At 62.9% G+C, this 48,051-nt stretch carries 47 protein-coding genes and 3 pseudogenes; 34 read left to right on the top strand and 16 right to left on the bottom strand.

Going from position 1 to position 48,051, the window contains the following annotated elements; genetic code table 11:
* Positions 1–356 precede the first annotated feature (356 nt).
* From AKN84_RS13715 to rlxS, 8 genes and pseudogenes are all read left to right on the top strand, one after another.
* A pseudogene (locus AKN84_RS13715) lies at positions 357–1,330 on the top strand (ArdC family protein).
* Positions 1,331–1,629: 299 nt separating this feature from the next.
* Positions 1,630–1,776 (top strand): hypothetical protein, encoded by a 147-nt coding sequence (locus AKN84_RS47310; RefSeq protein WP_157863296.1) that lies wholly within the window; start codon positions 1,630–1,632, stop codon positions 1,774–1,776.
* A 181-nt stretch (positions 1,777–1,957) separates the two neighbouring features.
* Entirely contained in the window at positions 1,958–2,428 is a 471-nt protein-coding gene (locus AKN84_RS13720) for a thermonuclease family protein (RefSeq protein WP_244485080.1), read from the top strand.
* 1,028 nt (positions 2,429–3,456) lie between these two features.
* Positions 3,457–3,780, top strand: a complete 324-nt coding sequence (locus tag AKN84_RS13725; protein WP_050421222.1) for a DUF736 domain-containing protein — start codon at positions 3,457–3,459, stop codon at positions 3,778–3,780.
* Positions 3,781–3,822: 42 nt separating this feature from the next.
* Positions 3,823–4,701, top strand: a complete 879-nt coding sequence (locus tag AKN84_RS13730; protein ID WP_050421223.1) for a DUF2285 domain-containing protein — start codon at positions 3,823–3,825, stop codon at positions 4,699–4,701.
* A gap of 127 nt (positions 4,702–4,828) precedes the next feature.
* Positions 4,829–5,050 (top strand): helix-turn-helix domain-containing protein, encoded by a 222-nt coding sequence (locus AKN84_RS13735; RefSeq protein WP_050421224.1) that lies wholly within the window; start codon positions 4,829–4,831, stop codon positions 5,048–5,050.
* Positions 5,040–5,579 (top strand): S26 family signal peptidase, encoded by a 540-nt coding sequence (locus tag AKN84_RS13740; protein WP_283805511.1) that lies wholly within the window; start codon positions 5,040–5,042, stop codon positions 5,577–5,579. Before AKN84_RS13735 ends, AKN84_RS13740 begins: the two co-directional genes overlap by 11 nt.
* 341 nt (positions 5,580–5,920) lie before the next feature.
* The gene (gene rlxS / locus AKN84_RS13745) at positions 5,921–7,891 is read left to right on the top strand and encodes a relaxase/mobilization nuclease RlxS (RefSeq protein WP_050421226.1); all 1,971 of its coding nucleotides are present in this window, start codon (positions 5,921–5,923) and stop codon (positions 7,889–7,891) included.
* A 13-nt stretch (positions 7,892–7,904) separates the two neighbouring features.
* Here rlxS and AKN84_RS13750 read toward each other — a convergent pair whose 3' ends face one another.
* Together AKN84_RS13750 and AKN84_RS13755 are read right to left on the bottom strand one after the other, a co-directional pair.
* On the bottom strand, positions 7,905–8,495 hold the full coding sequence (locus tag AKN84_RS13750; protein WP_050421227.1) for an RES family NAD+ phosphorylase: 591 nt from the start codon (positions 8,493–8,495) through the stop codon (positions 7,905–7,907).
* Positions 8,492–9,157, bottom strand: a complete 666-nt coding sequence (locus AKN84_RS13755; protein WP_050421228.1) for a hypothetical protein — start codon at positions 9,155–9,157, stop codon at positions 8,492–8,494. The genes AKN84_RS13750 and AKN84_RS13755 overlap by 4 nt, the downstream gene beginning before the upstream one ends.
* Positions 9,158–9,703: 546 nt before the next feature.
* Here AKN84_RS13755 and AKN84_RS13760 point away from each other — a divergent pair.
* From AKN84_RS13760 to AKN84_RS13815, 12 genes and pseudogenes are all read left to right on the top strand, one after another.
* Positions 9,704–11,730: pseudogene (locus AKN84_RS13760) on the top strand (conjugal transfer protein TraG).
* Between the two features lie 47 nt (positions 11,731–11,777).
* Positions 11,778–12,296 carry a CopG family transcriptional regulator gene (locus AKN84_RS13765; protein WP_128970760.1) on the top strand — a complete coding sequence of 173 codons (519 nt, stop codon included), beginning with the start codon at positions 11,778–11,780 and terminating at the stop codon, positions 12,294–12,296.
* 37 nt (positions 12,297–12,333) lie between these two features.
* Positions 12,334–13,270 (top strand): annotated as a pseudogene (gene trbB / locus AKN84_RS45195) (P-type conjugative transfer ATPase TrbB).
* Positions 13,271–13,379: 109 nt separating this feature from the next.
* Complete coding sequence (locus tag AKN84_RS13775) at positions 13,380–13,649, top strand: TrbC/VirB2 family type IV secretion system protein (protein ID WP_050421231.1); 270 nt, start codon at positions 13,380–13,382, stop codon at positions 13,647–13,649.
* Positions 13,649–13,906, top strand: coding sequence for a VirB3 family type IV secretion system protein (locus AKN84_RS13780; RefSeq protein ID WP_050421232.1), 258 nt, complete (start codon positions 13,649–13,651; stop codon positions 13,904–13,906). The genes AKN84_RS13775 and AKN84_RS13780 overlap by 1 nt, the downstream gene beginning before the upstream one ends.
* The gene (gene trbE, locus AKN84_RS13785) at positions 13,900–16,485 is read left to right on the top strand and encodes a conjugal transfer protein TrbE (RefSeq protein WP_050421233.1); all 2,586 of its coding nucleotides are present in this window, start codon (positions 13,900–13,902) and stop codon (positions 16,483–16,485) included. The genes AKN84_RS13780 and trbE overlap by 7 nt, the downstream gene beginning before the upstream one ends.
* Before the next feature lie 27 nt (positions 16,486–16,512).
* Entirely contained in the window at positions 16,513–17,265 is a 753-nt protein-coding gene (trbJ, locus tag AKN84_RS13790) for a P-type conjugative transfer protein TrbJ (protein WP_128970761.1), read from the top strand.
* A gap of 11 nt (positions 17,266–17,276) precedes the next feature.
* Entirely contained in the window at positions 17,277–18,428 is a 1,152-nt protein-coding gene (gene trbL / locus AKN84_RS13795) for a P-type conjugative transfer protein TrbL (protein WP_050421234.1), read from the top strand.
* A 3-nt stretch (positions 18,429–18,431) separates the two neighbouring features.
* Positions 18,432–19,136 (top strand): conjugal transfer protein TrbF, encoded by a 705-nt coding sequence (gene trbF, locus AKN84_RS13800; RefSeq protein WP_050421235.1) that lies wholly within the window; start codon positions 18,432–18,434, stop codon positions 19,134–19,136.
* Positions 19,133–20,161, top strand: coding sequence for a P-type conjugative transfer protein TrbG (trbG, locus tag AKN84_RS13805; protein ID WP_050421236.1), 1,029 nt, complete (start codon positions 19,133–19,135; stop codon positions 20,159–20,161). The genes trbF and trbG overlap by 4 nt, the downstream gene beginning before the upstream one ends.
* A gap of 83 nt (positions 20,162–20,244) precedes the next feature.
* Positions 20,245–21,435 (top strand): TraB/TrbI/VirB10 family type IV secretion system protein, encoded by a 1,191-nt coding sequence (locus tag AKN84_RS13810; protein WP_244485081.1) that lies wholly within the window; start codon positions 20,245–20,247, stop codon positions 21,433–21,435.
* Positions 21,436–21,438: 3 nt separating this feature from the next.
* Positions 21,439–21,666 (top strand): DUF2274 domain-containing protein, encoded by a 228-nt coding sequence (locus tag AKN84_RS13815; RefSeq protein WP_050421238.1) that lies wholly within the window; start codon positions 21,439–21,441, stop codon positions 21,664–21,666.
* 220 nt (positions 21,667–21,886) lie between these two features.
* Here AKN84_RS13815 and AKN84_RS13820 read toward each other — a convergent pair whose 3' ends face one another.
* From AKN84_RS13820 to AKN84_RS13830, 3 genes are read right to left on the bottom strand one after another with little or no spacing between them, the layout of a single operon-like run.
* A complete protein-coding gene (locus tag AKN84_RS13820) occupies positions 21,887–22,900 on the bottom strand; it encodes an SIS domain-containing protein (protein ID WP_050421239.1) in 1,014 nt (337 codons plus the stop codon).
* Positions 22,897–23,841, bottom strand: coding sequence for an N-acetylmuramic acid 6-phosphate etherase (locus AKN84_RS13825; RefSeq protein ID WP_050421240.1), 945 nt, complete (start codon positions 23,839–23,841; stop codon positions 22,897–22,899). The genes AKN84_RS13820 and AKN84_RS13825 overlap by 4 nt, the downstream gene beginning before the upstream one ends.
* A gap of 16 nt (positions 23,842–23,857) precedes the next feature.
* On the bottom strand, positions 23,858–24,781 hold the full coding sequence (locus AKN84_RS13830) for a glucosamine kinase nucleotide-binding domain-containing protein (RefSeq protein WP_050421241.1): 924 nt from the start codon (positions 24,779–24,781) through the stop codon (positions 23,858–23,860).
* A gap of 115 nt (positions 24,782–24,896) precedes the next feature.
* On the opposite strand from AKN84_RS13830, the gene nagA reads away from it, so the two are divergent.
* Together nagA and AKN84_RS13840 are read left to right on the top strand one after the other, a co-directional pair.
* Positions 24,897–26,081, top strand: coding sequence for an N-acetylglucosamine-6-phosphate deacetylase (gene nagA / locus AKN84_RS13835; RefSeq protein WP_050421242.1), 1,185 nt, complete (start codon positions 24,897–24,899; stop codon positions 26,079–26,081).
* On the top strand, positions 26,082–27,284 hold the full coding sequence (locus tag AKN84_RS13840; RefSeq protein ID WP_050421243.1) for an aspartate kinase: 1,203 nt from the start codon (positions 26,082–26,084) through the stop codon (positions 27,282–27,284).
* 774 nt (positions 27,285–28,058) lie between these two features.
* On the opposite strand, the gene AKN84_RS45205 is transcribed toward AKN84_RS13840, so the two are convergent.
* Entirely contained in the window at positions 28,059–28,796 is a 738-nt protein-coding gene (locus tag AKN84_RS45205; RefSeq protein WP_128970763.1) for a hypothetical protein, read from the bottom strand.
* Between the two features lie 804 nt (positions 28,797–29,600).
* Between AKN84_RS45205 and AKN84_RS13855 the strand changes: the two genes are divergently transcribed.
* The 3 genes from AKN84_RS13855 (at position 29,601) to AKN84_RS13865 (ending at position 31,886) form a co-directional block, all read left to right on the top strand.
* A complete protein-coding gene (locus AKN84_RS13855; RefSeq protein WP_050421246.1) occupies positions 29,601–30,425 on the top strand; it encodes a helix-turn-helix domain-containing protein in 825 nt (274 codons plus the stop codon).
* 71 nt (positions 30,426–30,496) lie between these two features.
* Positions 30,497–31,162 (top strand): DsbA family oxidoreductase, encoded by a 666-nt coding sequence (locus tag AKN84_RS13860; RefSeq protein ID WP_050421247.1) that lies wholly within the window; start codon positions 30,497–30,499, stop codon positions 31,160–31,162.
* Positions 31,163–31,247: 85 nt separating this feature from the next.
* Positions 31,248–31,886, top strand: a complete 639-nt coding sequence (locus AKN84_RS13865; RefSeq protein WP_050421248.1) for an NIPSNAP family protein — start codon at positions 31,248–31,250, stop codon at positions 31,884–31,886.
* Positions 31,887–32,091: 205 nt separating this feature from the next.
* Here the strand turns inward: AKN84_RS13865 and AKN84_RS49950 are convergent, their stop codons facing one another.
* From AKN84_RS49950 to AKN84_RS13875, 3 genes are all read right to left on the bottom strand, one after another.
* The gene (locus AKN84_RS49950; RefSeq protein WP_283805512.1) at positions 32,092–32,223 is read right to left on the bottom strand and encodes a hypothetical protein; all 132 of its coding nucleotides are present in this window, start codon (positions 32,221–32,223) and stop codon (positions 32,092–32,094) included.
* Complete coding sequence (locus tag AKN84_RS13870; RefSeq protein WP_050421249.1) at positions 32,220–32,924, bottom strand: transglutaminase domain-containing protein; 705 nt, start codon at positions 32,922–32,924, stop codon at positions 32,220–32,222. Before AKN84_RS13870 ends, AKN84_RS49950 begins: the two co-directional genes overlap by 4 nt.
* An 85-nt stretch (positions 32,925–33,009) precedes the next feature.
* Positions 33,010–34,194 (bottom strand): GNAT family N-acetyltransferase, encoded by a 1,185-nt coding sequence (locus AKN84_RS13875; RefSeq protein ID WP_050421280.1) that lies wholly within the window; start codon positions 34,192–34,194, stop codon positions 33,010–33,012.
* 345 nt (positions 34,195–34,539) lie between these two features.
* Here AKN84_RS13875 and AKN84_RS13880 point away from each other — a divergent pair, with 345 nt between their 5' ends.
* Positions 34,540–35,289, top strand: coding sequence for an SDR family NAD(P)-dependent oxidoreductase (locus AKN84_RS13880; RefSeq protein WP_050421250.1), 750 nt, complete (start codon positions 34,540–34,542; stop codon positions 35,287–35,289).
* A 78-nt stretch (positions 35,290–35,367) separates the two neighbouring features.
* Here the strand turns inward: AKN84_RS13880 and AKN84_RS13885 are convergent, their stop codons facing one another.
* Positions 35,368–35,799, bottom strand: coding sequence for a hypothetical protein (locus AKN84_RS13885; protein ID WP_244485082.1), 432 nt, complete (start codon positions 35,797–35,799; stop codon positions 35,368–35,370).
* A gap of 179 nt (positions 35,800–35,978) precedes the next feature.
* Here AKN84_RS13885 and AKN84_RS13890 point away from each other — a divergent pair, with 179 nt between their 5' ends.
* From AKN84_RS13890 to AKN84_RS13905, 4 genes are all read left to right on the top strand, one after another.
* On the top strand, positions 35,979–36,206 hold the full coding sequence (locus AKN84_RS13890) for a hypothetical protein (protein WP_035650624.1): 228 nt from the start codon (positions 35,979–35,981) through the stop codon (positions 36,204–36,206).
* A gap of 151 nt (positions 36,207–36,357) precedes the next feature.
* Positions 36,358–37,782 carry a caspase family protein gene (locus AKN84_RS13895; protein ID WP_050421252.1) on the top strand — a complete coding sequence of 475 codons (1,425 nt, stop codon included), beginning with the start codon at positions 36,358–36,360 and terminating at the stop codon, positions 37,780–37,782.
* Between the two features lie 71 nt (positions 37,783–37,853).
* On the top strand, positions 37,854–39,887 hold the full coding sequence (locus AKN84_RS13900; RefSeq protein WP_050421253.1) for a pyrroloquinoline quinone-dependent dehydrogenase: 2,034 nt from the start codon (positions 37,854–37,856) through the stop codon (positions 39,885–39,887).
* A 199-nt stretch (positions 39,888–40,086) separates the two neighbouring features.
* A complete protein-coding gene (locus tag AKN84_RS13905; RefSeq protein ID WP_050421281.1) occupies positions 40,087–40,380 on the top strand; it encodes an HdeA/HdeB family chaperone in 294 nt (97 codons plus the stop codon).
* A 56-nt stretch (positions 40,381–40,436) separates the two neighbouring features.
* Here AKN84_RS13905 and AKN84_RS13910 read toward each other — a convergent pair whose 3' ends face one another.
* Positions 40,437–40,898, bottom strand: coding sequence for a PaaI family thioesterase (locus tag AKN84_RS13910; RefSeq protein ID WP_050421254.1), 462 nt, complete (start codon positions 40,896–40,898; stop codon positions 40,437–40,439).
* Positions 40,899–40,941: 43 nt separating this feature from the next.
* A complete protein-coding gene (locus tag AKN84_RS13915) occupies positions 40,942–42,417 on the bottom strand; it encodes an amidase (RefSeq protein WP_050421255.1) in 1,476 nt (491 codons plus the stop codon).
* Positions 42,418–42,592: 175 nt separating this feature from the next.
* On the opposite strand from AKN84_RS13915, the gene AKN84_RS13920 reads away from it, so the two are divergent.
* From AKN84_RS13920 to AKN84_RS13930, 3 genes are all read left to right on the top strand, one after another.
* Positions 42,593–42,724 carry a hypothetical protein gene (locus AKN84_RS13920; protein ID WP_050421256.1) on the top strand — a complete coding sequence of 44 codons (132 nt, stop codon included), beginning with the start codon at positions 42,593–42,595 and terminating at the stop codon, positions 42,722–42,724.
* A gap of 74 nt (positions 42,725–42,798) precedes the next feature.
* Positions 42,799–43,101 carry a hypothetical protein gene (locus AKN84_RS13925; RefSeq protein ID WP_050421257.1) on the top strand — a complete coding sequence of 101 codons (303 nt, stop codon included), beginning with the start codon at positions 42,799–42,801 and terminating at the stop codon, positions 43,099–43,101.
* Between the two features lie 98 nt (positions 43,102–43,199).
* On the top strand, positions 43,200–43,430 hold the full coding sequence (locus tag AKN84_RS13930; RefSeq protein ID WP_050421258.1) for a hypothetical protein: 231 nt from the start codon (positions 43,200–43,202) through the stop codon (positions 43,428–43,430).
* A 53-nt stretch (positions 43,431–43,483) separates the two neighbouring features.
* On the opposite strand, the gene AKN84_RS13935 is transcribed toward AKN84_RS13930, so the two are convergent.
* On the bottom strand, positions 43,484–43,690 hold the full coding sequence (locus AKN84_RS13935) for a hypothetical protein (protein ID WP_050421259.1): 207 nt from the start codon (positions 43,688–43,690) through the stop codon (positions 43,484–43,486).
* Positions 43,691–45,471: 1,781 nt separating this feature from the next.
* Between AKN84_RS13935 and AKN84_RS13945 the strand changes: the two genes are divergently transcribed.
* Positions 45,472–45,933: a hypothetical protein gene (locus AKN84_RS13945; RefSeq protein ID WP_128970767.1), complete on the top strand. Its 462-nt coding sequence runs from the start codon at positions 45,472–45,474 to the stop codon at positions 45,931–45,933.
* A gap of 42 nt (positions 45,934–45,975) precedes the next feature.
* Here the strand turns inward: AKN84_RS13945 and AKN84_RS13950 are convergent, their stop codons facing one another.
* The 3 genes from AKN84_RS13950 to AKN84_RS48020 form a co-directional block, all read right to left on the bottom strand.
* Complete coding sequence (locus tag AKN84_RS13950) at positions 45,976–46,323, bottom strand: hypothetical protein (protein WP_050421263.1); 348 nt, start codon at positions 46,321–46,323, stop codon at positions 45,976–45,978.
* 183 nt (positions 46,324–46,506) lie between these two features.
* Entirely contained in the window at positions 46,507–46,710 is a 204-nt protein-coding gene (locus tag AKN84_RS13955) for a hypothetical protein (protein ID WP_050421282.1), read from the bottom strand.
* An 80-nt stretch (positions 46,711–46,790) separates the two neighbouring features.
* Positions 46,791–46,967 carry a hypothetical protein gene (locus tag AKN84_RS48020; protein WP_167351847.1) on the bottom strand — a complete coding sequence of 59 codons (177 nt, stop codon included), beginning with the start codon at positions 46,965–46,967 and terminating at the stop codon, positions 46,791–46,793.
* Between the last annotated feature and the right edge of the window lie 1,084 nt (positions 46,968–48,051).

The raw sequence follows: 48,051 nt of genomic DNA on the forward strand, positions 1-48,051 counted from the left end.
GAACTTCGTGCGCGCGCTCGACGTGGCGACCGGGCGCGGCATCGAGCGCACTGGTCGACCGAGGTCGCTACGCCGTCACAAGCGCTTCTTGGCGAGCCGGCCGCATGCGCCCGGCGCATTTTGTAGCCCGCGGACCGCGGGGTGGGCGGTGCTCCCGTGTAGCCCCGAACCGACAGGCCGCAACCGCGCCATTTCAAGGCAGTCTGCGACGAGTGCTTGCATGGCGCGGTCCTCCGCTGCCGCTCCGGCCGTTCCGGTGCTGCCCGCCTCCTGAGTTCGGGGCTTTCCGGTCGCTCTTCGCCGCCCACCCCGCCTTCCGGGGGCAGGGCGCGGAAGAAGGACGAACGGAGATCATCATGTCCAGGCGTTTTACGCGCAATCACGCGACCAAGGCGAAGCCGGGCCTTTATGAAGAGGTCACCGCGCGGATCATTGCCGATCTGGAGGCAGGGACTTTTCCATGGGCGCAGCCTTGGGCCGCAGGCTCGAGCGATGCCCGGCTTGGATTGCCGCGCAACGCCGTGACCGGCGGGACCTATTCTGGGATCAACATCCTGATCCTGTGGGCACAGCAGTTCGATCAGGCTTTGCCTCGCAGCGGTGGCTTACGTTCCGGCAGGCGACCGCCATGGGCGGAACCGTGCGCAAGGGCGAGCGTGGTGTCGGGGTCTGTTACGCCGACAAGTTCATTCCGAAGGATCGCCGATCTGAACCGACCGATCCGGCGGCAGCGCAAGACGACCGGCACGAAGCCGACGCAGTCCCGTTTCTGCGCCGCTACATCGTGTTCAACGTGGCGCAATGCGAGGGGCTTCCCGATCGCTGCATTGCGTCCGCTCCCGCATTGCCCGAGCCCCGGATCGTGCCCGAGGCGGAAGCGCTCGCGCGCGCAACGCTCGCCGATATCCGTCATGGCGGTGATGAGGCGTTCTATGCCCCGCGCGAAGACGTGATCTGCCTGCCGCCGCAATCGGCCTTCTTCGACCAGATCAACTACTATCGCACGCTGTTTCACGAACTCGGACACTGGACCGGTCACCATCGCCGGCTGAACCGCGATCAGAGCGGCGCCTTCGGGTCGACGCTGTACGCCACCGAGGAGCTGGTCGCCGAGGTGACAACCGCCTTTGTCTGCGCGTCACTGTCCATCGTGCCGACGGTACGGCATGCCGACTATATCGGCAGCTGGATCGACGTGCTGCGCGCCGACAACCGCGCGATCTTTCGTGCCGCAAGCCAGGCCTCAAAAGCCGCAGACTTTCTGCTGGCCTTCCGCGCACCGGTTTCAGCGAACGCAGACGATCAAGCGCAGCACAGCCCGGACGCATAGCCGTCCCCTCGCAACGGGTGCAAACCGCCCGCTGGGACGGGAGGTCGCTGCCGCCGAACCGTCGGAAACCGCCAGGGTGCAGCGAATCATCCGCGACTGCCTGAACGGCGAGGGACGGAACAAGACCGGCGGCTGAGTCCGCTGATTCGGCTGCGGCGGCCTCCGCCGCGGCCGATTGCCGGAGTCTCGGAGTCGTGAATCAAACCCTAACGGCCCGAGAAATAACCCTGAGGCGGCGGTGGTGCGACTCAGACTAAGAGTCCGGCTCGATCCTTCCGAGCAAGTGACGGAGCCGGCCCATGCAAAATGCATTCAGCGTCTTTGTTGACGGCAGTGCCATGGTAGGGCGGTGTATCGCGCACGTTCTGGTCGGAGGGACGACGCTCGCCGCCAGCATCGTGGTGCTGGCGCGGGTGGTTTCCTCCCTGACCGTTGGCGCGCCGTAGGACGTGGTCCAGTCAGGTGGGGACCGGCGTTTCGAGACGATTGCGACCGTGGCACGCATTCAATTGGTCGAACCGGACTTCCGGGCAGCGGCCGGCTCTCGGCCGCGCACTCGTCCTGCTGGTTACCGCCGCCACGCTGGCGGGCCCCGTCCGCGCCGGCGACGCGACCGGGCAGGCGAGCGTGATCGACGGCGACACCATCGAAATTCGTGCGACACGCGTACGCCTCTTCGGGATCGATGCCCCTGAACACGATCAGCTGTGCCATGACCGACACGGCGAGCGCTATCGCTGCGGGCAGATCGCATCGAATGCGCTTGCCGCCTTCATTGGCAGGCAGACGGTAGCCTGCGTCGAGGTCGACCGCGACCAATACGGGCGGGCGGTCGCGGTTTGCTCCGCCGTTAAGGTCGACCTTGCCGACTGGCTGGTGCGCGGCGGGCTTGCGATCGACTGGCCGCGCTACAGCAAGGGCGACTATGCGGCCGCCGAGGCCGAGGCGCGCGCGAAGCAGACCGGCATGTGGAGCGGACGATTTGTCGAGCCCTGGCGCTACCGTCAATGCATCGGAGCCGGGGGCCGTCCGGATGCCTGTTCCAGCGACGCGAACAGCGGGACACGACAAGGCATGCGGCCGTCGGAAGCGCATTAACGTGATGGCTGAAGCGGCCGACGGCGGCGAGAGACGGGACCAAAAAAACTGGACCCATGTGCATCAATCCAGAGGGCTCTTGGGCCATGTGCACATGGGGCCGGTCTGATCGTCGCCGGGAGCATCCTTTGATGCATCCGGAGCCGACATCGAGGCTGACGCGATGCCGCGGCGGCTTGAAGCGCGGAAAGCCGCGCTTACTTCTTCATCTTCTTGGTCTTCTTGGCGACCTTCTTGGTTGCCTTCGCGGTCTTTGCCTTTTTCGCTTTCTTAGCCATGTGGTCCTCTCGGTTTTGTGTTGGCCTGACGTGTTCGCGAGCACCGCAAGTGGCGCACGCATCATCAAGCTAATCCGATACTAGCAAAATTGATACCGTGTTGGGTTAACGCAGCCGTTCGAGCGCTGCGGTTGCGTGACGATCAAGCAGTACAAGCACCTCACGCGTGCTGCGCAGGCGGATGCTTGCGACCGGCCGACACCAGGAGCGCGCTTTGCGAAGTCGTCAGCGGGCCGCCGTCGTGGAAGGCTGTCAGGCGTGTGCGTCCGGCAGCCCCGGCGGCAGCGGTAAGCTCACATAGTCCTTGCGGTCGCTTCCGCTCGCGCGGCTCGCACCGGTCTCGAACCCAGGATGACGACGCGGAGCCTGCGTGTGTCCGCGGTCTTGCCGCGGTTGGACACGCTGCCAATGCTCATCCGTTGGATGGGGTCTTCCCTTGAGGCCGGGCGCCGATCCGGAGCATCCCGCACAGTCATGGCTGTGCTCCTTGAGCCTTGAGAGGGGCGACCTCCTGCTTGCGGGCGTGACGACCTACGGGAAGCGCTCCGCCGTCCAAAACCCTCGCCATCTCCTTTTTTCCCCGCCGCTCCCTTGCGGCCCCGGCTCCTCGCGGCAGCTTCGCCTCAAAAAACTCGTTCACTCGGGTGCGCCGCTGCGCTTCGCCCCTGACGGGTTCGGCGGCGGTTCGCTTCCCATCACGGTCTCGCCATCGCAGGGGATCGGCCTCTGCGGCATCAAAGGAGACAAACCATGACTGCGATCGGATACGTCACCAAGACCGAGAATGGCGGCTACAAAGGGCAGCTCAAGACCGTGTCCATCCGGACCGACATCGACATCGTGGCCAACCACGACAAGACCGCGGACGCTCAGCCGGACTTCCGGGTCGTCACCCAGGGCGTCGAGATCGGCGCAGGCTGGATCCGCCGCGGAGAAAACAGCCGCAAGGACTATGTGAGCCTGTCGCTGGCCGCGCCCGAGTTCGGACCGCGCAAGCTCTACGCCAACCTCGGCCGCGCCGCCGGCCAGGACGACGAGAACGTCTTCGCGCTGATCTGGAACTCGGCGGACTGACGCAAGCCGCAAGGCCTCCGCGCGCCCAGCGCGGAGGCCACCTTGGCGCCGCAATCGCTTTCGACCATCGTCGCAGACGACTCGCCCTGGGGGCTGCGCTTGGATCGACAAGGCTTCAGTAGCCCATGGCGGAACGCAGGCGCGGCGGGCGGCCGCGATGCAATCGATGCCTACGATTCAAGCGACTGGGCCTGGGAATTCCTCCGTCGCAACCCGGACTATGCCAAGGGTTGGCGCGCCTCGGTGCCAAGGCATCTTCCTTGCATCACTTTGTCCGACGGCACGAGGCTGCTGCGTCTGCGGCGGCGCTATCCGCACGCCGAACGATGGGGGCTCTACGCCTTTGCCGATCCCCGTGCTCCGGCCCGCACCGCTCCGGTCTTCTGGCTGGCATCCGCCAACCGCCGCCCGGTTCGTGCCCGCTGCAGGGCATCCGATGGCGTCAATGACAGTCGAGCCTCACCGCTTGCAACGTTCAAGGTTGACCGTTCGGTGGCCATCGGCGCCGATGGGATTGCCGTGGTGATGCTGAAGGGGCAAGGCATGAACGTAGCCGTTGAACTTCACGATGTCGGGGTCCTGACCCGGCCGTCCCGGCTGGTGTTCGAGCTCGACGGGCTCGACGATCTCAACAGCCAGACCGAGCGGCTCAGGACTCTGCAGCGCTTCGAAAGGCCCGAGACAGCTCGCACCGGACGGTCGCCATTCGCCAATGATGAGCGCCTTTATCAAGCGCTGATCGCGCTCGATGAAAGCATGGCAGGCAAGACTTATCGCCAGATAGCGATCGCGATCTTCGGCGAGCAACGCGTCGCCGACGATTGGGGCGGGACGAGCCAGTTCCTGAAAGACCGCACCCGCCGTCTGGTTGCCAAGGGCCAGGAACTGATGCGCGGTGGCTATCGCGAACTTCTCGCCTGACTGGACCGCGCTTCCCCATGCGGGGTGGCGACAATTTCCGGGCCATCTTCGACACTTCCATGAGCATTCGTCCTTGACGAGGTTTCCTCTCGCTCTCGCATTTTGCGGGCATGACAGGGAAACGTCGATGATGACGGAAAGCGAGAAGAAAGAGTCCGACTCTCCATTTCTGAACACGACAGAGGCGGCCGCCTGGCTGCGGCTGACCAAGAACACGCTTGAAAAGATGCGGGTCCAGGGCACAGGGCCCAATTATCGCAAGCATGGACGCTACGTCCGTTACGACATCGAAGACCTCGTCGATTATTCGAAGGCCAGCAAGCGAAAGTCGACCTCCGATGATCGCTAGATCGCAGCGCTTGCGCACAAGGGCCGCCGTGCTTGCGGTAATTTCCGTGTCGATCGTCGCGACCATCGTCGCGTCGGCGCCACACGCGCCGCTCGTCGTCTACAACGGGTCGGGCAGCGCGCCGCTCGGGTTCTATCGCCTGGAAAATCGCCTGCCCGAGCGCGGCGAGATGGCGGTGATCGAGCCGCCTGCGCTGGTCGAGTTGATGCTGGTCGCGCGTGGCCTCTTGCCGCCCTCCGTGCCGCTAATCAAGCAGATTGCCGCAGCCGGCGGAGACGAAGTGTGTCGCTCGGACGAGCCCAACGGAACAATTGCCATCAACGGAAAGGTGGTCGCCGAGACCTTCGAGAAGGGCAGAGATGGCCGAGCGCTGCCGGCATGGAAAGGCTGCATGAGGCTGATCGAGGGAGAGTTCTTCCTGCTACAAGCGCACCCGAATTCGTTCGACTCGCGCTACTTCGGACCGGTGCTCAGATGCAATGTTCTGGGCGTGGCGCGTCCCATCTGGACGTGGAATCCTGACAACTGATGCGGCACGCAATGCCGATTGTGCGCGCTCCCGGAAGGGGGCGCGCATCGCTTATGTGCGCTTCTATCCGCGCGATCGTTGATCACGGCTTCGGCAACCGGAAGAGCCTGTCCATTGAGGTCCAGGGGCTGAAAGAACAGAACGAGAGAGCAAGATTAAAGGACTGGCTCTCGATGAGCCGCAAGCCCTTGTCTGCACATCCAGGAGTTGGCGATACGGCGCAACGCGATGTCGCCAATAGCCCTTCAAGGTAGTGCAAGTGCTCACCGTTCGCGTCTGCGACTTGGCGAGGGCTCATTGGCTTCACATATCCGCGGTCTTCTCAGCCGGGAAGACGCGACATGCATGGTGTCGATGACGACGAGGTCAAACCGAAACTAGGCCGGATCGGGAACCGCAAGGCGAGAAAGCCGACCGGATATCTCCGACGTGTTCGGCAGGCCGCCGAACGCGCCGGTCCAAGGGTTGATCGCGCTTCGAATTTCTCGGGCGGCCGTATCGGCCGCGGATACGCGCAAGGTGCGGTGCTCGCCGGCCGAAGCCGGAGCGAGGGACGACGTCGGGTCGTGATCAAGGCACGGATCGTACGCATCAAGGCCGGCGATACGGGCGCCGTCCGGGCGCATCTGCGTTACGTGCAACGCGACGGCGTGACGCGAGAAGGTCAGCCCGGAGAACTTTACGACGCGGGGAGCGACCGGGCCGACGGCAAGGCGTTTACTGAACGCAGCGCCGGCGACCGCCACCAGTTTCGCTTCATCGTGGCACCGGAGGATAGCGCCGAGCTCTCCGATCTGAAGCCGTTCATCCGTGATCTGATGCGACAGATGGAGAGTGACCTCGGCTCAAGGCTAGACTGGGTCGCGGCGGATCATTTCAACACGGGGCATCCGCATAGCCATGTCGTGCTCCGTGGCAGGGATGATGCGGGGCACGACCTCGTGATCGCTCGAGACTATATTGCCCACGGCCTGCGGGCGCGCGCCGCGGACCTTGTCACCCGTGAGCTCGGTCCCGAAACCGAGATCGAGGCCGCACGCAAGCTTCAACGGGAGGTAACGGCCGAACGGTTCACGCGGCTTGACCGGGCTATTCTGCGCGACGCCCCGCATGGTGTCCTTGAGCCTGCTGCACAGACTGCGCGGGATCCGGTCTGGCACACGATGCGGATGGGCCGGCTACGGACGCTCGAGCGGATGGGATTGGCGGAGGAAGACAAGCCCGGCCGCTGGCGTCTTGACGCCGAGCTCGAAGCGAAGCTCAGTCGCATGGACGAGCGTGGCGACATCATCAAGACCATGCATCGCGAGCTGACAGCGGCGGGAATCTCGCGGGCGTCAGGCAGCTATGCGGTCTTCGATCCACAGCGTGACGGTGAGCGCCTGATCGGACGGGTCGTCGGCGAAGGGTTTGCGGATGAGCTGACGGAGCGCCGCTATGTGGTGATTGATGGGGTCGACGGGCGGACACACTATGCCGAGGTCGGCGCTCTCGGGGCTAACGAAGAGTTGCCCGCGCGGAGCATGATATTGGAGCTTAGGCCGCGTTCCGCGGAGGCTCGCCAGATCGACCGGGACATCGCTGCAGTGTCCGCTCGCAATGACAATCTTTACAGCGAGCGCCTGCACCGGGAGTTCGATCCCCAGGCATCGAGTGAATATATCGGAGCCCACATCCGGCGACTGGAGGCGATGCGTCGGCTAGGGATGGTAAGCCGCCTTGCCGATGACGGCTGGAAGGTCGGCGAGGACTATCTCGATCGGGCGCTTCGCTATGAAGAGCTCCAGCGCGCGCGCAATCCATTCCGCGTCACGGTGCTGTCATGGCAAAGGCTCGAAGAGCTGCCGCAAGCGGTCGGTGCGACCTGGCTCGATCGCAAGCTCCTCGGAAAGGAAACGTGCGGCCTCGCGTCAACCGGCTTCGGAGCGGAGGTCGAGACGGCATTGCGGGCGAGACGGCAATGGCTGATCGAACAGGGGCTCGCACGAGAGGAAGGAGGGCGGATGCGTTTTGCGCGGAACATGCTGCGCGCCCTTGAAGAGCGCGAGCTGGCGGGAACCGCGGCGGGCATTTCGGCTCGTACCGGGCTTGAGTATCGCAACGCTAGGGCGGGCGATAACCTTAGCGGCGTCTACAAGCGGATGCTGACACTCAATAGCGGGCGATACGCTCTGATCGAGCAGTCGCGCGAATTTGTCCTGGTGCCCTGGCGGCCGGTTCTGGAACGCGCGCGTGGACAATTCGTCAGCGGCAGTGTTGGCGGAGCGGGCATTTCCTGGTCGATCGGAATAAAACGGGGCATCGGCCGCTAGCTCGAGCCTCTCGTCAGCCCGGTGCAAGTCCGACCCTGTATCGCTGCGCAAGCCGCCAGAACCAGTCCTGATCGAGGTTGGTCTGTCGATCGATTTCTCTGACCGAGCTGCGTGCGCGATCAAACAGTGCATAGCAAAGGCCTTCGTCGTCGTGGCGGGCGTAGTAGGCGATGCCGTCGGGACTGAGCGGATGGTCGAAAAGCGCCTTCGACCAGGCTTGCGGCACGTCGTAGGGCAATCCGCCATGGACCACCTCGGCAGTCGCGCCGACAATAGCGAGCGATGGACCGGCCAGTCTGATCAGCGTCAGATCTTCTGTGATCTCGAGACGCGCGTAGGCCTTGCGACGGAGCAGGCCGGTATCGAGCAGGGTCCGTCCCGGCACGCGGAGGAACGTCTCTGCGAATGCGCCAAAAGGCTCTCGAGCTGCATAGAGAACGCCGTAGCTTCCGTCGGGAGCGTTCAATCGGCCAAGACGCGAGGTGTCGAAAAAGATCGGATCGTACTCGGCCGTGTAGAACCGATGTACAACTGTTCCTCGCCGTAGCCGGACCGGGCGAGGACGGCGGCGATCGAGATCGCCGGGCGGCAGTGGTGCGGTCACGCGCCTTGCTGAGCCATTCGCCGGGCGGCCTCGACCACAAGTTCAACCTTGCCTTCCCGGAGCAGGTCGATCGGCTTGCGGCCGCCCAACCGATCGTCTGGCTGAGCCAGGAAATTCAGAACGGTCCAGGGGTTGTTGGTTGGCAGGGCGTCCTGAACCGACTTGAGTCCCTCGACGACGGTGCCGTCGACGTTGAACTGGAAGGTCGGAAAGCTCCGGTGGTTACTGGGACCGGGAACGGCAAGGAGGCTGCCTTCCTGCACGCGCTTGTCGACGGCCTGCCGGGAGATTCCCCGCAGGAGCGTTCTGACCTGCTCCAGATCATACGCGCCGCCAGATCGCCGAAGATCCTCCTGCGCAATACGGACGCCTTCAAGAACGGCGAGCGCGCGGGCATCGGGCGTGAACGCGTCCTTGTTGACGACAGCAGCTTTCTTTGCGGCTTCGGAGAAGAACCGGAACGCCTGACCCGTCAATTGCTTGTTTCGCTCACGCACCTTCTGCAGCGCGGTCGCGCTTTTGGAGACAATCGCGACCTGCGCATCGGCGGGAAGCTCCAGGCTCTTCAAAGCGCCGGGCTTCTGCTTAAGTACCATCATCACGCCGTCCCCATGGACGGACAGATCCTCGGTACCGGAGGGCTTTGACTGTGCCTTGGACATGAGCTGAACTCCGACCTGAATATTGGGCGCGTATGCAACTTTGTCAACTTTGACAAAACTTGATTTAGGTATTATGGTAGTGATTGGCTCGTGATGAATTTCCGGCGGAATTCCCGCAAATCATGCGGAGAATAGGGCCGCCAATCTCCGCACGCGCCCGCATTGCAAGATCGATGGCGAGTTGGGCAGTCCGTCGCGCAGTGATGCTTTGGCCGACGCGCGGCCCTTTCGGGCCGGCAGTCGATGCGACCATCGATGTGAAGGCGTGAGCGGCCTCGTTCGATTCGTTTCGTCACCTCGGGGCAGGCCGTGCGACGAGCTATCCGGGGCGAGGCCGGACCGGTGATCAAGTTTGATCGTGCCGTTCACCTTCAATTGAGGCGCTTCCTCAACCACGCTGAGACTGCCGCAGCAACGATTTCACTTCGATGGATATGATCGAGCCGGATCTCGTTGCCGGCGGCGATTTTTATTCAGGTTGAATGCGAGCCGCCATCCCGCTTTTCATCTCGACGCGCTCATTGCGAGCGTTGAGCGGGGCGGAAAATGTTTCCGGCAAAAATCTACGTCGGCCAGATCGCGGTTGTCTTCGGTATCGTCGTCGCATCGATATGGGGAGCGACGCAATGGACGGCGACAGCGCTCGGATTTCAGGCGCGGCTTGGTGCACCGTGGTTCGCCATTGGCAGCTATCCGGTCTATCTGCCCTGGCGATTGTTCGAATGGTGGTTCGCCTACGAGGCATACGCGCCCGAGATATTTGAGGAGGGCGGGGCCATCGCGGCAGCTGGCGGCATTGCGGGCGCGCTGTTTGCGATCGTCAATTCGGTGTGGCGGGCACGGCAAAACCAGCTGGTCACGACCTACGGCTCCGCCCGCTGGGCAATTGCGAAGGAGATCCGCGCTGCCGGTCTGTTCGCAGGCAAGGGTGTGTTCCTTGGACGATTTGAAGATCGCTATCTGCGTCACGACGGACCCGAGCACGTCATGTGCTTCGCACCGACACGGTCGGGCAAGGGCGTGGGGCTCGTGCTTCCGACGTTGTTGTCCTGGACTTCATCCGCAGTCGTGCACGACATCAAGGGCGAAAACTGGGAGCTGACCTCCGGCTGGCGCTCGACCTTCTCGCATTGCCTGCTGTTCAATCCGACCGATCCAGCAAGCGCGCGCTACAATCCGTTGCTCGAGGTCCGCAAGGGAGTGGCCGAAGTCCGCGATGTCCAGAACATTGCCGACATCCTGGTCGACCCGGAAGGGGCACTGGAGCGCCGAAGCCACTGGGAGAAGACCAGCCACTCCCTGCTGGTGGGCGTCATCCTCCATGTTCTCTATGCGGAGCAACAGAAGACGCTGACCCGCGTTACCGAGATACTCGCTGATCCAGCGCAGTCCTTCGAGAAAACGCTGCGGATTATGCTGGCCACCAACCATCTCGGAACCGAGGCCGACCCCAAGGTTCATCCTGTCGTCGCGGCGACGCGCGGGAACTCCTCAACAAATCTGAAAACGAGCGCTCCGGCGTGCTGTCGACCGCCGTGAGTTTCCTTGCGCTCTATCGCGATCCGGTTGTGAGCCGCAATACCGAGAGCTGCGATTGGCGCATCGCCGACCTCGTCACGGCGGATAAGCCGGTCACGCTGTATCTAGTCGTGCCGCCGTCAGATATCAGCCGCACCAAGCCGCTGATCCGGCTGATCCTCAATCAGATCGGCCGCCGGTTGACCGAGTCCTTGAACATCAAGGCAGGCGAGGCGAAGCATCGCCAACTTCTCCTGATGTTGGATGAGTTTCCGGCTCTCGGGAGGCTCGACTTCTTCGAAAGCGCACTCGCCTTCATGGCTGGCTACGGCATCCGCGCCTATCTCATCGCTCAATCGCTGAACCAGATTGCAAAGGCCTATGGCGAGAACAATGCGATCCTGGACAATTGCCACGTCCGTATCGCCTTTGCGGCAAATGATGAGCGCACTGCCAAGCGCATTTCGGATGCACTCGGCACCGCAACCGAGCTACGGGCACAAAGGAACTATGCCGGTCACCGACTCGCTCCCTGGCTTGGCCATGTCATGGTGAGCCGCCAGGAAACCGCGCGGCCGCTGCTCACTTCGGGCGAGGTGATGCAGTTGCCACAAGACCAGGCCATCGTGCTCGTCTCGGGGCTGGCGCCGGTTCGGGCCCGCAAGCTCAGGCACTATGAGGATGCAAATTTTGTAATGCGCTTGCATCCGTCGCCGCGCTGCGATGCCGGCGGTTATCGCGACCGCCTGGCAGCACGTGCCAGCGACTGGGATCGCCAGATCCGGGCCGTCGATCTTCGATTGGCAACGCTTCCGTACCGCGACCTCATGCAGGCGGCTGCGGAGGAGGGCGGGCTGAAGCAGCAGTTGCCGCTGTTTGAGGAAGCCGATCCCCGAGCCGAGGCGGTGCGATTTGCCGAGGAGCGGTTGCTCGATGACGAGGCAGACGTCGGCGCAGATCGCAACCAGATGCAACGCCTGGCGAACGCCTCCAGCACCGTCCGTAGCGCTCACGCAGTCACGCGCGATGACGACGATCTTCTTCCTGCATTCTGAGGGCCCTTCCTATGAAACCAAAACTATCTGCCTATGTCTCCGATAGCGTGGCGCAGCGGCTCGAACTGGCTGCCAGGCGACCCGGCACCAACAAGTCGGCCATCGTCGACGCCGCCCTCGATCGCTTCCTCAATCCGGAACGGGACGCAAGCGGTGACGCAGCGCTCCTGCGCAGGCTAGACCGCATGAACCGGCAGCTTGATCGCGCGGAGCGTGATCTCTCGATCATGGCGGAAACTATCGCGCTCTTCGTTCGCTACTACCTGACGATCACGCCGCCGTTGCCCACCGGAGACCAGGACGCGGCACGTGCGCTGGGGCGCGAGCGGTTCGAGATGTTCGTCGCGCAAGTCGGCAAGCGCATCGCCTCCGGCGGCCGGCTGGTTGCGGACGTCATGGAACAGGTCTCGACGTCAAATCCGGACCTGTTCATGCGGCATATTGAGGAGGGCGCGCCGCTCGGCGGCGGCAACGCGCAGACAGCGACAGAATCCCGCCCGCACCATGCGGCGGGTCAGCAGCCGGGGCCGTCTCCGGCGGGGCGGGAGGAGGTCGGCCATGTCTGACCTTCTCTCGCCCGAAACCCGCGAGCGCCGCCGTGGCATGTTGTGGACCGCGTTGGGGCCGGCGATCGCGCTGGCCCTGGAGGAGGCCGAGGTTGTCGAGGTGATCGTCAACCCAGACGGCAGGCTGTGGCTCGAGCGGCACCGCGCGGGACGGGCTGATACCGGTGTCATTCTGACGCCGCAGGAGTCGGAGCGGATCATCCGTCTGGTCGCGAGCCATGTCCGAGCTGAGGCAAGTGCATCCTACCCGATCATCTCGCTGAGCTTCCCGAAACTGGCGAGCGGTTCGAAGGCGTCCTGCCGCCGGTCTCGCTCGCGCCGTGCTTTGCCATCCGCAAGCCTGCAACGACGACGTTTCTCCTGTCCGACTACGTCAGGGCACAGATCGCCACGCCTTTGATGGCTAAGGTGCTGGCGGCCGCGGTTGCCGAAGGCGCAGCATCCTGGTTGCGGGCGGCACTGGATCCGGCAAGACCACACTTGCCAATGCGCTCCTGGCGGAGATTGCGCGCCTCGATGAGCGCATCGTCATCATCGAGGACACGCGCGAGCTGCGCTGCGCGGCCAAGGATGTCGTGACGCTCCGCACCAAGCCTGGCGTCGCGAGCCTTGCAGATCTCGTGCGCTCCACACTTCGCCTTCGTCCTGATCGCATCATCGTGGGCGAGGTCAGGGGCGCCGAGGCCCTCGACATGCTGAAGGCCTGGAATACGGGCCATCCGGGTGGGATCGCCACCGTTCACGCAAACTCGGCGCGTGCTGCGCTCTATCGCATCGAGCAGTTGATCCAGGAAGCGGTCGCCACTGTGCCGCGCCGGCTCATCGCCGAGGCTATCGACCTCGTCGTCTTCATCAGGGGGCGGGGTCCCGCGCGCCGGATCGAGGCGATCGCCGAACTCAAGGGGCTCGATCCTTCCGGCGATTATCTCCTGGAGACGCCGCCTGGCCTGCCAAATGCTTCCCATCGTCCCTGATCCGCACGGAGAGTACGACATGCCTTGTTTGTTTCGTTCAACGGCGCGCTTCTGCTGTCGTCGCGCTTGCAAGCACTTCCTCATCGAGCTTGGAGCAGGCGTCGCCTACATGGTTCTCACCGCTCCGGCCGTCCACGCGGCAGGCTCAGGCATGCCGTGGGAGGCGCCGCTCGAGCGCATCCTGGAGTCGGTGCAGGGACCGGTCGCGAAGATCGTCGCCGTCATCATCATCACGGTGACCGGCATTTCGCTTGCCTTCGGCGATACCTCGGGTGGCTTCCGTAAGATGGTCCAGGTCGTCTTTGGCCTCTCCGTCGCGTTCGCGGCGAGCTCCTTCTTCCTGTCGTTCTTCTCGTTCGGCGGCGGAGCGCTGATCTGATGCGTCCCGATGGCTTCGAACTCGTGCTCCACCGCTCGTTGACCGAGCCCATTCTGATCGGCGGTGCACCACGCTCTGCGGCCATCCTGATCGGCACCCTGTCGGCCGTGCTGGCGCTTGGCCTGCGGCTCTGGCTCGCGGGCCTCGTGCTCTGGATCGTCGGGCACACCATCGCGGTTTGGCTTGCGAGGCACGATCCCGCCTTTGTCGAGGTCGCAATCCGTCACACCAAGCATAAGGCTTCGCTCGCATGCTGAACTTGAGAGAATTCCGCCGAAACGCCTACCGGCTGGCGGATTGGCTGCCCTGGGTATGCCTGATCGCTCCAGGCGTCATCCTCAACAAGGATGGCAGCTTCCAGCGGACGATCCGCTACCGTGGACCGGACCTCGACAGCGCGACCGAGGCCGAACTCATGAGCGTCGCGTCGCGCGTCAACAACGTTCTGAAGCGCTTCGGCTCGGGCTGGGCGCTCTTCTTTGATGCCACGCGCATTCCGGCGTCGGAATATCCGTGCTCCGAGTTTCCGGATTCGGTCTCCTGGCTGGTCGACGAGGAGCGCCGTGCCGCGTTTGCCGGCGCCGCCGGGGCGACGTGGGAGGATCCGTCACGCCCTGGCGGGCAGCACTTTGAGAGCGTGCTGCATCTGACCTTGATGTACCTGCCGCCGGCCGAGAGGGTCTCGCGCCTCGAGAGCTTGTTCCTCGAACGTCCAAGGCAGAAGGATCTGCGAGCCGGAAGGAACCGGTCTGCTCGTCGCGGTCCTCCGCTCAGCGACGCTGAGCGAGGGAAAGAACCGGCAGAAGCCAACATCCGTGACACCCAGATCGAGGGCCAGAATGCAGAGCGGAGCGAGCATGGCTATCGCGATCACCTCCAGCGGTTCGTCCAGGAAACCGACCGGGCGATCGATCTGCTATCGTCGGTCCTACCGGAGATCTGGCCCCTCAACGATACGGAGACGCTCACCTATCTTCATAGCTGTATCTCGACCAAGCGTCATCAGGTCAGCGTCCCCGAGATTCCAGCCTATCTCGATTGCTTTCTGAGCGATGAGCCGCTGACCGGCGGATTGTCGCCGGCAATTGGGCGGAGCCATCTTCGCGCGCTGACCGTCCTTGGGTTCCCGCACATTACCTTTCCCGGGTTGCTCGACGAACTGAACCGGCTTGGTGTTGCCTATCGCTGGGCAACCCGATTTCTGCCGCTCGACCGCACGCAGGCCAATGCCACTCTGTCGCGTTACCGGCGGCAATGGTTCGCAAAGCGGAAGTCGCTCGCAGCGATCCTGAAAGAGGTCATGTTCAACGAGCAAGCGGCGCTGCTCGACACCGATGCCGGCAACAAGGCGCTCGATGCGGACGCCGCGTTATCCGAGCTCGGCGACGACCTGGTTTCCTTCGGCTACATCACGACGACGGTCACCGTGAGTGACGAGGACTCGCACCAGGCGGACGAAAAGATCCGTGCGGTCGAACGAGTGATCAACAGCCGCGGATTCACGACCATCCGGGAGAGCGTCAATGCGGTCGAGGCCTGGCTCGGCGGTCTGCCGGGACAAGCCTATGCCAACATCCGCCAGCCCATCGTGCATACCCTGAATCTCGCCCATATGTGCCCACTGTCGGCGGTATGGGCCGGACCCGAACGGTGCGAGCACCTGGATGGACCGCCGCTTCTGATCGCCAAGACAAAAGGGGCAACTCCGTTCCGGCTCTCGCTCTACGCTGGCGATGTTGGGCATTCGATCGTCGTCGGGCCAACTGGTGCGGGCAAGTCTGTGCTGCTCTCGATGCTGGCCTTGCAGTTTCGACGCTACCCGAATGCCCAGTTGATTACCTTTGATAAGGGTCGCTCCGCGCGCGCCACGACACTTGCCCTCTCGGGTGCGTGGTACGAACTCGGGGCCAAAGGCGGCATCGCGTTTCAGCCCCTGAAGGATGTTGCCGAGGAGGGGCCGCGGCTTTGGGCGCTTGATTGGCTCTGTGGCGTGCTTGCCCATGAGCGGGTGACTGTGACGCCGGAGGTCAAGGAAACCATCTGGTCGGCGCTCAAGAGCCTCGGTACTGCACCCGTATCCCAACGCACGATGACCGGGCTCGTCGCCTTGCTCGCCCGGGATGCCCTGCGTCAGGCGCTCCAGCCTTATACGCTTGAGGGACCTTACGGCCGCTTCCTCGATGCGGATGCCGATCGTCTGTCGAGCGCCGATGTCTTGACCTTCGAGATGGAAGAGCTGATGGCGCTGCCAGGCCTGGTCGCGCCCGTGGTCACTTATCTTTTCCACGCCCTGGAGGCTCGTTTCGACGGGCGGCCGACCCTGCTGGTGCTCGACGAAGCCTGGGTTTTCCTTGATGATCCGTTGTTCTCGAACCGGATTCGCGAATGGCTGAAGACATTGCGCAAGAAGAACGTGGCGGTGATCTTTGCCACGCAGTCGCTTGCTGATATCGCGGACAGCGAAATCGCGCCTGCGATCATCGAGTCCTGCCCGAGCAGGATCTTCCTGCCCAACCCGCGTGCCCTTGAGCCGACCCAGACCGAGACCTATCGACGCTTCGGTCTGAACGACACGCAGGTACGCCTGATCGCGGAAGCCTCTCCCAAGCGTGACTACTATCTGCAGTCCCGCGCCGGCAACCGCATGTTCGAGCTTGGCCTTGGACCAGTCGCGCTTGCCTTCGTCGGAGCGTCTTCGCCAGAGGATCAGCGCGCCATTGACGCGGTTCTCAGCCGCACCGGGCCTCGCCATTTCGGCGAACGCTACCTCAACGAACGCGGCCTGCATTGGGCCGCCAACCTGATCAGCACTTTCGAACAAGCCCACAAGATCTGACCTCAACACAAATCCCTGGAGTCCTCCATGCTCGAACGTCTCGGCCGCATGTTCACGGGTACAACCTCAAGAATTATAATAACAACAATGCTATCGTTCGTTATCGCCGTGAACGGGTCGCGGCGGCTCGGGGCGTTCGATATCGTCTTCGATCCTACGAACTACGGTCAGAATCTCCTGACCGCCGCGCGAGCGCTTGAGCAGATCAATAATCAGGTGAGGAGCCTGGAAAACCAGGCGCAGTCGCTGCTCAATCAAGCAAGGCACCTCGCAAGTCTCCCCACCAGCGTCGTCGGTCAGCTGACATCGACCATCAACCAGATGAACGGCCTGATCAGTCAGGCAAAGAACATCTCGTTTGATGTTCAGACAACGCAGCAGGACTTTCAGCGGCTATATCCGCGGCAATACGCGGCGGCGATCTCGTCCGACAAGATGGTGCAGGATGCGACAGCACGTTGGGATAACAGCTACGATGGACTGAAGCAGTCGCTCACCGTTCAATCGGCCATTGTCGGCAGCCTGGATCAGGACGGCCAGACCCTGCGGACGCTGATGGCCAGGTCGTCCACTGCCGTAGGCTCCCTGCAGGCTCAGCAGTCGGGCAACGAGCTTCTCGCCTTGCAGATCAAACAGTCGCTGCAGGCTCAGGCTTTGATGGCAACGCAGGCTCGCGCAGAAACGTTGCGGGCCGCCGAGCAGCAAGCGTCGGCCGCTGCCGCAAAGGAGCGGTTCATCCGTTTCATCGGCGACGGCCGTGCCTACGCTGGCGGCAGGTAGGCGAGGGGCCCATGGCTGATCTTTCCGTCATTGACCGCTTTACTGAGACCTTCTCCCGCTACATAGACTCCGGTTTTGGTCTCCTGTCGGGCGAAGTCTCCTTCCTCAGTTCGACCCTGATCGGCATCGATTTGACGCTTGCGGGGCTCGCCTGGAGCATGCGCGGCGACGACCATATCCTGGTCACGCTGGCCAAGAAGGTGCTCTATGTCGGTGCTTTTGCGTTTATCATCGGCAACTTCAAGAGCCTTGCCGATATCGTCTTTGCGTCGTTCTCCGGCATCGGACTGAAGGCCTCCGGCGGGAGCTTAAGCGCTTCCGACCTGGCGCGGCCGGGCTTTGTCGCGGCTGCCGGATTCGCGGCGGCACATCCGCTGCTGGAGGAGACCAGCCAGTTCTCGGGCTTCGACGTCCTGACTAACCTGCCAACCATCCTGATCCTGCTGTTCTGCTGGATCCTGATCGTGCTCGCGTTCTTCATCCTCTCGGTGCAGCTGTTTGTCACGCTGATCGAGTTCAAGCTGACGACACTCGCAAGCTTCATCCTGGTGCCGTTCGCGTTGTGGGGGAAGACTGCATTCCTGGCGGAAAAGACCCTCGGCAACGTCGTTGCGTCGGGGGTGAAGGTGATGGTTCTCGCGATCATCATCGGCATCGGCTCGACCATCTTCGGTCAGCTCGCGGGAACGTTGACCCGGCCGATCGACATTGCCTCAGCCATGAGCCTGTTGCTAGCGGCGCTCTCGCTGTTCGGCCTCGGCATCTTTGGTCCCGGGATCGCAGCGGGCCTGGTCTCAGGCGCCCCTCAACTGGGAGCCGGAGCGGCAGCCGGGACGGTGGCGGGTGCAGCAGCGGTCGCGATCGGCGGCGGAGCGGCGGCCGTCGGCGGTCTGCGCGCAGCGGCAGGCGGTTCAATGGCTGCCGTTCGATCCGCGGCATCGCTCACGGGCGCATCTTCGGCCGCGGGCGCGCCAGCGCGGGCTTTCGCCATCGATCAGGTCTCCAGCGGTAGTGCTGGAGGTACTGCCCCTGCTGGGGCGGGTCGCGCAACGGCCTCGTCGGCACGGGGACACGCGCGGGAAGCGGCACAAGTCGCCGCTCATATCCTGAAGGAAGGTGACAAAGGCGGACATTCGTCGGGCCCGAAGCTGGAAGGAGAATAGGGGATGGCATCTCACCCGTTTCAGCGCGTGTCGGTTCGGTATGGCGAGACGCCAGAGCCGGTCACTCCCTACCAGAAGGCAGCCCAGGTCTGGGACGAGCGGTTGGGCTCCGCGCGTGTTCAGGCGAGCAACTGGCGCCTCGCTGCGCTGGCAGCCATCGGCCTGTCCGGTGTGCTTGGATTGACGATCTTTACCCAGATCGCTCGCTCGGGTGTCGTTCCCTACGTGGTCGAGGTCGATCGGCTCGGTGAAGTCCGAGCCGTCGGGCCGGCGATCGAAGCCTACCAGCCGTCAGACGCGCAGATAGCGCACTTTCTTGCGCGCTTCATCGAGAACGTGCGCTCGCTTTCGATCGATCCGGTCATTGTCCGGGCAAACTGGCTGCGTGCCTACGACTTCGTCACCGATCGCGGCGCACAGGCGTTGAACGACTACGCTCGGGAAACCGATCCGTTCACCAAGATCGGGTCCAAGACCGTGACCGCAGAAGTCACCTCCGTGGTGCGCGCGTCCGGCGACAGCTTCGAGGTCCGCTGGAAGGAAAACGCCTACGAGAACGGCGCGATCGCAAAGACCGAACGTTTCACGGGTCTTGTCACCACGGTTCTCAAGCCGCCCGCAGATGCCGAAACGTTGCGCAAAAACCCTCTCGGACTCTACGTCCATTCGCTCAACTGGTCGCGCGACCTTATTGGAGACGCCAAATGAACACCGTTGCTTTTAGTAAGCTCGCGTCGACCAGCGTCCTGGCCTTGTCGCTTGTACTCAGTGGCTGCGCCACCAAGCTCAACCTTGAAGCGCCCTATGATGAGATGACCTTTGAGAAGGCGCTCCCGGAGACCGACCCGCCGGCGCCGGTACAAGTGGTCGAGACACCGAAGGTCTTGCCTTTGCCGGGTCAATTGAAGCCCGTTCCGGCAAAGGGCGGTAAGGAGGAAAAGCTCCCGCCGGAACAGGCGATCGCCAAGGCCAACAAGGCGGCGAGGATGGAGCCAACACGTGCCGGATATATCAACGCCATTCAGGTCTACCCCTGGACGGAAGGCGCACTCTACCGGCTCTATGCAAGCCCGGAAAAAGTCTCGACCATCGGGCTTCAACCAGGCGAAGAACTGGTGGATGTCTCCACCGGCGATACGGTGCGCTGGGTGGTGGGCGATACTTCGAGCGGACAGGGCAACTCCCGTCGGGTGCACATCCTGGTCAAGCCGACGCTGCCGGATATCCAGACGAACCTCGTCGTGCTGACGGACCGGCGGGCCTATCACCTCGAGCTCATCTCGACCAAGCAGACCTATATGGCATCGATCTCCTGGACTTATCCGACAGACACGCTTGTAGCGCTCCACAAGCAGAACGTCGCCGCCCAGGAAAGCGAGCAGCGGATCGCCGATCGCGGGGTACGTCTCGACAACCTGAATTTCCGGTATCGCATCGAAGGAGACGATCCACCCTGGCGGCCGGTGCGTGCATTCGACGACGGTCGCAAGGTCTATATCCAGATGCCGTCTGGTCTCTCACAAGGGGAGGCGCCACCCTTATTCGTTGCCGGCGCCGATGGCCGGCCGAACCTCGTCAACTACCGGGTTCGAGGTTCCTACTACATCGTCGACCGGATGTTTGGTGTCGCTGAGCTCCGCCTTGGTGAAGATCCCCAGCGCATTGTCCGGATCATTCGTATTGACGCGCGTCCCGTATCGCAGAGCTTCAGCAGCACGGGGAATGCCTCATGACGACGGGGTTCGACCGGGATCCTGAGCCGCTTGAACTACGAGCACGTCCGCGGCCAGTTCGGCGCCTCAATAGGCGCGCCCTCATGATCGGCTGCGCGATCGCCGCGTTGTTGATTGCCGGAGCGACGCTCGTGGCGCTCCGACCGCAGTCCTTCAAGCAGTCGGTGCGGACGGAGCTCTTTAATACTGACCGCAAGCAGACCGCCGAGGGGTTGAGCAGGCTGCCAAAGTCCTACGAGGAACTGTCGCCATCGATCCCGCGGCTTGGACCGCCGTCGCCGGGGGACGTCGGGCGGGCATTCGTCGAAAATGAGAAGAAGGCCGGTGTGGCATCGGAGACGGGCTTCCGGACCAACCCGGAAGAAGACGCCGAACGGGCCGAGCGGATTCGGCAGACCCGGATCGCCCAGCAGGCAAAGGAATCAGGATTGTTCTTCCGCCTGTCGGAGAAGCAGGACAGGCGAAGGCAGGCAAGCATGACCGAAGTGGCAGCTGCCGCCCCATCTGCGTTCCGGCCATCAACCACCGATACGGGACCATCAGCCGCCGAACTCGCCAAGACAGCGCAGGCGATGGTCGATCGATCCAGTGAGATCGTTCCCTCGTCGCAAGCACGGAAGCTCGCCTTTGTGGGAACGAAAGCCGACACGGAGACCACCAATCCGCATACGCTGAAACCGGCACCATCGACCCATGCAGTCATGGCCGGGTCGATCATTCCGGCTAGCCTCGTTACCGGGCTCAATTCGGATCTGCCTGGCGCAACCATCGGCCAGGTTACAGAGAACGTCTTTGATACTGTGACTGGTGAACATCTCCTTATCCCGCAAGGGACGCGGCTTGTGGGCAAGTACGACAGCGTTGTCGCCTTTGGCCAGAAGCGGGCGCTGGTCGTGTGGACACGGCTCATTTTGCCGAACGGCAACTCCATAGTGATCGAGAACCTTCCAGCCACGGATGTCGCAGGCTATGCCGGGCTCGAGGACGAGGTGGACTTCCATACCTGGCAATTGCTCAAGGGCGTGGCCTTGGCGACGTTGATCGGGGTGGGGACCCAGCTATCGATCGGCAATGACGAGAGCGATCTCGTGAAGGCGCTAAGGGAGAGTACGCAGCAAACGACCAATCGTGCCGGGCAGCGCCTCGTGGAGCGCGAGCTCGATGTGCAGCCGACGATCACGGTGCGGCCTGGATGGCCGCTGCGCGTGATTGTCTCGAAGGATCTGGTGTTGAAGCCTTACCAGGATGTTCAATCCGCCGCGAAGAGCAAATGACGCATGAAGCTTGCGAAGCTGCCTGATCGGACGCCGGTGAAGATGAGTGTTGTGTTGGCGCCAAGCCTTGCCAAGCGGCTGCGCGAATACGCCGACTTTTATGCGGAGACTTACGGTAGCCGGGAGGAGGTCATGGAGTTGATTCCGTTTATGCTTGAGGCATTTCTCGATGGAGACGCGGAATTTCGCAAGGCCAAAAGGACAGCAACTTTAGATGTCGCTTCGTCCTAGATATCCGAGATGGACGCGACTGACCGGCTGCATTAACGTGCGCTTGGCCATATCCGGTCTCTGGTGTTGACGCACAGCCGTTGTCGAGAATTGGCGGCTTCCGCCCGGCAACGCCCTTTCGCCGCAGCATAAAGAGTTATGTCGACCGGAGAGAGGCGCTTGTGAGACCGATGCGGCAGTGCTCCAGACTTTGAGTCTCCGGCCAACGATTAGTCCGCTATTAAAACGTCTCGGTAATCTTGCGCAAGCAAGGGGGACGATCCGGATCAAATCCGCAGGCACGCGCCGTCTGCTCTATCATCCGATAGGCCGGAACGAGCATGGTGATCGGGTCGGTGGCGGGATCATCCTCGGTCAGCCAGGCCAGCGAGCCATGCGGTCCGCCGCAAAGATGCAGCGCAAACTTTTGCTCACGCAACTCGTTTACCAGTGCGTCCACCGTGGCCGCCGTTTCATCCATGAGGCGCATCATGACAACCGGCGTACGCGACGATAGCGCGGCGCGTGGCCCATGCTGCAGCTCGGCGGCGCTCAGACCTATGGAGGGCAGGCGCAGGATTTCCGAAAGTTTGAGCGCGATCTCCCTCGCCGAGCCCAGGGCCAGACCCCGGGCCGCCACAAAAACGGCTGACGCCTTGGTGAGACCATCGGCAATCTCGGACCAATCGAGCGCCAGCGCCCGGTCCAGCCGCTCGGGCAGCCTATCGAGGGCTGACCGCAGCGCTCGATCTCCAGCGAGCTCGGCAACAAGTCCGACACAGGCCGCCATCGAGCCGATCACGGTCTTTGTCGCCGCCACCGAGTGCTCCTCGCCAGCTTCGATCGGAATGACGAACTCCGCTTCGTCAGCCACCGGCGACGACGCCGCATTGACGATGGCGATGGTCCGTGCGCCCGAGACGCGCGCCGACTTCGTCGCCGCGACAAGATCCGGGCTGCGTCCCGATTGCGAGATCACAATGAACAGGGCATCGCGGAGCATTAAGGGCGTGCGAAATGCTGTGATCACCGAGGGAGCGCTGGCTGAAACGGGAAGACGAAGCCGCGTCTCGACAAGGTATCTCAAGAAAACCCCGGCATGCCCCGAGCTTCCCCGGCCACACACGACACACAGGGGAACGGCGCCAATTCTAATTCGTTGTGCGATGTCGCGCGCGGCGGGGCGGCTGCGAACAATGTTGGCGACAACATTGGCGCTTTCCCCGATTTCGCTCGCCATCGCGGAGGTCGTCATGGCTCAGTCGCTCCGTCTCGCCTGCGCGCCGTCGCTCCCTTTGGATGCCGATCACTATCCCTGGCGAGTTCGGCAAACACCCGTCGAAGGTTGCCGTCACAGTTCTTCAGAACGGTCTCGGCATCATCCCTGTCGACACCCAACACCAGAAGGACTGCCGTTTTGATGTCTCCCTTGGCCTGCTCGAGCGAGCGTGCCGCGTGCGACGGATCACAGTGCGCGATTTGCGCCACCATGACCTCTGCGCGCCGCTTCAGCTTGGCATTGGTCGGCTGCATATTCACCATCATGCCGCGATACACCCGGCCAAGCCGCAGCATAATCCCTGAGGAGATCAGATTGAGCACGACCTTCTGCGCGGTGCCCGCCTTCATCCGCGTAGAGCCGGCGACCAGCTCGCGGCCGGTCTCGATCAAGATCGGAAACTTTGCCGATGTCAGCAGTGCGGTGCCGGGATTGTTGGCGACGCCAATCGTCACTGCATCGAAAGAGCCTGCTTGCTGCAGCGCCGCGACCGTGAATGGTGTTGTGCCGCTGGCGGCTACGGCGATCACCACGTCGTGCGGCGTGAGTCGCGCGACTTCGATCTGCATGACTGCATCATCGACATCGTCCTCCGCGCCCTCGATGCTGGTGACGAACGCGCTATCTCCGCCGGCGACGATGAAGCGAACGCGCTCCTTGGGCCAGGCGAAGGTCGGCATAAGCTCGGCGCCGTCCTGGACCGCCACGCGGCCCGAGGTACCGGCGCCGACATACACAATGCGTCCGCGATCGCCCAGCGCCGCCTTGGCTGCTTCGGTCGCCGCAGTGATTGCGGGAAGGGCATGGCCGATCGCTGCAACGGCTGCAAGCTGGCCCTCCCACATCGCTTCCACCGCGGACATGAGCGGCCATGCATCAAGATCGACAAAGCGGGGATCGACTTCTTCGGTGGCCATATTGATCCATGCGCCCTTAACCGCGGAACTTTGAAGCCTGTTCATGGTCAGTGTCTCTCTCGGGCGGATCGAGCCGCCCTCGCGCCACCAGTAACGCACCGGCCGCTGCGTCGGCGTCAGGACGCTTCAGGCGGGCGCGCAGATCAGGTGTCAGCCAGGGCGTAATGGCAGCCGCGAGTCCGCCCACGAGCGCGAGCCGGTCAATTCCTCTCGCCAGGAACAGATCGAGGAGATCGCCAATGGCATCGGCCGCGCGCTCGACAATGCGGCGGCCGACCGGATCGCCCTGATTGGCGTGCCGTATCACGATCGGCGCAAACCCCGCGTAATCTGTTGCTTTGGCTTCTTCAGACCATGCCACTGCCTGATAGGGATCATGATCGAATGCGCCAAGTACCTCTGAAAGCAGTGGGGTCAGCTCGCTGCGGCGATCAGCAGCCCGCAGCGCCAAGCGCACGACTTGCAGACCGATGTCGGCGCCGCTGCCTTCGTCGGAGACAGGAAAGCCGTAACCGGCGAGACGAATTTCGCGGCCGCCGATCAGGCCGACACCAACCGAGCCAGTGCCGGCTACCACGATCGCTCCGTCCGCGCCGCTGTGAGCGCCGAGACAGGCAGCCGTGCCGTCGCTTATGAAGATAGTGGACGTAAACGGATGGACGATCTTCTTGAGCGCCGCTTCCGCGCCCCGGCGGCCAAGGCCGGCGAGGCCAATTCCGGCGTGGATCCGCGCAAAATCCTCGCGCGCCAAGCCGGCCTGCGCGGCAGCCGCTTCGGTTGCCTCCATGATGGAACGCCAGGCCTTTTCGACACCAATCCGCGTCGTCGCAGGCCCCGAGCTCGCTTCGCCGAGCAGCCTGCCGCTTTCGTCCTCAATCCGGGCGCGGCAGCGAGTTCCGCCCCCGTCAATTCCGAGATACGTGGTACCTTTCGTTCCCATGGAAAGTTAACGCAAGGGCTTCGGTCCGGGTCCCCCAACGCATAGATGGGGGAACATTTTAGGTTACGGCACTCGTCTCACGGGTCTGTGATCTGCCACTCTCGGATGAACGCTGATGGTCGACTGCACCTCTCCCGACGTTATCACGATTGCTGCGTCGCAAATCTTTGACGGTATCGCGGTGCACGGGCCGGGGCGGGTCAGGATTTCGAAAGGCAGGATTGAAAGCGTTACCTTTGGAGAGTCGGAGCCGTGCGCGTCAATCCAGCTGCCCCGAGATGCGATCCTTGCGCCCGGATTCCTCGATGTCCAGGTGAACGGAGGAGGGGGAGTTCTTCTCAACGACGAGCCAACTGAGGCTGGTGTTCGTCGCATCGTCGCAGCGCACCGCGGAGCAGGGACCACGGGCTGCTTGCCGACCCTCATCACCGATCGCAGCGAGGTCATCGAGCGATTGGCTTCAGTAGCTCCGGCCTGCCTCAAGATTCCCGGTGTGCTCGGCTTTCATCTGGAAGGGCCGGCACTCAACCGGTCACGCATGGGCATCCATCCCGAAGCCGAAATACGCGTGCCCGATCGACGCGATCTCGCCGCGGTCAAAAGTTTCGGGGGCCACGGCCGCTCTATCGTAACCTTGGCCCCGGAATGCGTGCCCGCATCCATGATCGATGAGCTAATCGGCGCTGGATTGCGTATCGCAGCCGGCCACAGTGACGCCACCGCAGCGGAGGTCCGGCTGGGAGTCGACCGTGGTATCTCGGGGGTGACCCATCTGTTCAACGCCATGTCGCAGTTGAACGCCCGGGAGCCGGGCCTAGTGGGCGTCGCGCTTGAGGACGATCGGCTGTTCGCAGGGATCATCTGCGACGGCATCCACGTTGACCGCGCTGGTTTGCGTGTTGCCTTCCGCTGCAAGGGACGCGATCGCTTGATGCTGGTCACCGATGCGATGCCGTCGGTGGGTACGGACGATCGGCAATTCCTGCTGCAAGGAAAGCGGATTACATTGAACGAAAGTCGCTTGACTGGCCCAGATGGCACGCTCGCGGGCGCTCACCTCACCATGATTGAGGCGGTGCGCAACGCTATTGCGCTTATCGGAGCCTCCCTTATCGACGCCCTCATCATGGCTTCCCGGACGCCCGCGACTTTTCTGGGCCTTGAGGATGAGCTTGGACGGATTGCGCCCGGCTACCGCGCGGACCTTGTCGCGATCAATTCGGCCCTTGAAGTCGTCGGCACTTGGGTAGGCGGTGTCGGTTCGACGAACGAAGCGACCACGGCTTCTCACCGAGGGTAGATGCGCAACCATTCCATTATCGTGCAAAAATATGGCGGTGCCTGCCTTGAAACACCGGCGAAAATTCGCGCGGTTGCGCGCAGTCTTGCCGACCTGCATCGCCGTGGTCATCGTGTCGTGGCGATCGTCTCTGCAATGGGTATGACCACTGATCAACTGATCCAGATGGCTTACCAGGTAAGCTCCACCCCCAATCGCCGTGAACTTGACATGCTGCTGACGACTGGTGAGCGCATCAGTATGTCCCTGATGAGCATGGCGCTTTCTGACCTCGGTGTGCTCGCGATCAGCTTCACCGGTAGTCAGGCCGGTGTGATGACGGACGGTTCCCATTCCTCGGCACGCATCCTGGAGGTACGTCCCATTCGGGTGCGTGAGGAACTTGATCGTGGGCGCGTTGTGGTGCTGGCGGGATTTCAGGGCGTGAACGCTGCGACCAGAGAAATCACCACGCTCGGCCGCGGCGGCAGCGACACGACGGCCGTTGCGATGGCAGCGGCGCTGAAAGCCGAGCGCTGTGAAATCATCAAAGAGGTCGACGGCGTTTGCTCGGCCGATCCACGCACCGTGCCGGATGCAAAGCCCTTGCGACGGGTGGATTTCGCATCCCTGTCTGAGATGTGCTTCTGGGGTGCGAAGGTTCTGCATTTTCGCAGCGTAGAGCTGGCACAAAGTCAGGATGTGCCGCTGGTTCTCAAGCGGTGGGGTGGCGTTGAGCACGGCACGCAGGTGATGAAGGAGGTTGCAGGGATGGAAAAGGGAAGGGTTCTGGCCGTAAACTCGATGGTTCGCATTGAGCATGTCGAAATAGATTGCAAAGATCTCAATCACGGTTTCCAGAAATTCGCGCAGCATCTCGAGCAAAACAGCCTGTCTTGGCCCCAGGTCCTTGCCTCGGGCTTCGCCGCGGGCAAGACCAGCATGAACGTGACCTGTGATTCAGAATGGCTCGACGCGCTGTTGCGAACGATGGAGGGCAGCAAGGAGTTGCGCAAGCATCGCGACGCGTCAAGCTCGGTGAGCCTCACCTGCTTCGGCGGCGTTTCGTCGGAACTGCCGTTCAGGGCATTGCAGGCTCTCGAACTTCACGGGATTGTACCCCACAGGTATGTGTTGTCGCCGCATTCGATCAGTCTGTTTGTTCCTGTGGAGAGCCGGGAGGCAGCGGTTAAGGCATTGCATTCGCTTATCCAGCAGGCATAGCTTCAGGAAGCGGAGGGCATCGCTCCCACTCACGCCTTGATCTGCAATGCGAGACGAACAAGCTGCGTGTGATCAGTGCTTCGCCTTGAGGCTTGCGCACGGGCCCGCGACTATGTCGCCCGTAGAATTGCGGCATAGATTTGAGGGCGGCGGAGTGGCGTTCGGCTTTTGTGCGTTGGCTCTCTTCGCCCCCAAGAAGCGCACTAGCGGTTCGCGAGTTGCTTCCTATGAGACTCGATCATCTCCGCAGTAACGTCGCTGGGGTAACAGATCGGTGCCGCGCCGCCTGGCCGAGAATAGGCGCTTCGGGCACCACAGGCCCTTCCATTCCGCATTGTGTCATCCGGACACGCGCAAGGTTTGCCCGTCGCGTGATATTGATCTCGACTAGCCTTGATGATGATTGCAGCTATGGCTGCCGCTGTTAGAACAGCCTCCGCCCTGCGCTTTGGCTCGCGTTGAGGAGTCGGACGCGGCGCCGGCTTCTCAGGTGCCCGCGGCTCGACGCTTGAGACTTCCTTTTTTGACTCAGGGCTTAGCAAGACCGGCGCCAACGGTACGCGCTTCGCAATGATCGGCGGCTCCACGAGGGCGATCGGTCCTTGAGCGGTTGAGGTCGAAACTGACTTGCTCGGACTGGCATTCTGACCAAGCGAATAGGCAGATACTGCCGTCACGCCGATCAAGAAGAAAACTGCACCTCCGCGCATGGCCGCGTCCGATTAGTAAACTTATGCATAGACGAAACTGCCCAAATGGGCTGCAAGCGCTCCGTTAGGCGCCCGCTGGCCCTTGCGCAATATCGATGACGTGCCGGTCGGCCCCGACAGTGATGACAATCGTATACGTCTTCGCACCACCACCTTGGTCGGTCGGTGGCGCAAGATGCAGTTGGCCGCCGTACCATTCGCCTGACATGAGCGTGTTGTCCTTGATCACCGACTGCTCTAGTGCCGTCATATTGCGTTGCCCCGTCTCCACCGTGGCCGCGATCATCGCTTCGTTCTGGGCAGTAGCATTACCTTGGGCAATCGCGGCGGCGGTCGGGCTGTAGAACGTGCCTGTGCGACCGCTTGGCGTGGTGTAGCTGCCATAGCCTGCTTGTGACGCGCTATAGGCATTGCCTGCTGCCGCTAGACCCGTAAAAATTGCCCTCGCGACCTGGCGGTTCTTTTCTTCCTGCACGAGCATTTCATAGGTCACGACCTGCATCGAATGATCGGTTCCACCGACGTGCTGGACCGCCTCGACTTGCGATACCCGGAAATCTACGGGGGCCTTGCCGAGATTGTTAATGCCCACGACGAACACAGGGCGACCATTAGCCTGAAACTGTCGAGCAGCAGGACGCACAAGGACGAGCGAATTCTTCTGTCGAGAGACAAGAGCTGGCTGTCCATCCCGCACGAGCGCCTGTTGCTGCGGATTAGACGTTTTAAACTGAACTGTCTCGCTATTGGTTACACAGCCGCCCAACGTGGCGAAGAGCGCCACGACGCAAAACTTACGCATTGATCTTCCCCCAGACTCGGAGGGATAGAAGCGCAACCAGGGCGCGATATCAATAAAGTGCATCAACCCGCCGCACTACACCTTAGTTGTATGTACGCGAATGAGCTCAATCCTGTAGTTGCACCGACTGTTTGATCATAAATGACCGTGACTAAGATGGTCTGCGAGTGGTCGGGCTGCGCGGCGTCGATCGAGCATCTTTCGGTGTTGCATCAGATCCGAGGCGAGTTGACGAAGCTAAAGAGCTTGGACCGCTCATTCGAGCGCGCTTTCTCCACAGTCAGAAGGACAGCCTCCATGGCTTCGGACGCGTCTTCACGGCTGCGGCGCAATCAAAGGAGTCTTGCCGCACCGTCATGTTGGAATGCGTAAGTCGAGCGACGATCGACAGCTGGTGTCGTGCCGCTCGAGAGCGGTGCGCGCTTCATCGAAGCTGTTGGCTCTGCCATCGGAGCGCGCGCCACGGTGCGAGGCCGTTGATCTCGCAAGGCCCGCGATCAATATCGCCGACGCCAGTGCGCGGGTTCATAGAGGTGACGTGGACATCCTCATTTGCCGACCAGCCAGACCCCTTGGCGGACGTCGGGATCGAGGTGGCGCATTGGGCGTGACCTATGATTCCTGCCAACCAGTCAGCTTGCCACGATTTTTGTAGCCGGTCGTTGACTTCGAATTGTTGGTATTTGTGTTGGTATTGGCCAGCGGATCGAAAAATAAACACAGTAAATTCAATTGGGTAAGTACCAATATCCATTACCTCAGGCGTAATGGAACGGGCGAATTCCGCATGGTAGGTTTTGCACCATGAACGCACATGCATCCCTGGCGCGGGCCGAACCCGCAAAACCCGTCCTGATCGGCGAACACCTGCGCGAGTGGCGGCAGCGCCGCCATCTCAGCCAGCTCGACCTTGCCGTCGATGCCGAGATCTCGGCGCGGCATCTGAGCTTCGTCGAGACCGGCCGCTCGGCGCCGTCGCGCGACATGGTCCTCAAACTGGCGGAGCGCCTCGACGTGCCCCTACGCGAACGCAACGTGCTGCTGGTCGCCGCGGGTTTCGCACCCGCATTCCCGCAACGCTCGCTGGACGATCCCGCGCTGAGATCGGCGCGCGAGGCGATCAACCTGGTGCTGAAGGCGCATGAGCCCAATCCGGCGCTGGCCTATGACCGGCACTGGAATCTGGTGTCGGCCAATCGCATGGTGGCGCCGCTGCTCGAGGGCGTGCCGCAGCGGCTGCTCGGCCAGCCCTTCAACATCCTGCGGCTGGCGTTCCATCCGGAGGGCCTGGCGCCGCGCACCGTGAACCTGGCGGAATGGGCCGCGCATCTTCTGGAGCGGCTGCACCGGCAATGCGAGGCGACCGCGGATCCGGAGCTGCTCAAACTCTACCAGGACCTGAAGTCCTATCCGATCCCGGCGCGCTCGGCGCCGATCACCACCGACAACAATGTCGCGCTGCCCTTCAAGCTCCGCCTCAATGGCGAGATCCTGAGCTTCATCTCGACAACGATGGTGTTCGGTACCCCGGTCGACATCACGCTGCAGGAACTGGCGCTGGAGACCTTCTTTCCGGCCGATGAGCCGACCGCCGAGCGGATGCGGCAGATGGCAGCCAGTATGAAATAGCGGCTTGTCTCGGGGCGCTTTCGGCCTACCTTTGGGGTTCCATTTCCGCGAGGAACCCCGAGGAAACCAGAATGAGCGATCTGAAGCCGCTTCGCCTCGATATCGTCTCCGACGTCGTTTGCCCCTGGTGCTATATCGGCAAGCATCGCATCGAGGACGCGCTCAAGCTGGTGCCCGACGTGCCGGTCGAGGTGCACTGGCGGCCGTTCTTCCTCAACAATTGGGTGCCGCGCGAGGGCATCAGCCGCGACGAATATCTCACGGCCAAGTTCGGCTCGGTCGAGGCTTACAAGGGCATCGCCGGCCGTGTGGTCGCCGCGGCTAACGAGGAGGGGCTGACCTACCATCCCGAGCTCGTGAAGCGCCAGCCCAACACGATCGACTGCCATCGCCTGATCCACTGGGCCGAGGCCAAGGGCAAGGCGGCCGAGATGAAGCAGCGGCTGATGGAACTGTACTTCCGCGACGGCGGCGATCTCACCGACACCAATGTGCTGGTGCAGGCAGCAAGCGATGTCGGGCTCGACGCCGACGATGTACGCAAGCGTCTTGCCACCGACGAGGACGTTGCCCTGGTCTCCGCGCAGGCCCAGGAGGCCGCCGAGAAGGGCATCTCAGGCGTGCCGACCTTCGTGTTCGCGCAGAAATACGCGGTATCCGGCGCTCAGCCGGCCGAGCAACTCGCCCGCGCCATCCGTCAGGTCTCGGCCGAGATCAACGCAGAGGCCGCGGAGTAGTCCGCAAGCCCTTTCCAAAGCCCGGCTCGCGCCGGGCTTTTTCGTTTGCCCACACCATCCATCGGAAACAATCAGGGAGACAACCATGATCTATGAGCTGCGCACCTACACGGTACGTCCAGGCACCGTCGGCGAGATGGTGAAGGCCGCGAGCACGATCTCGCGCGACATCCGCGCCGACAATTTCGGCAAGCTGGAAGGCTACTGGATCACCGAGATCGGTCCGCTCAATCAGGTCATGCACATGTGGAGCTATGCCGATCTCAACGAACGGACAAAGCTGCGCGCCGAGCTCGGGAAAAATCCGCGCTGGACCGGCGAGTACATTCCGGCGATCCGTCCGCTGCTGGTGCGCCAGGAGGTCCGGCTCCTCAATGCGATCATTCCGCCGGTGGCGCCCGCCACCAAGGGCAACGTCTACGAATTCCGCAACTATCGCGCCAAGCCGCTCGGCGGCGTCAAGCAGTGGCTCGATCTGATCTCCGGCGTGATGCCGGAGCGCGAGAAATACTCCAAGATCGTCGGCCTCTGGCAAACCGATGCGGGACAGCCCAACGAGGTCTGCCACATCTGGGCCTATCCCGATCTCAACGCCCGCGCTGCTGCGCGCGGCGCCGCGCTGAAGGATCCGGCCTGGCAGGAATTCCTGGGCAAGGGCACGGCGCTGCTCGAGGAGATGCACTCGACCATCATGCTGCCGGCCCCGCATTCGCCGCTGCAATGAGGGAGCGGTTGCGGACTAGTGGCGGCAGAAAGCCCCACCCGACGTTTCCGTCCGATGGGGCTTTCAAGGCAAGGGCATGCGCCGCCTGAGAAACAGCGCTCCGGAACGCTAGAAGGGCCAGCTGACACCAATCTGACGGCGAGCTCGATTGTTTCTTGATGTGTCTGCATGGCTACGAAAGGGTAAACCGTCGGCTGCCTGCGCACTACGACAGCCAGGGCGGCATCAAGCTGCGTGATGCCGCCTCGTCCAGCACGGCAAATTGCTCCGCGTCGTTCTCGAACGCGGTGACCAATTCGGCCAGCCGGTCGAGTTCGGCAAGGGCGTCGACCTTCAAGACCTTGCCGGCCGGCGCTGCGTCGCGCCAGCTATCCCAATTGGACATTTGCCGGTTCGTGAGCGACAGCAAGTCGCGGTAGACATTGACGTGAAGAAACCACAGGCCGGTGGTTGCGGCATGCCCGAAGTCACCGGCCGCAACCGCGTTGCTCCTCGCCAGCCGCCAGCCTGCGACGCCGTCAGAAATGCATCGCGCGGCAGGTTCGCACAGTCGAACGGGATCTGCTGTCGGTCGATCTGAAGCGCATCGAGCTGTGCGTCGGCCTGCAGCCAGCGTTCGTCGGCTGGTGACCAATATTCGCAGATCCAATGGTCGTGATAGATGTCGTCGCCGATGTAGGTAGCAAAGCCGCAGCGGACCCGCGCCGCGATCGATCGGCTTCGCAGCATGCTGCACAGCAGGAGCGCGTAGTCGCGACAGGTACCGAACGTGCGACGGCGCGGCGGGCGTGCCGCGGTGAGCGATCCGGCGAACGACGCCTGGATCGATTTCAACCGATCCGAGACCGGCTGGGTTTGCCTGATCATCGGCGTGTCAGGCGGGATGCCGTAGAGCTCCGCCAGGGCGACATGAACGATCAGCCCCGAGACGACCTCGCGCAGGTCTGGGATCGTCTTCGGCAAATCATCATATGCGCTGGCCAACTCGCCCGGGTCGGTCAACGCGTCCTGCCGGACGTAGCATTGCTGGATCGTCACGTTCCCGCCAGATCACGACGTCATCGGCTCACGGCCGCCATGCGCAGCCTATCGATCCGTGCCGGCTCGCGTAAGAGGGGTCGTGTTATGCGGGCTTGCCGCGCCGGCTGCGGATGAAGCGGACGGCGCTGCGCGCGGCCTCGTAGCCGACATTGTTCAGGGTCAGCGCGGCATGAATGGCGGCGACCAGCGGATCGCGGCGCCGCAGCGGCAGCAGCACGTCGCCGATCGCGAAGCGGCCGCGCCATATCGGGTCGATCATGGGGTGGCCGGGCGCGGCGGTGGAATCGGCCGAATTGATCGCAGGATCGGCGCAGAGATGGCGCGTCAGCTCCAGCGTCAACTGCGCGCCAGGCGAATGCTTCGCAAAGCGCTCGTCGATGCCGATCTTGAAGAAGAAGGCGCGGTCCTGGTGCCGCACCACGATGCCGCCGGCGACCGGGGCGCCGCCCGCATGCAGCGTGACGATCTCGCAGCGGCCGGCTTCGGCCAGCGCCGCGGTGGCGCGGCGAATGAAGGCCGCGTCGCCGGCATGCTGGCTGAGCGCGGTGCCGCGCTGGCCCTTCCAGCCACCGGCTTCGAGCGTGAGGAACGTCTCGAGCGCAGCCGCGACGGCACGCGACGTACGCGCGACATCGAAGCGCACCGCGCCGTGGTCGGACAGGCGATGGCGCTGGCGCCGCAGCTCCTTCAGCTTCTTGGGCCCGAGCGCGTCGCGCAGCAATTCGTCGGCATCACGCGTCGCATCGAGCTGCGCGCGCTGATAGGTGCTCAGCAGGCGCGGCTGCAAACCGTCCCTTGCGAGCACCATGCGGATCGCCGCCATGGCCGGGCCTTCCAGCGACATGGTGCGCAGGATCAGCGCATGCGCGCCCGCATCGCGCGCCTGCTGCAACATCTTGCCGGCGGCCTGCTCAGCGGCGTCGCGATCCAGCAGCGGCGTGCACAGCGTGCCATAGGGTTCGGCACCGACCAGTGCGGGCAAGGGGATCCGATAGATTCGCCGAAACGGCACGACCGGCAACAGTCCGATCAATTGCCCGGCATCGCCGGCGGCGCTGAGCAGCGATGCGCCGGTGCGGCCGCGCGCGGAGGCGTCGACCGCCAATTCCCAGTCCGCCTGATAGTAGCCATTGGGCTCGATCGCGCGCTCGGCCAACGCGCGCCATGCGCCGACCGGCGCCGCTGACAGCGGCGGCAACGCGCGATCGTCCGTGGCATCCTTGCGCGATGCACGGCGGATCATCGCCTGGTCAGCAATATCGGCCACGTCCCTGTTTCCCCGGTCCGCGAGGCTGATCGGCCTTGCGTTCATCGAGGGCAACGCTAGCGGAAAGAAATGGAAAATGCCGTTGGGGCCATCCGGCAATTCGAGCGATCATGTTAACGGCGCGTTCAGCATATGGCGCAGGGCGATCGCACCATCGCGGTGACCGACCGGCACGCAGTCGCGCGAATATGATGGTCCCGCAAGAAAACGCATCACCTGGAACGCCTATCGTCCGGATCATTTTTGCACCACCGCTGTGCGCATGTCCGCACTAAGCGGCCGATGCAGGCGCGCCTACCTGCAAGGTCCCCGGACGATCCGGGTGTGCAAACCCAGGGAATTGATATGTCGAGATTGGAAGGCAAGGTCGCGGTGATCAGCGGCGGCAACAGCGGCATCGGGCTAGCCATCGCGCAGCGCTTCGTGACGGAAGGCGCGCATGTGTTCATCTTCGGCCGGCGCCAGGACGCGCTCGACAAGGCGGCGAAGCTGATCGGCGGCGGTGTCACCGCGATCCAGGCGGACGCGTCCAGTCTCGAAGACCTCGACCGCGTCGCAGGGACCGTTCGAAAGGCCAAAGGCAGGGTGGACACGGTGGTCTCCAACGCCGGCTTCACCGAACAGGTGCCGCTCCGCGACATTACGGAGGAGCACTACGACCGCACGTTCAACCTGATGGCCAAGGGACCGCTGTTCCTGGTGCAGAAGATGCTACCGATGATGGGCGGCGGCGGATCGATCATCCTGGTGTCGTCGGCGATGCACTATATGGGCCTGGCAAACCACTCGACCTATGCGGCAACCAAGGCCGCGGTGCGCTCATATGTCCGGACCTGGGCGGCCGAGTTCAAGGACAGCGGCATCCGCGCCAACCTGCTCAGCCCCGGCCCCGTCGATACGCCGATCATGGACTCCCAGGCGTCGACACCCGAGGAAGCCGCCGCGATCCGCAAGATGTATTCCAACTACACGCCGATGCTGAGAATCGGGCGTCCGGAGGAATTGGCCGCAGCAGCCGTCTTCCTCGCCTCGGACGAGAGCTCGTTCATGACCGGCTCAGACATGGTCGTCGACGGCGGCGTCAGCAACGTCTGATCCGCGAACCGGACCTTTCCCGTAGCGGCACCTGATCCAGGCGCGGGCTAGGATTGGCGGGCCGGGGCCGAGAATGCGCTAGGGTTTCGCGCTCCGCGGCGTTTCCACCGCAACGGTGCTCTCGACCGGCTCATAAGTCTCGGTCACGCAATTGTCGTCGGCTTCCGCCTGCCGACGATCGAAGATCGCGCCTTCACTGATGAAGACGCGATAAGTCTGCGTCCCCAGCGGCTTGCCGATGACAGATGTCAGTTCGGCGCGCACGCAGGCGGTCCAGCCGGTGCCGCGCGGGTCGTGCAGCGGCGCGGAGACCCGCACATGCGACGGCCGCGAGCCCGCGGTGAACACTGAATCCAGCTTGCCCGCGACCAGCCGCTTGATATCCGGAGGCGTCTCGAGCGGCGCCGGCTCGCTGGCCTTGACCTTCAACATCTCCGGCCACACCGCGTGGCTATCCGCCAGCCCGCAGCCGCTCAACATGAAGGCGGCGCCGGCCAGCAGCGCCGCCACGTGTACCTGTCCTTGTCCCATCGAGCGTATTTAATGTGCCGTCGCCAAGATTGCGCCCCCCTGGTGGGCTGAATTCGCATCGCGCGACGCTTTGTCGATCAACAAACGTCGAGCGACAAGTTATCTTCGGGTAGAGGTGTTGCCGGATGTTTCTACGGCGGCGGGGGAGAGAGACTGACATGAAAAGCTTCACGGTTGCTGCAGTCATTCTGGCGCTGATCGCGACACCGACCCTGGCCCAGGGCCGGCGAGGCGGCGGAGGCGACGACAGGAAGACGGAGCAGAAGCCCAAGATCGACGAGAAGGCCTACAAGGCCGCGCTCGATCGTATCCCCGAGCCCAAGGAGAAATACGATCCCTGGGGCGTCACCAAGCCGGCCGCCGATCCGGCCAAGAAACCGAAGTAGTCAGCTGAACTAGCCGCTCATCGGTGGCTCATCGGGTCCCTGCGGTGTCTCGACATAATAATCGACGTCGGCGGCAGCACATTGCCGCGCGGCATGAACCTTCACCTGACGGCTTTCGACCCATCTCCGATGTCATTTGTCGGAGGCCGCCATGCTTCGCCGTTCGCTCCTCAGCCTGATCGTTCCGGCCGCGATCCTGTTCGGTGCCGTGCCGGCATCGGCGGAAAGCCGCCTGGCGCTGGTGATCGGGCAGTCCGCCTACAAGTCGGTGCCCGCGCTGCCCAATCCGGCCAACGACGCCAAGGCTATGTCGCAGATGTTGACGGATGCCGGATTTGTGGTGACGACGGCATCGGATCTGTCCCAGGATGAGATGCGCGCCCGGATCAGCGATTTCGCCGGGCAAGTGGCGGCGAAGGGCGCCGACACCGTGGCGCTGGTGTTCTATGCCGGGCATGGCCTGCAAATCGATGGCGAGAACTATCTGGTGCCGGTCGACGTCGATCCGAAGCGTGAGGCCGACATCCCGATCCAGGCGGTTCGTCTCAACGACATCCTGAATACGCTGACCTCGGTGCCGAGCCGGATGCGCATCGTGCTGCTCGATGCCTGCCGCAACAATCCCTTCCCCGAACTCGGCAAGACCGCGGGGCACGGGCTTGCCATCATCGACGCCAAGGTCGGCGCGCCCGGCACCTTCGTGTCGTTCTCGACGTCACCGGGCGCCGAGGCCGAGGACGGCAGCGGCGCCAACAGCCCCTATACGACCGCCTTGCTGGCTTCGGCGAAGGAGCCGGGGATCCCGATCGAGGATACGTTCAAGCGCGTTCGTCTTGCCGTGAACAAGGCGACCGATGGCCGCCAGACACCGTGGGACTCCTCATCGCTCACCGACGACTTCCGCTTCATGGCAGGTCCATCATCCTCGCCCGCGGCCACGCCGGCGCCGGCCGCGACCAAGCGCACCGTCGACGAGTGGAAGCGCGAATTGCAGGGCAAGCCGATCGAGGCTGCAAACGAACTGATCGTGGTTGATGGCACCGACCAAGCCTATGAAGCCTTCGCCGCGATCTTCGCCGGCACGCCGCGCGGCCTGCAGGCGCGCGACTGGCTCGACCGGCATCGCCGCATGGTGGCGTGGAACGACGCTGTTCTCGCCAACACCGCGGCGGCCTATCGCAGTTTCCTCGTGCTGAATCCCGACAGCGATCTCACGGCCACCGCGCGCAAGATGATCGAACGGTTGCGTTACCGTCCCGACCTGACGCCGGCCACAGCGCTCAGCGTGCCCGCGACCAATGTCGCGCTGGCGGCGCCGACGTGTCCCTGCAACGCCGCGCCGCCGGAGCAGCAGAAGGCCGCCGCGCCGGCGAAGAAGCGCGCCGATCCCGATCCGCCGCGGCGTGCAGGCAAGCGTCCGCCGCGCGTCGTGGTCGAGGATGACGTCGTCGTGGTGCGCCGGCCGCCTCCGGCCGTGGTCTACGAGCCTGTCGGACCGCCGATCGGAATCGGGATTGGCATCCGCGGCGGCTATCGCGGCAATTATGGCGGCGGCTATCACAGGGGTGGATACTGAGGCGCCAATCGCGTAAAGGCTTTCCCGCATGAGATGCGGCGTCCAATGATCGCATCTTGCGGGAGGACGCAATGCGGTCCCTGTTTCGCCTGCTCGCCGCTCTGGTGCTTTGCGTGCAACCGGTGCTCGCCTGGGAGTATTGGGGCGGAGACCGCGGGGGACAACGCTTCTCGCCGCTGACGCAGATCACGGCGGACAATGTCGGCACGCTGGTGCGCGGCTGGGAATTCCGCACCGGCGATCTCGACGCTCGCCCGCCCGAGGTCATGAAGCGCACCAAGTTCGAGGTGACGCCGCTGTTCGTCGAGGACAGCCTGATCTTCTGCACGCCGTTCAACGAAGTGATCGCGCTCGATCCCGGCACCGGCGCGCAGAAATGGCGTTTCGATCCGAAGATCAGCATGGCGCAGCGGCCGGCCAACCGCTTCGTCTGCCGCGGCGTCGCGCACTGGACGGATGATCGTGCGGCCGAAGGCGCGGCCTGCAAGTCACGCATCTTCACCGGCACCAATGACACGCGCCTGATCGCGCTCGATGCCAGGACCGGCAAGCCCTGCGCCGATTTCGGCAATGGCGGCGAGATCAAGATCGATGCCGGCATGAAGCTGGAATGGCCGGGCGAATTTCAGATCACGTCGGCGCCGGTGACCGGCCGCGGCGTGGTCGTGGTCGGGTCCGCGATCGGCGACAACCGGCGGGTCGACGCGCCGGTCGGCGCGGTACGCGCGTTCGATGCACGGACCGGCCAGCCGCGCTGGACCTTCGATCCGCTGGTGCACGACAGCGTCGAGGCCGGCCACAGCAATGTCTGGGCGCCGATGTCGGTGGACGAGGAGCGGGGCCTGGTGTTCCTGCCGACGACATCGCCAAGTCCCGATTTCTGGGGCGGCAAGCGCCCCGGCAATGACGAGCACGCCAATTCGGTGGTCGCGCTGCGGATCGAGACCGGCGAGCTCGCCTGGGCCTTCCAGACCGTGCATCACGACGTCTGGGACTACGACCTGCCGGCGCAGCCGACGCTGGCGCGGATCGACACCGGCAACGGCATGCGTGACGTCGTGATCCAGCCGACCAAGCAAGGCTTTGTATTCGTGCTTGATCGCGATACCGGCGAGCCGGTGTGGCCGGTCGAGGAACGCGCGGTGCCACAGAACGGCGCCGAGGGCGAGAAGCTGTCGCCGACGCAGCCGTTTCCGACCCATGTGCCGCCATTGCTGACGCAGCGCATGACGGTCGATGATGTCGGCGGCATGCTGCCGGGCGTCGGCAGCGCGGCGTGCGAGAAGCTGTTCGCGCAATCCCGCAATGAGGGGCTCTACACGCCGCCGTCGACGCAAGGCACGATCGTCTATCCGATGACCGGCGGCGGCGTGAACTGGGGCAGCGCGGCGTTCGATCCGGTCAACCAGATCCTGCTCGCCAATGTCAGCCATGCGGCGCATATCATTACCTTGATTCCGCGCGACCAGGCCAAGGGCTTCAATCCGCCGTCCGGCCATGATTTCGGCCAGCAGCAGGGCGCACCGTTTGCGATGTCGCGGGCACTGGCGAGCACGGAGGTTGGCTCGCCATGCAACAAGCCGCCATGGGGCGAGACGGTGGCGGTCGATCTCAAGGCCGGCAAGGTGCTCTGGCATTCGACAGTCGGCACCAGCGAGGATCTCGCGCCGCTCGGCATCGCGCTCAATACCGGCACGCCGCTGCTCAGCGGCGTCGCGATCACCGCGGGCGGACTGGTGTTCACCGGCGCGATGGACGCCTATCTGCGCGCGTTCGATGTCAAGTCGGGAAAGCAATTGTGGCTCGGCCGGCTTCCGGTGCCGGGCGTCGCCAATCCGATGACCTATCTGTGGAAGGGCGAGCAGTATGTCGTGATCGGCGCCGGCGGCCATTCCGAAGGCGGCACATCGATCGGCGACAGCGTGGTGGCATTTCGCCTGCCGCGCCAGGGCGAGAGCGCTTCGCTGTGGACGCGCTTGATCGATCGTCCCGGCGGACGGTTCGTGCTCAAGGTGATCGAGGTTGCTTTGACGCTGATCGCGCTGACTGCGCTCATCGTGCTGCTGCGACGCAGGCGGCGGGGCCGTCGCGCAAACGCGGTGTAGTTCAGCGGCGCGCGCGTTGCGCCGCTGCATGACAAATCGGCGACATCGCTTCTCAATCCGTGCATCGAAACGACGTGCAGACGAACGCGCGCGATGTCATGCTTGCGCTCGCCGCGACGCTTCGCCTACGAGGTCGCGACGGACGCGCTGGGCTTCCAGCGAGCTGTTCATTTCAGATCATTTGCCCATGGAGATTGCGATGAAGATCACTGCCTCGATCATGCTTGCCGCCGCGCTCGCGCTGTCGTCCGCGCCGGCTAGCGCCACCGTCCTCGATCTCTCGACCATGACCTGCAAGCAGTTCGTTGAAGGCGGCGATGACACCATCAAGATGGTGCTGGTCTGGATGGACGGCTGGTACAAGGGCGATTCCGACGAGGCGATCATCGACACCGAGGTGTTTACCGAGAACGCCAAGAAGTTCGGCACCTATTGCGGAAAGAATCCGACCATCAGCATCGTCAACGCCGCCGAAGCCGTGCTCGGCAAGTAACGTTGCTTGAGCATGATCTCTTCGGAAAACCGCTTCGCACTTTTCCGGATCATGCTCTATCCCGGCAGCATCGCGAACGCGCTCGATACCATCGCCACCGGCTTGTTGTCGGTGGCAGAGGACAGCGTGACGCGGCCGAAGCTCATGGTGCGGCCGAGCCGGACCACGCGGGCGTCGGCCAGCACGTCGGAGGCGGTCACCGCGCGCATAAAGTGCGTGGTCTGGTCGACCGTCGTCATCGGGCGATAGCCCTTGTTGGCCGCGAGGTTGGCGAGCACCATCGCGGTGTCGGCGAACGCCATCAGGGCCTGGCCGCAGACGATGCCGCCATTACGGCACAGCCGCTCCGAGAACGGCATGCGCAGGATGGCGCCGGGCTGCCAATCGGCAGCGTTGCCGGGCGGCGGCGTGAACTCGAACTGCTCGATCGACAGATTGAGATCCTGCACCCACGGCGCAAAGACGTCGCCGAGCACCCGTCGCGCCTCGTCGATCCCGAATTCACCGGCCTGCTGCATGACGTCCCGTTTCCCTGTTGATTTATTGTTCTCTACCTATCGCCTAGTTGCGCGTGACATGCACGCCCGGCGTCTGGCCGGCATTCCACTTGCCGTCGATCGCCCGCTCGATTTGGGCAGCGAGCTGCAGCAGGAGGCCGTCATCGGCCTGTTTTGCGATCGCCTGGATGCCGAGCGGCAAGCCGTGCTCGTTGGTCGCGAGCGGCAGCGAGATCGCCGGGATGCCGCAGAGATTGGCGAGCGGCGTGAAGGCGAAGTTGCGCCAGAGATTGCCGAACCAGTCCAGCACCGACGGATTGTCGCTGATGGTGAGATATTCCGTGGTGCCGACCTTCGGTGTCGGCAGCGCCGTGATCGGCGTCAGGATGATGTCCCAATCCTCGAAGAACGTGCCGAAGCCGCGCGCCGTCGTGTTGAACACGGCCTGCATGCGGGCGCGATCGGCGAAGCTAAAGTCGCGGCCATGCTCCCAGATGCGGATGTTGATCGGCTCGATCAGGTCCGCCGGCGGCCGCTCGAGGCCGCGCGCCGCGAGCATGTTGCCGATCACGACGGCGAAATTGCTGATGTAGCAGGTGGTCTGCGCCGCGAAGGCTTCCGCGTAGTCGAGCGACGGCAGTGCGTAATCGACCTGATGGCCGAGACCTTCGAGGAAGCGTCCGACCCGCTCGAGCTCGGCGGCGATATGCGGCGTCGCGCGATAGTCGCCCCAGGTGTGCGACAACGCGATCTTGAGCCGGCCGGGGTCGCGCGCGATCATTGCTGTATACGGCTCCGGCGGGGTCCAGAACGGCATGAACTCGCCGGGCGCAGGTCCGCGGCACGCATCGACGAAGGCTGCGGTGTCGCGCACCGAGCGCGACTGGCAGCCCTGGATCGAAACGAGGCCAGTGAGATCGGACAGATGCGGCGCGAGCGAGAACACGCCGCGTGATACTTTCAGTCCGATATTGCCGTTGACGCCGGCGGGAATCCGGATCGAGCCGCCGCCATCGGTCGCATGCGCGATCGGCACCGCGCCGGCGGCGACCATCGCCGCACTGCCGGCCGACGATCCGCAGGTGGTGTAGTCGGTATTCCAGGGATTGCGCGTGACATAGACCGCGGGGTTTTCGGCCGAGCTGCAGACCCCGAACTCCGGCGTCGTGGTGCGGCCGATCAAATTGAGGCCGGCCTTGCGCAGTTTCGTGGTCAGGAAGGTGTCGGCTGCGGCGCGGTTGCCGCGCATCATCAGCGAGCCCATTTCCTGCAACCGTCCCTTCAAGGTGGGGCCGAGGTCCTTCATCAGGAAGGGCAGGCCGGCGAACGGGCCGTTGAGGTCGGCGCCATCGCGCGCGGGATCTGCGATCACGTCGTCGAACAGCTCGACCACGCCCGACAGCCTGGGATCGACCTTGGCGACGGCGCCGGCTGCCTGCGCCGCCAGCTCCCGCGGCGTCAGCTCGCCATTGCGGACGCGCTCGGCGAGCGCCGTCCCGTCATGCCGCGTCCATTCGTCCCAGCTCATCGCCAAAGTCATGTCGTCGATTCCTTTTCTGCTTTGTTGCGCACTGTAATTTGCAGAGCCGCCCGGTCAAACCGTCGCGCGTGCGCTACGTTCCGAGGCGCATGCGCTGCGCTGCAAGCGCCGTGCCCGGCTTGAAAATGCCCCAGTTTCGGCGCCCAATTGCCCTTCGTCAGCGTTGGGGGCGTACATGTTCCGCAGGTTGGTGTTGCTGGGCGGCGTGATCGCGATCGGGCTTGCGCTTGGTGGTTGCACGCGATGCGGTCCGATCTGGGACGACTGGATGCAGTCGCCGAAATCCTGCAAGTCAGACCATCTCTAGGGCAGGGACGGGTGCGCTTGGCGGCAGCTTTCTTGCGGTGATATACCGCTGGCGAAAATGCAGGGAGCGTTGTGATGAGAGTTTTGTGCGCAGTTGCGGTCGCGGTGCTGCTGTCGGCGCCGGCCTATGCGCAAATGCCGAACGTCAATCTGATGCCTGAGGTCAAGACCAAGACCCAGGACGAGAAGGATCGGGACGCGGTCAACGACCGGGCCTACAAGGATTCGCTGAGCAAGATCCCGGATGCCAAGGGATCGTCCGATCCCTGGGGCGCGGTGCGCAGCGATGCGCCGAAGGCGGCCACCCACCCGGCCAAGCCGAAGACCAAGACCGGAAGCTCCGCGCAGCCCGCAGGCTCTGCGCAGCGCAGCCAATAAGCCCCGTTCGGGCCTGCTTCGCCGGCTCCCGCAGACTCGGATTTTCCCCGCGTCGCCCCTATATTGGGGGCGTCGTCAGTTGGTCCGGAGTTGCGGCAATGGTGTTTCGTCCGCGCGATCTCGCCAGCCGGATGGCTGCGCGGCGCAAGCCGGATGACGGCTATCTGCGCGAGACCTTCAGCCTGCCGCGCGATCAGGCCCGCCTGCGGGCGCGCGCCTTTCTCAAGCGCTATCCGAAGGCCGCCTATATGAGCGCGGTCGAGAGCTGGCGTGAGCTGCCCGGCGGCGAAATCGAGTTCACGATGCGGCGGCTGGCCAGCGCGGACTGACGCGCGCGGCCTGTTTGGCCGGTGCAGCGGAGCCGGTCGAAACCGGCTGCGCCTCAATCCCGATCGCTCTGCCCGCGGGGGCGTCCCAGCCCGAGATTGTTCAGCTCGCGGTCGATCCGCAGCTGCACGCGGCGGATCGCCAGGAGGTCGAGTTTCGCTTCGGTCTTGCCGGTGAAGACCCGGTCTCCGATCTGGAAACGCCATTTCCAGACGCCGGCCGTGACCTGCGTGACGCTGAATTCGACGCCCTTGTGAATCATCTGGAACGGTTCCGCGAAGGAATGGCGGTCCTCGATAATTAAACTAAAGGTTGTAGCAATAATTAACACCCGTAAAGCGATGTTGTGAACCGCGGTGCCCGTCCGGGCGCGGTTGTGGATCCCGAAGTGGATCCATCCGCCGGCGGCACGCCATGTCTCGCGGCGCGAAATCTGGCATTGGCCCCGGCGAGTCAATGTTACGAACTCTGGCGGAACCCGAGTCTTCCCATGAAGGCTACGTAGTTTTTTTGAGGGTCAGGAGGGGTACCAAGGTAGTATGCAGATTGTGCCAATCGCGCGCCGTCGTCTCCAAATCCGCCGGTAACTCGTTGATTATCCGGGGCACTTGGGGCGAGGGCGGATCCCCCTGCGCGCGGAACTTTGTTCTGGCCCGGAGAACTACGGATCGCGCCGGACCGCTATCCAAACGGTCCGAAAACTGGCTTACGCCGCGTTCCGGAGCGCTGACCTTTTCAGCCGATCGGATGGCGGACAGCACAACGCCGCCCGCTTGAAATAGCTGCGGACGGCGTTGGCCCTAGCCCCAGGAAAGGTGTGCAAAATCCTGATGGCTGGAAGTCTATACAATTTGTGCCAGAGGACATGTCCCAAATTGGCTATCACGGTGACCAACCCGAGTGGCTCGGCCTCGGCGTGCAGCAAGAACGGATGGCGTCCTATGGAAAATGATGGGGCTAGAACATTTACTATGCCGTCTCGGTAGTCCTACTGAGAACATCGGCCAGGCCGCGGTTTCCGTTCGCTCCATCCGATGCGAAGCGCGTGCAACCGGTGCCGTCCCTGTTGGGCACTCGCGGAGGGGACCCGGATACACCGGAATAGGAACGAGCGCAGCGCACTCCGAATTATCATCTGTTCGGGTGCTGTTCCTGCCGGGCAGCATCGGGACGATCAAAGTGCAACTCGGCCCCGGTTAGTGCCCACTCGCTGGGGCCGCTCCTTTACACCAGCGATCCGGAAGAGAGCAGCCGCGCGAACCCGAGGCGGCTGCGGGCAATGGCGTTTGGCCAGCCTGGCCAAAGCACTTCACGGTTCAAATTCGCGGGCAGCCAGAGAGCCGCGAACAAATTGGGCACCATCGAAATCTATATGCCTAGAAGCGTGCATAATTCTGCGGGCGTTTGGCACAAACTGCATATTGACTGATGGCCGTATAAAAAGCCGGCGACCGTTAGAACATCCCGTGATCGCCACACGGGCCGTGCGACCGAGAACATCGGCTAAGCCATGGTTTCCCTTTGCTTAATCCGAACGGCGAAATTCTCAAATCCAATTGCGGATCCGTGCGCTGAAATATGCTTAGCGCCTAAATCCTGGTGCTGTCCTAGTTAGGACACTCGCAGGAACGAATTAGGACACCCCGACCGTTAAGCATCCGGACGATTTGTTTACGTTTGATTCACTCAGGTTAATTGACTGGCTCGCGCTTTGATTCGATCATCCCGGCACTGGGCATGGCGGGTTTCATTAAGGACAATTTTTTAAGGCCCAGAGGGGCGCCTAATCATTGCATCGGCGGCTCGGCAAGGCTGGAATGAGGAACGGCCTCAGCATCACCTCCAAGGGGTGCTGGGGCCGTTTCTTTAGGCTGCTGATCTGGACGAGAGGAGCCGTGCGAACCGGCCCGCCTCTCTCTCTCTGACACGAACTTGGCGAGGATTTGGATGGGCTGCTTAGGCTCGGCCTCGTTCGCCAAAAACAGGTAGTAGCCGCCCCCGTCTACAGCGATCCCGTCGTCATTGGCTTGCTGGACTTCGCGTGTGGTGATGCAGTCAACGCAAATTACGGTTGCATTCGTTACTTCGATTGAAGCGCTGCGTCTGACGCTAAAGATGCTTGTCGATTCCAACATGGATTTCCAAAAGTTCAATGCGCAAGCGGGAATAGAGCATCTGCCGAAGGTGCATGCGATTGTCATGACGCATTGTGGCTGGAATCGGCAGAAGCCGAACAATCCCGATAGTTCGACGCGGTTCTTTATCGAACAAGCGCTAAACATCGCGAAAGAATACGCGCATGTGTTCTCGGAGTCGGATGTTAGCAAATGCTTCTACTTGCTGGACGACTTCCATTCGAGCGGTCGTATCAGCGGCAATCAACGAATCCCGCTGGCAAAATTGGAAAGTGGCAAAAAGTACATCGTGGAAGGTCAGCGATTGGAGGTTAACCCGTCGGTCGATCGCTATAAGCGCGAGATGGCGAACCTGTCAGCCGCCCTTTGAAATGAAAGAGGCCGCCAACTGAGGCGCCTCTCGGCGCGATAATCAAGATAGCTGTTGTTGCCGGACTTCTCCCGGTTTCATGTCCAACTCCGCTATATGCTCGGGGCTTAGCCGCCGTTCGACTAAGCTGGCTGCCCAGCCCTCCGGAATGACGTCAAGGACACGGTCCACCGCTTCATCCCGGTTCGTGACGGCCATCCAAATCTGCAAACTCCCGTCGTCTGTCGTGACCCGAACCAGGTGGACTTCAGGGTGGACGCCGTTTTTCTCAGCAAGTAGTTCCTCAATGAGTTGCTTGATTCCGTCGCTGGCGATCCGGTCCGTAACGCGAGACGCTAATCCTCGATAGTGGGCGATTTTCTCGTCGATTTTTTTGCATTTGTCGCACATTGCCGCGCCGTTGCGGTTGGGATGTGCTCGTCAACTAGCATAGGTTACCGCCGTTCCTCTCCTCTCGGATTTGAGAACGAGTTGTGAATCATCAAAATCTATGCGCCTAGAACGCGGAATAAGGCGAGGTTGGAAACAGGTCGGCGCCCGCAGAACAGGCCGCCAACTGAGGCGGCCTTACAGTCAGGTCTGCGATTGAAGGTTGGAGGCACGCAACCATTCGGTCATGCCCGCGCCGATTTCAGCTTGGCGTGCAAGCTTCAGCAGCGCCTCCTTTTCGGTACCTGGCTGTAGCGTCAGAGCCCGTTCACGTAGCTCATTGGCACGTCGGGCAAGCCTCTCTTCAAGTGAAAGCGTCTGCTTCACACGGCGACGTTTCGAACCCATTGCTTCCTTTCCCTCGTTCGGTTCCCTGCCCGGAACGGGGAGTTTAATTGTCAAGTGAATGTAAGGTTCCTGGGAGCGCATTAGCCAATGGGGCTAGAGCTGATCGCCCGTTCAACCTCGTCGGCCAGCGCGCGGTGGTGAGCCGCCAGTTTGGCGAACAGCTCTTTCTTGGTCGCGTTGGTCGCGAGCTTGCTGATTAGTTCGCACTCCTCAGCCTCAACCCGAAGCTTCTCCAAGTGCGCCTTCATGTCCTTCATCGGACTATTCCCCGCCTAAGCCTAGGCGGATCATCGCATCTGGAACTCTACGGGCAATATCGACTTTCGGAACTCCGTTCACCACCGAGAACGCCGGGAACTGGCACAAACTGCATAGTGAGTCTTATGGCCTCATTAGAGCTGATAGGGACGGCAGAACATTCCGTGATCGCCGCTTGGTAGTCCTACCGGGAACGTCCGCTAAGCCATGGCTTCCGTTCGCTTAATCCGAACTAGGACACTTCAAAAATCAATTTAGGACACAGGGGCTTAAATACAGACAGCACCGAAATCCTGGTACTGGCCGAAACAGGATAGCCTTCGCCGCCAACTGAGGCGGCCTCTCGAAACGCGCGTGATATTGCTTACCAGTGACGATGTCGCCACCCGTAGTGATGACCGCGACCTCTACCCCATCCATAGTGATGGCCGCGACCGCCGCGATGACCCCAACCGTGTCCGCCGCCATGACCATGGCCGCCCCTGACCTGAATTATTGCGCAATCTGAGTTTCCCAGCGCGCCGGGCGACGCAACGGGGAGCGCCGAAGCCGACACGATTGAAGATAGAATTAGGGTGCTGGCAGCAAATCCACTGAGCAGTAGCCGGTTCATCTCGCATTTTCCTCCGGTGTGGCGACCGGAGTAGGTAAGCTAGAAGGGCTTAAGGAGTTCCATGCTGTCGAACCGAAAGGGTTCCAGTCACGCCGTTGATCCAAGTCAATCCACCTGAGAATAGATCGAGACTCAGAGGAACTGATGGGTCCAGAACATCCGAAGGCCCTTCAGTAGTCCTACCGAGAACATCGGCTAAGGCTTTGGTTTCCATTTTGTAAAATCAAAACAGGCCACTCTGAAAATCAACTTAGGCCACTAGGCGATAAAACAGGCCAGCGCCTAAATCCTGGTACTGGCCGAAATAGGACACTCGCAAAACCAAAACAGGCCACTGGAACGGGCAGTGTCGGCGGACGTTTGCACCTCACGTCGGGCGTTGGTTGCCCCCCGCGCTCGGCGAGGCTGCACGGCGGCCCCAGCATCCCCCGCTGGGGCCGTCCTTTTTGGCCACTCGCAGATGTTTTCAC

This window comes from Bradyrhizobium tropiciagri, from assembly GCF_001189845.1.
Lineage (GTDB): Bacteria > Pseudomonadota > Alphaproteobacteria > Rhizobiales > Xanthobacteraceae > Bradyrhizobium > Bradyrhizobium tropiciagri.

What these genes read in the sequence shown, in the direction of transcription:
- AKN84_RS47310 (WP_157863296.1), top strand. Translation starts at nt 1,630, where the DNA reads ATGCAAAATGCATTCAGCGTCTTTGTTGACGGCAGTGCCATGGTAGGG.
- AKN84_RS13725 (WP_050421222.1), top strand. Translation starts at nt 3,457, where the DNA reads ATGACTGCGATCGGATACGTCACCAAGACCGAGAATGGCGGCTACAAA.
- AKN84_RS13735 (WP_050421224.1), top strand. Translation starts at nt 4,829, where the DNA reads ATGATGACGGAAAGCGAGAAGAAAGAGTCCGACTCTCCATTTCTGAAC.
- AKN84_RS13740 (WP_283805511.1), top strand. Translation starts at nt 5,040, where the DNA reads ATGATCGCTAGATCGCAGCGCTTGCGCACAAGGGCCGCCGTGCTTGCG.
- rlxS (WP_050421226.1), top strand. Translation starts at nt 5,921, where the DNA reads ATGCATGGTGTCGATGACGACGAGGTCAAACCGAAACTAGGCCGGATC.
- AKN84_RS13755 (WP_050421228.1), bottom strand. Translation starts at nt 9,157, where the DNA reads ATGTCCAAGGCACAGTCAAAGCCCTCCGGTACCGAGGATCTGTCCGTC.
- AKN84_RS13775 (WP_050421231.1), top strand. Translation starts at nt 13,380, where the DNA reads ATGGTTCTCACCGCTCCGGCCGTCCACGCGGCAGGCTCAGGCATGCCG.
- AKN84_RS13780 (WP_050421232.1), top strand. Translation starts at nt 13,649, where the DNA reads ATGCGTCCCGATGGCTTCGAACTCGTGCTCCACCGCTCGTTGACCGAG.
- trbE (WP_050421233.1), top strand. Translation starts at nt 13,900, where the DNA reads ATGCTGAACTTGAGAGAATTCCGCCGAAACGCCTACCGGCTGGCGGAT.
- trbJ (WP_128970761.1), top strand. Translation starts at nt 16,513, where the DNA reads ATGCTCGAACGTCTCGGCCGCATGTTCACGGGTACAACCTCAAGAATT.
- trbL (WP_050421234.1), top strand. Translation starts at nt 17,277, where the DNA reads ATGGCTGATCTTTCCGTCATTGACCGCTTTACTGAGACCTTCTCCCGC.
- trbF (WP_050421235.1), top strand. Translation starts at nt 18,432, where the DNA reads ATGGCATCTCACCCGTTTCAGCGCGTGTCGGTTCGGTATGGCGAGACG.
- trbG (WP_050421236.1), top strand. Translation starts at nt 19,133, where the DNA reads ATGAACACCGTTGCTTTTAGTAAGCTCGCGTCGACCAGCGTCCTGGCC.
- AKN84_RS13810 (WP_244485081.1), top strand. Translation starts at nt 20,245, where the DNA reads ATGATCGGCTGCGCGATCGCCGCGTTGTTGATTGCCGGAGCGACGCTC.
- AKN84_RS13815 (WP_050421238.1), top strand. Translation starts at nt 21,439, where the DNA reads ATGAAGCTTGCGAAGCTGCCTGATCGGACGCCGGTGAAGATGAGTGTT.
- AKN84_RS13820 (WP_050421239.1), bottom strand. Translation starts at nt 22,900, where the DNA reads ATGACGACCTCCGCGATGGCGAGCGAAATCGGGGAAAGCGCCAATGTT.
- AKN84_RS13825 (WP_050421240.1), bottom strand. Translation starts at nt 23,841, where the DNA reads ATGGCCACCGAAGAAGTCGATCCCCGCTTTGTCGATCTTGATGCATGG.
- AKN84_RS13830 (WP_050421241.1), bottom strand. Translation starts at nt 24,781, where the DNA reads ATGGGAACGAAAGGTACCACGTATCTCGGAATTGACGGGGGCGGAACT.
- nagA (WP_050421242.1), top strand. Translation starts at nt 24,897, where the DNA reads ATGGTCGACTGCACCTCTCCCGACGTTATCACGATTGCTGCGTCGCAA.
- AKN84_RS13840 (WP_050421243.1), top strand. Translation starts at nt 26,082, where the DNA reads ATGCGCAACCATTCCATTATCGTGCAAAAATATGGCGGTGCCTGCCTT.
- AKN84_RS45205 (WP_128970763.1), bottom strand. Translation starts at nt 28,796, where the DNA reads ATGCGTAAGTTTTGCGTCGTGGCGCTCTTCGCCACGTTGGGCGGCTGT.
- AKN84_RS13855 (WP_050421246.1), top strand. Translation starts at nt 29,601, where the DNA reads ATGAACGCACATGCATCCCTGGCGCGGGCCGAACCCGCAAAACCCGTC.
- AKN84_RS13860 (WP_050421247.1), top strand. Translation starts at nt 30,497, where the DNA reads ATGAGCGATCTGAAGCCGCTTCGCCTCGATATCGTCTCCGACGTCGTT.
- AKN84_RS13865 (WP_050421248.1), top strand. Translation starts at nt 31,248, where the DNA reads ATGATCTATGAGCTGCGCACCTACACGGTACGTCCAGGCACCGTCGGC.
- AKN84_RS13880 (WP_050421250.1), top strand. Translation starts at nt 34,540, where the DNA reads ATGTCGAGATTGGAAGGCAAGGTCGCGGTGATCAGCGGCGGCAACAGC.
- AKN84_RS13890 (WP_035650624.1), top strand. Translation starts at nt 35,979, where the DNA reads ATGAAAAGCTTCACGGTTGCTGCAGTCATTCTGGCGCTGATCGCGACA.
- AKN84_RS13895 (WP_050421252.1), top strand. Translation starts at nt 36,358, where the DNA reads ATGCTTCGCCGTTCGCTCCTCAGCCTGATCGTTCCGGCCGCGATCCTG.
- AKN84_RS13900 (WP_050421253.1), top strand. Translation starts at nt 37,854, where the DNA reads ATGCGGTCCCTGTTTCGCCTGCTCGCCGCTCTGGTGCTTTGCGTGCAA.
- AKN84_RS13905 (WP_050421281.1), top strand. Translation starts at nt 40,087, where the DNA reads ATGAAGATCACTGCCTCGATCATGCTTGCCGCCGCGCTCGCGCTGTCG.
- AKN84_RS13910 (WP_050421254.1), bottom strand. Translation starts at nt 40,898, where the DNA reads ATGCAGCAGGCCGGTGAATTCGGGATCGACGAGGCGCGACGGGTGCTC.
- AKN84_RS13915 (WP_050421255.1), bottom strand. Translation starts at nt 42,417, where the DNA reads ATGACTTTGGCGATGAGCTGGGACGAATGGACGCGGCATGACGGGACG.
- AKN84_RS13920 (WP_050421256.1), top strand. Translation starts at nt 42,593, where the DNA reads ATGTTCCGCAGGTTGGTGTTGCTGGGCGGCGTGATCGCGATCGGGCTT.
- AKN84_RS13925 (WP_050421257.1), top strand. Translation starts at nt 42,799, where the DNA reads ATGAGAGTTTTGTGCGCAGTTGCGGTCGCGGTGCTGCTGTCGGCGCCG.
- AKN84_RS13930 (WP_050421258.1), top strand. Translation starts at nt 43,200, where the DNA reads ATGGTGTTTCGTCCGCGCGATCTCGCCAGCCGGATGGCTGCGCGGCGC.
- AKN84_RS13935 (WP_050421259.1), bottom strand. Translation starts at nt 43,690, where the DNA reads ATGATTCACAAGGGCGTCGAATTCAGCGTCACGCAGGTCACGGCCGGC.
- AKN84_RS13950 (WP_050421263.1), bottom strand. Translation starts at nt 46,323, where the DNA reads ATGTGCGACAAATGCAAAAAAATCGACGAGAAAATCGCCCACTATCGA.
- AKN84_RS13955 (WP_050421282.1), bottom strand. Translation starts at nt 46,710, where the DNA reads ATGGGTTCGAAACGTCGCCGTGTGAAGCAGACGCTTTCACTTGAAGAG.
- AKN84_RS48020 (WP_167351847.1), bottom strand. Translation starts at nt 46,967, where the DNA reads ATGAAGGACATGAAGGCGCACTTGGAGAAGCTTCGGGTTGAGGCTGAG.